Origin of the sequence: Lacticaseibacillus pantheris DSM 15945 = JCM 12539 = NBRC 106106 (assembly GCF_001311175.1) — a bacterium.
GTDB classification, from domain to species: Bacteria; Bacillota; Bacilli; order Lactobacillales; family Lactobacillaceae; genus Lacticaseibacillus; species Lacticaseibacillus pantheris.
The window spans coordinates 172,393-218,344 of the sequence record NZ_BBAI01000001.1 but is presented as its reverse complement, the minus strand read 5'-3'; the positions used below and the strand labels follow the sequence as shown (position 1 = coordinate 218,344).

At 52.3% G+C, this 45,952-nt stretch carries 40 protein-coding genes and 9 pseudogenes; 17 read left to right on the top strand and 32 right to left on the bottom strand.

All coding sequences use genetic code 11. From position 1 onward, the window contains the following. Positions 1–584: 584 nt before the first annotated feature. Together JCM12539_RS01075 and JCM12539_RS01070 are read right to left on the bottom strand one after the other, a co-directional pair. The gene (locus tag JCM12539_RS01075) at positions 585–1,160 is read right to left on the bottom strand and encodes a hypothetical protein (RefSeq protein WP_054648569.1); all 576 of its coding nucleotides are present in this window, start codon (positions 1,158–1,160) and stop codon (positions 585–587) included. Between the two features lie 166 nt (positions 1,161–1,326). Beyond that, a complete protein-coding gene (locus JCM12539_RS01070; RefSeq protein WP_054648567.1) occupies positions 1,327–4,974 on the bottom strand; it encodes an MMPL family transporter in 3,648 nt (1,215 codons plus the stop codon). Between the two features lie 471 nt (positions 4,975–5,445). On the opposite strand from JCM12539_RS01070, the gene JCM12539_RS01065 reads away from it, so the two are divergent. After that, the gene (locus JCM12539_RS01065; RefSeq protein ID WP_156301962.1) at positions 5,446–6,285 is read left to right on the top strand and encodes an alpha/beta hydrolase; all 840 of its coding nucleotides are present in this window, start codon (positions 5,446–5,448) and stop codon (positions 6,283–6,285) included. 214 nt (positions 6,286–6,499) lie between these two features. On the opposite strand, the gene JCM12539_RS01060 is transcribed toward JCM12539_RS01065, so the two are convergent. Together JCM12539_RS01060 and JCM12539_RS01055 are read right to left on the bottom strand one after the other, a co-directional pair. Further along, complete coding sequence (locus JCM12539_RS01060; RefSeq protein ID WP_054648565.1) at positions 6,500–6,943, bottom strand: hypothetical protein; 444 nt, start codon at positions 6,941–6,943, stop codon at positions 6,500–6,502. Continuing rightward, entirely contained in the window at positions 6,903–7,511 is a 609-nt protein-coding gene (locus tag JCM12539_RS01055; protein ID WP_054648563.1) for a helix-turn-helix domain-containing protein, read from the bottom strand. The genes JCM12539_RS01060 and JCM12539_RS01055 overlap by 41 nt, the downstream gene beginning before the upstream one ends. Positions 7,512–7,605: 94 nt before the next feature. On the opposite strand from JCM12539_RS01055, the gene JCM12539_RS01050 reads away from it, so the two are divergent. The 4 genes and pseudogenes from JCM12539_RS01050 (at position 7,606) to JCM12539_RS01035 (ending at position 11,735) form a co-directional block, all read left to right on the top strand. Then, positions 7,606–8,253, top strand: coding sequence for an MFS transporter (locus JCM12539_RS01050; protein WP_054648561.1), 648 nt, complete (start codon positions 7,606–7,608; stop codon positions 8,251–8,253). 206 nt (positions 8,254–8,459) lie between these two features. After that, on the top strand, positions 8,460–8,876 hold the full coding sequence (locus tag JCM12539_RS01045; RefSeq protein ID WP_156301961.1) for an MFS transporter: 417 nt from the start codon (positions 8,460–8,462) through the stop codon (positions 8,874–8,876). Between the two features lie 119 nt (positions 8,877–8,995). Further along, positions 8,996–10,174 (top strand): MFS transporter, encoded by a 1,179-nt coding sequence (locus JCM12539_RS01040; RefSeq protein ID WP_054648557.1) that lies wholly within the window; start codon positions 8,996–8,998, stop codon positions 10,172–10,174. A gap of 194 nt (positions 10,175–10,368) precedes the next feature. Continuing rightward, positions 10,369–11,735: pseudogene (locus JCM12539_RS01035) on the top strand (DHA2 family efflux MFS transporter permease subunit). A gap of 280 nt (positions 11,736–12,015) precedes the next feature. On the opposite strand, the gene JCM12539_RS01030 reads toward JCM12539_RS01035, so the two are convergent. Both JCM12539_RS01030 and JCM12539_RS01025 read right to left on the bottom strand, forming a co-directional pair. After that, a complete protein-coding gene (locus JCM12539_RS01030) occupies positions 12,016–12,426 on the bottom strand; it encodes a peptide deformylase (RefSeq protein ID WP_054648555.1) in 411 nt (136 codons plus the stop codon). A 195-nt stretch (positions 12,427–12,621) separates the two neighbouring features. Beyond that, the gene (locus JCM12539_RS01025; protein ID WP_420835962.1) at positions 12,622–12,837 is read right to left on the bottom strand and encodes a P8 family protein; all 216 of its coding nucleotides are present in this window, start codon (positions 12,835–12,837) and stop codon (positions 12,622–12,624) included. Positions 12,838–13,173: 336 nt separating this feature from the next. Between JCM12539_RS01025 and JCM12539_RS01020 the strand changes: the two are divergent. Further along, positions 13,174–14,039: pseudogene (locus JCM12539_RS01020) on the top strand (DegV family protein). On the opposite strand, the gene JCM12539_RS12465 reads toward JCM12539_RS01020, so the two are convergent. Together JCM12539_RS12465 and JCM12539_RS13685 are read right to left on the bottom strand one after the other, a co-directional pair. Then, positions 14,036–14,470 carry an EAL domain-containing protein gene (locus JCM12539_RS12465; protein WP_054648547.1) on the bottom strand — a complete coding sequence of 145 codons (435 nt, stop codon included), beginning with the start codon at positions 14,468–14,470 and terminating at the stop codon, positions 14,036–14,038. The pseudogene JCM12539_RS01020 and the gene JCM12539_RS12465 sit on opposite strands and share 4 nt — an antisense overlap. Beyond that, complete coding sequence (locus JCM12539_RS13685; RefSeq protein WP_054648545.1) at positions 14,460–14,717, bottom strand: hypothetical protein; 258 nt, start codon at positions 14,715–14,717, stop codon at positions 14,460–14,462. The genes JCM12539_RS12465 and JCM12539_RS13685 overlap by 11 nt, the downstream gene beginning before the upstream one ends. A 1,327-nt stretch (positions 14,718–16,044) precedes the next feature. Between JCM12539_RS13685 and brnQ the strand changes: the two are divergent. Beyond that, positions 16,045–17,408, top strand: a pseudogene (gene brnQ / locus JCM12539_RS01000) (branched-chain amino acid transport system II carrier protein); the annotation flags it as partial. A gap of 203 nt (positions 17,409–17,611) precedes the next feature. Here brnQ and JCM12539_RS00995 read toward each other — a convergent pair. Then, a complete protein-coding gene (locus tag JCM12539_RS00995) occupies positions 17,612–18,208 on the bottom strand; it encodes a YdeI/OmpD-associated family protein (RefSeq protein ID WP_054648543.1) in 597 nt (198 codons plus the stop codon). A gap of 224 nt (positions 18,209–18,432) precedes the next feature. On the opposite strand from JCM12539_RS00995, the pseudogene JCM12539_RS00990 reads away from it, so the two are divergent. Beyond that, a pseudogene (locus JCM12539_RS00990) lies at positions 18,433–19,537 on the top strand (SLC13 family permease). A 93-nt stretch (positions 19,538–19,630) separates the two neighbouring features. On the opposite strand, the gene JCM12539_RS00985 reads toward JCM12539_RS00990, so the two are convergent. From JCM12539_RS00985 to JCM12539_RS13680, 4 genes are all read right to left on the bottom strand, one after another. After that, entirely contained in the window at positions 19,631–20,206 is a 576-nt protein-coding gene (locus tag JCM12539_RS00985; protein ID WP_054648542.1) for a uracil-DNA glycosylase family protein, read from the bottom strand. Between the two features lie 90 nt (positions 20,207–20,296). Next, entirely contained in the window at positions 20,297–20,674 is a 378-nt protein-coding gene (locus JCM12539_RS00980; protein WP_054648540.1) for a helix-turn-helix transcriptional regulator, read from the bottom strand. Between the two features lie 195 nt (positions 20,675–20,869). Then, on the bottom strand, positions 20,870–21,505 hold the full coding sequence (locus JCM12539_RS00975) for a DMT family transporter (protein WP_263849709.1): 636 nt from the start codon (positions 21,503–21,505) through the stop codon (positions 20,870–20,872). Then, positions 21,505–21,768 carry a hypothetical protein gene (locus JCM12539_RS13680; protein ID WP_225350149.1) on the bottom strand — a complete coding sequence of 88 codons (264 nt, stop codon included), beginning with the start codon at positions 21,766–21,768 and terminating at the stop codon, positions 21,505–21,507. The genes JCM12539_RS00975 and JCM12539_RS13680 overlap by 1 nt, the downstream gene beginning before the upstream one ends. Before the next feature lie 287 nt (positions 21,769–22,055). On the opposite strand from JCM12539_RS13680, the gene JCM12539_RS00970 reads away from it, so the two are divergent. Then, complete coding sequence (locus JCM12539_RS00970; RefSeq protein ID WP_054648538.1) at positions 22,056–23,195, top strand: GGDEF domain-containing protein; 1,140 nt, start codon at positions 22,056–22,058, stop codon at positions 23,193–23,195. Positions 23,196–23,311: 116 nt separating this feature from the next. Continuing rightward, on the top strand, positions 23,312–23,626 hold the full coding sequence (locus JCM12539_RS00965) for a SemiSWEET family transporter (protein WP_054648536.1): 315 nt from the start codon (positions 23,312–23,314) through the stop codon (positions 23,624–23,626). Positions 23,627–23,704: 78 nt separating this feature from the next. Here the strand turns inward: JCM12539_RS00965 and pepI are convergent, their stop codons facing one another. Then, on the bottom strand, positions 23,705–24,583 hold the full coding sequence (gene pepI / locus JCM12539_RS00960; RefSeq protein ID WP_054648533.1) for a proline iminopeptidase: 879 nt from the start codon (positions 24,581–24,583) through the stop codon (positions 23,705–23,707). Between the two features lie 151 nt (positions 24,584–24,734). Here pepI and JCM12539_RS00955 point away from each other — a divergent pair, with 151 nt between their 5' ends. Next, on the top strand, positions 24,735–25,103 hold the full coding sequence (locus JCM12539_RS00955; protein WP_054648531.1) for a DUF1304 domain-containing protein: 369 nt from the start codon (positions 24,735–24,737) through the stop codon (positions 25,101–25,103). Between the two features lie 155 nt (positions 25,104–25,258). Here the strand turns inward: JCM12539_RS00955 and JCM12539_RS00950 are convergent, their stop codons facing one another. The 4 genes and pseudogenes from JCM12539_RS00950 to JCM12539_RS00935 all read right to left on the bottom strand — a co-directional run bounded on the left by JCM12539_RS00950 (position 25,259) and on the right by JCM12539_RS00935 (position 28,741). After that, complete coding sequence (locus tag JCM12539_RS00950) at positions 25,259–25,696, bottom strand: GNAT family N-acetyltransferase (RefSeq protein WP_054648529.1); 438 nt, start codon at positions 25,694–25,696, stop codon at positions 25,259–25,261. Between the two features lie 103 nt (positions 25,697–25,799). Then, positions 25,800–27,725, bottom strand: a pseudogene (locus JCM12539_RS00945) (GTP-binding protein). A gap of 16 nt (positions 27,726–27,741) precedes the next feature. Next, positions 27,742–28,260, bottom strand: coding sequence for an isochorismatase family protein (locus tag JCM12539_RS00940; protein ID WP_054648527.1), 519 nt, complete (start codon positions 28,258–28,260; stop codon positions 27,742–27,744). Positions 28,261–28,276: 16 nt separating this feature from the next. After that, positions 28,277–28,741 carry an HIT family protein gene (locus tag JCM12539_RS00935; protein WP_082405259.1) on the bottom strand — a complete coding sequence of 155 codons (465 nt, stop codon included), beginning with the start codon at positions 28,739–28,741 and terminating at the stop codon, positions 28,277–28,279. Positions 28,742–29,246: 505 nt separating this feature from the next. Between JCM12539_RS00935 and JCM12539_RS00930 the strand changes: the two genes are divergently transcribed. From JCM12539_RS00930 to JCM12539_RS00920, 3 genes are read left to right on the top strand one after another with little or no spacing between them, the layout of a single operon-like run. Further along, a complete protein-coding gene (locus JCM12539_RS00930) occupies positions 29,247–29,483 on the top strand; it encodes a hypothetical protein (RefSeq protein WP_054648525.1) in 237 nt (78 codons plus the stop codon). Then, entirely contained in the window at positions 29,432–30,529 is a 1,098-nt protein-coding gene (locus JCM12539_RS00925; RefSeq protein ID WP_082405258.1) for a PTS transporter subunit EIIC, read from the top strand. The genes JCM12539_RS00930 and JCM12539_RS00925 overlap by 52 nt, the downstream gene beginning before the upstream one ends. Further along, complete coding sequence (locus JCM12539_RS00920; RefSeq protein ID WP_054648522.1) at positions 30,522–31,418, top strand: alpha/beta hydrolase; 897 nt, start codon at positions 30,522–30,524, stop codon at positions 31,416–31,418. The genes JCM12539_RS00925 and JCM12539_RS00920 overlap by 8 nt, the downstream gene beginning before the upstream one ends. Positions 31,419–31,658: 240 nt before the next feature. Here JCM12539_RS00920 and JCM12539_RS00915 read toward each other — a convergent pair whose 3' ends face one another. Continuing rightward, positions 31,659–33,290 carry a peptide ABC transporter substrate-binding protein gene (locus tag JCM12539_RS00915; RefSeq protein WP_054648580.1) on the bottom strand — a complete coding sequence of 544 codons (1,632 nt, stop codon included), beginning with the start codon at positions 33,288–33,290 and terminating at the stop codon, positions 31,659–31,661. A gap of 473 nt (positions 33,291–33,763) precedes the next feature. Between JCM12539_RS00915 and JCM12539_RS00910 the strand changes: the two genes are divergently transcribed. Next, complete coding sequence (locus JCM12539_RS00910; protein ID WP_054648520.1) at positions 33,764–34,306, top strand: hypothetical protein; 543 nt, start codon at positions 33,764–33,766, stop codon at positions 34,304–34,306. Between the two features lie 97 nt (positions 34,307–34,403). Beyond that, on the top strand, positions 34,404–34,847 hold the full coding sequence (locus tag JCM12539_RS00905) for a Fur family transcriptional regulator (RefSeq protein ID WP_054648578.1): 444 nt from the start codon (positions 34,404–34,406) through the stop codon (positions 34,845–34,847). A 129-nt stretch (positions 34,848–34,976) separates the two neighbouring features. Here JCM12539_RS00905 and rpsN read toward each other — a convergent pair whose 3' ends face one another. The 6 genes from rpsN to JCM12539_RS12460 all read right to left on the bottom strand — a co-directional run bounded on the left by rpsN (position 34,977) and on the right by JCM12539_RS12460 (position 38,917). Continuing rightward, positions 34,977–35,246 carry a 30S ribosomal protein S14 gene (rpsN, locus tag JCM12539_RS00900; protein ID WP_054648517.1) on the bottom strand — a complete coding sequence of 90 codons (270 nt, stop codon included), beginning with the start codon at positions 35,244–35,246 and terminating at the stop codon, positions 34,977–34,979. A gap of 83 nt (positions 35,247–35,329) precedes the next feature. Further along, a complete protein-coding gene (locus JCM12539_RS13375) occupies positions 35,330–35,449 on the bottom strand; it encodes a putative metal homeostasis protein (RefSeq protein WP_162203969.1) in 120 nt (39 codons plus the stop codon). Positions 35,450–35,637: 188 nt separating this feature from the next. Beyond that, entirely contained in the window at positions 35,638–36,309 is a 672-nt protein-coding gene (locus JCM12539_RS00895; protein ID WP_054648515.1) for an ABC transporter ATP-binding protein, read from the bottom strand. Between the two features lie 2 nt (positions 36,310–36,311). Next, the gene (locus JCM12539_RS00890; protein WP_054648513.1) at positions 36,312–37,367 is read right to left on the bottom strand and encodes an ABC transporter permease; all 1,056 of its coding nucleotides are present in this window, start codon (positions 37,365–37,367) and stop codon (positions 36,312–36,314) included. A gap of 208 nt (positions 37,368–37,575) precedes the next feature. Further along, positions 37,576–37,935 (bottom strand): TetR family transcriptional regulator, encoded by a 360-nt coding sequence (locus JCM12539_RS15435; RefSeq protein WP_054648511.1) that lies wholly within the window; start codon positions 37,933–37,935, stop codon positions 37,576–37,578. A gap of 178 nt (positions 37,936–38,113) precedes the next feature. Beyond that, positions 38,114–38,917 (bottom strand): alpha/beta fold hydrolase, encoded by an 804-nt coding sequence (locus JCM12539_RS12460; protein ID WP_082405257.1) that lies wholly within the window; start codon positions 38,915–38,917, stop codon positions 38,114–38,116. A 176-nt stretch (positions 38,918–39,093) separates the two neighbouring features. Here JCM12539_RS12460 and JCM12539_RS00875 point away from each other — a divergent pair, with 176 nt between their 5' ends. After that, complete coding sequence (locus JCM12539_RS00875; protein ID WP_156301960.1) at positions 39,094–39,528, top strand: nucleoside 2-deoxyribosyltransferase; 435 nt, start codon at positions 39,094–39,096, stop codon at positions 39,526–39,528. A gap of 28 nt (positions 39,529–39,556) precedes the next feature. Here JCM12539_RS00875 and JCM12539_RS00870 read toward each other — a convergent pair whose 3' ends face one another. The 7 genes and pseudogenes from JCM12539_RS00870 to JCM12539_RS00840 all read right to left on the bottom strand — a co-directional run bounded on the left by JCM12539_RS00870 (position 39,557) and on the right by JCM12539_RS00840 (position 45,818). Continuing rightward, positions 39,557–40,360 carry an aminoglycoside adenylyltransferase domain-containing protein gene (locus tag JCM12539_RS00870; protein ID WP_054648506.1) on the bottom strand — a complete coding sequence of 268 codons (804 nt, stop codon included), beginning with the start codon at positions 40,358–40,360 and terminating at the stop codon, positions 39,557–39,559. A gap of 272 nt (positions 40,361–40,632) precedes the next feature. Then, positions 40,633–40,836, bottom strand: coding sequence for a UPF0158 family protein (locus JCM12539_RS00865; protein ID WP_054648504.1), 204 nt, complete (start codon positions 40,834–40,836; stop codon positions 40,633–40,635). Between the two features lie 3 nt (positions 40,837–40,839). Beyond that, positions 40,840–41,028 carry a hypothetical protein gene (locus JCM12539_RS00860; protein WP_054648502.1) on the bottom strand — a complete coding sequence of 63 codons (189 nt, stop codon included), beginning with the start codon at positions 41,026–41,028 and terminating at the stop codon, positions 40,840–40,842. Positions 41,029–41,156: 128 nt separating this feature from the next. Then, positions 41,157–41,637, bottom strand: a pseudogene (gene rlmH / locus JCM12539_RS00855) (23S rRNA (pseudouridine(1915)-N(3))-methyltransferase RlmH). A 78-nt stretch (positions 41,638–41,715) separates the two neighbouring features. Further along, positions 41,716–42,817, bottom strand: a pseudogene (locus tag JCM12539_RS14955) (SLC13 family permease). Positions 42,818–43,497: 680 nt separating this feature from the next. Further along, positions 43,498–44,821, bottom strand: a pseudogene (locus JCM12539_RS00845) (S1C family serine protease). A gap of 174 nt (positions 44,822–44,995) precedes the next feature. Beyond that, positions 44,996–45,818 (bottom strand): annotated as a pseudogene (locus JCM12539_RS00840) (MBL fold metallo-hydrolase). Positions 45,819–45,952 lie beyond the last annotated feature (134 nt).

Genomic DNA, 45,952 nt, shown 5'->3' with positions numbered 1-45,952 from the left:
TCCGCGGGTTCCCGATAGTATGGGGTCCCTAATTTAAGATGCATTAATTCAGAACTCGTGCGTTAGGCCGCGTTAATTTTGAGACAGACCATTATTTGAGCCAGTAGTTGGTCGAATCGTTCATAAAATTATCAGCAATGTTGGTTATGGCCGTTGGAGTGCCTAGATGACTGGACCCGGAACGGTGACCATCTGCCGTTGGTCGTACTGGCGTGGTGGTGGAGGTTGAGCGGCTGGTCCCCGCGACGGCTGCATGTCCGTAGTTCTGTTTGAATTACTGCCAGTAGTGCGCTAGCACGTATTGGCAGTTATGAATTACAGAATCAAATTGGCTAGACCGAGTGGTTTTCTCGGGCTACGGCAATTCGCGGTAGCCCGGCACGGGCGTGAGCGTGAGGCACGTAACCGGTCGCGGGGACCAGCCGCTCAACCGGAGCCACCACGCCAGTACGACCAGCCACAAGTAGCGGTCACCGTGGAACGGTCCACCAAGTCGTAGCATCTCACAGCACTCCCACCGACCAGAGCCGCCAATCTATATCAAAAAGGCACCCAGCCATCACGGTTGGATGCCACACTTCAATTTACTGTTGCATTAACGCTGACTCCACACTACTCAAATCCACGCCCTGACTCGATGATAGCTTCTGGGCTTGCTGGTACACGCCGTACCAATTACCCTTGGCCACCTCAGACCGTACCCCGTCGAGGGCGCTAGTACTGTACACTGCGTTCGCCGCAGCGCTGGCCTGCGTGCTGTTCATACCCTTGCTTTCCAGCAGTGACGTCATCGACGATTCACTCTTGGCCGCCTGCATCACGGCCGATACCTTGGTGTCCTTAATGGTGCTCTCCACCTGATCGATTGCGCCATCGACCGTGCTGTTACCCGTCTTGGCGGACTCCAGCTTGCTGACCACAGCACTCTTCACGGCCTTATCAGCCACCGTATCGTTGCCGCCCGAAGCGGTCCGTACCGCGTTGTTCAGGGGTGTGAAAAAGACGACTCCCAGCACAATCACGAGGACGATAATGCCCAGAATTGCGGCTACCCAGCGCCCCGGGTGGTGCCGCTTCTTGGCCTGCCCTTGAATCACACCACTGCGGCGTCCCACGCTTCGGCTCCGTTGCTGCTCCTGTTTACGTTGCATTCTACCCATCGCTGTGAGCACCTCCTGTACATACTTACGCAGTATTATACCCGATATCGACCCGCGTCACCCAACCCGCGTGACAATCCACACGGATACTTTATAATTGCACAACAAAACGACCGCCAACGCAGCTTTGCACTGCATTGGCGGTCGTTCGCATCAACATGATATTTTAGTTGCGGTTCTCGTCATCCTCGTCGTCATCCGTTAACTTACTGCGATCGTAAGTTAAGTGAATGGCCGCCGGAATCAGAATTGGAATAATGAGTACCAGGATAATCAGCCCAATGATAACCGCCAGTGCGACCTGAATCAAAGTCAGCACGCCAGACGGCATCAGTGCGGCGAACGTACCACCCAGGATAATGGCTGCCGAGATAACCACGGCACCAATCACACCTGAGGCCCGTACAATGTTCACGCTCGGCCGTCCCCCATTATCGCCGAATTCACGATACTTCATCATCAGAAAGATACTGTAGTCAACACCCAGAGCAATGAGCATAACGAAGGCGAAGAACGGCGTGTTCCACGTCAGCATCTTTTCACCCAGGAACGCCCCACTGACCCAACGCGTGATGCTGAGGGAAGTGAAGTACGCCAGAATCAGCGTGCCCAGAATGTAAACTGGCTGGAGAATCGAACGGGTGATGAACATCAGTGCCAAGCCGATACCAACAAGCATGATGACTGCAGTCCGGATAAAGTCTTCGGACGCAATATCGTGGGTGTCCGCCGTGGTGGCCGTCTGCCCGCCAATCGCAACGGTTGCACCGTCGAGATCCGTGCCCTTAAGCTCATTCTGAACTTCCTTCTGGATGGCTTTGACCTCAGTCATCGCCTTCGCGGAACTAGGGTTGTAGCCGAGCACGATGGTCATCCGTGTCGTGTGCTTGTCGGACGACATGTACTGCTTGATAGCCGGCTTGAACGTTGAACTGTGCAAAGTCTTGGTTGGAATGTAGAACTCGTCCGCCGCCGCAGACTGCCGTAAGCCCATCAGGTAGCTGTTCGACTGGGCAACACCCTTACTGATGGTGTTCAACCCGTCGCTTGCGCTACCCAGGCCACTTTGCAACTGCTGCATCTGACCCACAACGCCCTGGAGGCTCGTGTACATGGTCTTCTGACCGGAGTTAACCTGCAACAAGCCGCTCGTCAGTGCCGGAACGCTGTTGTTCAGCGTGGTTGCGCCATTAGCCAGCGTGGTCGTACCACTAGCCAAAGTCGTAGCGCCACTGGCCAGCGTGCCCGTACCAGCTGCCAACGTGTTCGCGCCGGTAGTCAGCGATGACGCACCGTTTGCGAGGGTGGTGGCACCGGAAGCCAGGCTATTGGTACCTGCTTGCAGCTGCTTCAAGGCAGCCTGTAACTGGCTGATGGAAGACGTCAGTTGACCCAGCTTACCCGACATAGCGGTTAGGCCAGAAGCGGAGTCCATTAAAGCATTGGCGTCCTTCAGCATACTTGGTAGCTGCGCCATCTCGGATTGTAACGAGTTCAGCTGCTCTTCGCTAGGCATCTTGGCCGCGATGGTCTTGATGGCGTCGATTTGATCAGCCGTTGGCATCGACAGCGAACCGAACTGCTGGCTGACGCCTTGCAAGGTACTCAAGTTACTCGATAAATTAGTGTTGCTGGTCGTAGCGGCCGCCTTAATCTTCTCAGCAGCGGCTTTGGATGCTGCCGAAGCGGTATCGTCGTCAATGATGCTTTGCGCCGCGGAAATCATCTGCGCGTTAGCCATCTCGGACTTGAAGTCGTTACCCGCCACGCCCGTCAAACTGGTCTTGACGGAGCTAACGGTAGTGCTCAAATCGCCCATACCGTTGAGCTCTTGCATCAACCCATCAATTTGTGATCGGTAAGTGGACAGCGCCTCAATGGCTGGCTGCAACTGCTGGGCCTCGCTCACTAAACTTGACGCCCCAGCCAGTTCGGACTTCACGCTGTTCATCTGGTTGGCGAGCTCACCAATCTGGGTTTGTGCGGTGGCTAACTGGCTCATACTGGAAGCACTCTGTGCCAACTGCGAGTTAATTTGACCCACACCGTTATTCACGGTGTTCGCCCCACTGGCTAAGTTGCTGGCACCACTCGACAGCGACGACGCGCCGCTGGCCAGGGTCTGGGTCCCACTATTAACCGTCTGGGCGCCACTGGCTAAGCTATTGGCCCCACTGGAGAGTGTGGTAGCACCGCTAGCCAGCGACTTGGTCCCACTTTGCAAAGTGTTGCTGCCGTCGATTAACTTGTTGGTTCCGGCAATCAGTTGCGTAACCCCGTCCAGACCGGACTGCATGTTGCTAGCCGCAATCTGGTTTTTGGCGGAGAGCAGGCCGCTGTTGATGGTACCCAAGCCCTTATTGACCTGCTTGGAACCCTTAGTCACGGTCTTCAACTGGTTCTTGGCGTACAAAGCGCTGACCTTCGACCCACCTGGTTGGGTGGCCGACGCAACGGTTTTCACGCCGTCTTTGTCCTGAATTTTCCGCGTCACGCGGTCAATAATCTTGAGGTACTTCTCCTGGTCGAGCTTCTTGTTGCCATCCGTGATGTACAACGTTGAAGGCTCAGCCGTACCCTTGGAGAAGTGATCCTGAACCACAAAGAAACCCTTCTTGGCCGGTAAACTGTCGCTTAGTTCGGCCAACGTGTCGTAATTCAGGTTGTTGTTGTAGGTGAATAGGAATGGTAACGACACCAAACCAACCAGCAGGATACCTAGGATTGGCCGTAACACCGCATTTTTGGACAGGAAGTTCCAAAGCTTGCTCCGACTCCCACCATCAAAGTTCTTGGTTGGCCAGAACATCTTTTTGCCCATGGTTGCCATGAAGAACGGGTTCAAAGTCAGGAGAACCGCTAGCAGCACCGCAACACCCACGGCCACACCGACAGCGGACTGGTAAATGGAGAACTTAGCCAGTGCGAGCGCGGTGAACCCAATCAAGATGGACGATCCACTGAAGAGGATGGTGTGCCCGGCAATCCGCCGCGCTTTACGGGTAGCGTCAATCGCCGACAGTCCCCCGGATAGTTCCTCCTTAAACTGATCGTACATCAGAATGTTGTAGTCAGTACCTACCCCAAAGAGGACGACGACCATAAACACCTGCGTGAATGACGACAGCGGGAAGCCTAGGTACTTGACCAGGTTCATGACCACGCTCAAAGAAGCCAGCATGGCCACGCCCACAGTACCCAAGGAAACTAGCGGCACGATTGGCGAACGGAATACCAGCACCAACACCACAAAGATGAAGATGGCCGCTATTACTTCGGTCTTCTTGAGTCCGTCTTCAGTCGACTTCTGGAAGTTATCATTCAGAATGTCGCTACCCGTGACGTAGGTTTTCACACCCGCAGTCTTGGCCGCCTTGTTAACGGCCGCTGCCTGCGCACGGACACCCTGAGACTTGGACATGTTCAACTGTAGTAATTCCGTGGTTTTATCCTTGGAAATCAGTTGTGCCCTAGCCTGAGCGTTATCCTGCGCGGATAGCATTGACTTAATATTGTAATGGTCCTTGTGGTCGCGCAGCTTATCAATAGTAGAATTGATGCTCCGCTTCTGCGTAGTAGTTAGCTTATCGTTGCCGTTGCTAAAGACTACGACCACTTGACGAGTATTATTTTCGCCATGCCCCCACTTGTTATGCAAAGTATCGGCAATCTGACTCTGAGCAGTGCTCGGAATCTTGGTTTGACCATACTTTGTGACCAGTGCTGAGGTATCCGGCATAAATAATACCGCCGCCAATACGACCACAATCCATGCGATTAATGCACCGACATGACGTTCAGCAAAATTCTTCATTTACAAAATCTCCCCAGGTACTTTCAGTAATTTTCGAGCTATACATTGTCCCATTTTAGTCACGTAAAATTCACGCGCAACCCACTATTTCGGCCCATGTGGTTTAAGCCGCACATGAGGCAAAATTGGTCATTAACTCCTACTGCTATGTGTAAAAAGATAACCAGCTCCAGACCATTGTCCGATTATCAGCAATTAAACTCTTTGATGAAAGTCAATTTAAGTATGCTTGTTATACATAAATATAGAATAACAAAGCGCATGACAGGCCACAACCAACTAGTTTGTTGAGGGCTGCGCCCATTTACTACGTACCGCCAACCAAATAACAGTAGTCCGTTGACCGCTACCCTATTCTGAGATTTATTAATCTACTGTAGGATTTCGATAATTTCAGTCCATCGCCCGAGCCGACATCTACATTTACCGTTAAACTGGGGTTAGTTATTAAGCCTAGGAGAGGAGTCGCGAATGATGAAGAGGAAACTGATGCTCATATTACCCTTAATTGCCTTTGTCCTCATTCTGGGTGCCGGGGGCCAACAACATACCAACTCAACTGAAGCTAGCACAGATAGCGGCTACCACCGGCCAACACTCCTCATCCATGGCTTCCACGCGGGCGAACGCACATATGATCACTTCATCGACCTGGCCGAACAGAAACACAAAGCACAGTACGCCCTGACCGCCGTAATTAACGGTGAGCGCATTAATTATTACGGCGACTGGACCCGTACCATGAGCCACCCGCTCATCAAGGTCGTTTTCGCCAACAATCGTGCGTCATGGGACCGTAACGCTACGTGGCTCAACCACTTACTCGATCAGCTACGCAACCGGTACCATGTACACAGCTTTGACGCCATCGCCCATTCGCGGGGTACGCTCGACCTACTAACGGCGTATAGCCACAGCCAACCGCTCCAACTGCGGCGGGCGGTTCTGGTTGCGGGCCCCTACGACGGTGCTTACCGTCGGGACGACTTCCCACACGCGAACCGTATCCTCAGTAACGGTAAGCCCCTTATCAAGCACCCTGAGTACCGTGAGTTGGTCCGCAACGCCCAGTTCTTCCCAGATGGCGTGCACGTTCTGAACATCATGGGTGACAGTCACTGGCACGGGACGAATAGTGATGGCAAAGTAGCGAATGTCTCCAGCGAGGCGCTGTGGCCAGCCATGGGTCCACGGTTCAGTAGTTACCGCGAGATGACCGTGTATGGTCACGATGCTAGCCACCACCTGATTATTCGGCGTAACCACCGGGTGATGGATGCCGCCATGCGGTTCCTGTGGCACGAATCCTAATGAGGTATTTCCCGGGAAATAATTGCCAACGGGATTGTGACAGAAGCCTTTAGCACACGAACGATAAATCGTGGTCGCGCGCCAAAAGGCAGCTCCATAACATACGAGACGGCATCAGCAGAAATCCTAAGTTCGGGATTTCCACTGATGCGTCTTGTATATCGGGAGCTAACCGCCTTTTTACAGCCCCAATTATTTTTTTTACTCGTCATTACTACATAAAGTAGGCGCCGCTACCCGGATTATCACGGTTAGCCAAAACATACGGCAGTACGTTAGCCAGATCACCTACACCCTGATTGTCCTGCTTGAGGATGTGCTCAATACTAATAGCCTGCTGACAAAGCTTTGTCCCTGCATCCACGTCATCATGGATGATGCGGTACCAACCCCGGCAAAATAGCAACAGGTTGGCCATGTTCAGGTTGTGTTCAGTTTGTAAATCCTGTTCCGCACGGTCCAGCGCTTCCCGCGCCCACTGAAACTGCCGGGCGTTAATAAAATCGGTAAACGCTCCGAACAACATCCAAAAGCGCATTGTTGAAACAGAGTTAAACCCCTTGTCCATCCGCGAACGTTTAAGTGCAAGTGGTAGTAACTCATGCTCCGTCTCGTTATCAATCCCCGTATGTAACAAGCCAAAAAAAATATAACTCAAAGTAGCCCCACCGCTCGACATGCCGCAGATAACTAACAAATGGCCGCACCAAGTCGTTTAGTTCGCCGCTCAATCGTCCCAGTCCCACTTGATCCGGATGCCTGCCCTGCTGGTAATGGCGCCGATTGGCCAACAGCGTCAACTCGTAGAAGCGTAACACCAGTGCGGAAAAGCGTTCCCGGTGGGTCGGTGTATGGTCAAGTGGGTGTTCCCACAACTCAATCTCCGCTTGTAACGTGGCGATTTCGTCATCCGTCACCTCACGCGTAGTCATATCGCCCAATTCTGACACCCGGTGCTCGAAGTTGACGTCAATCTGGCTATTAAAATCATGCTCACCGCGCGGATTCATCACTGCATGGCCGTCTGCTAACGCCTTACGGAATAAAAATTCTTCCATTGAGGTATCAATCCGATTCAACAAGTGTAAAAACCGTGACAAACCAATGTCGCTTATTCCCCGCTCAAACTTACTAATGGTTGCCACTGAGTTTTGCTCATCCGCAACCTGTGCCAACGTAATGCGGTGGTTGCGCCGCATCGCCCGAAACAGTTCACCGTTTTCCACTCCCGCCACCTCTTTTTTTCGAATAGTATAATTATCGCGCATCCTCACTGTACTCCACCGATAATGTGGGTACAAGCAAAGGAAGGTGACTGCCATGCACGAATACCGAACCAACCGAGGTTTCCGCACCATCACCAACGCTACCGTACTCAGTAGTATCGGTGACAGTCTGTACAACATTGTCTTTATTATTTACGCGGCGAGCCTGCCGTTCAGCAGCTTGGCAGTGTCCTTGGCGTCAATGGCCGGATTGGTGCCCACCCTCCTGGGTATCATCACCGGCTACTGGGCTGACAACACCCCACGCAAAGTCGGGTGGATTATGCGCGTACGCTATACTCAGGCCGCCCTCTTCGTGCTACTAGCAGTTGCTATTAGCCACACGGCATCCGTGGGCCTGTTTCTCCTGCTGCTACTTATTAACATCGTTTCTGACACCATTGGGCAATACGGTAACGGGCTCACCATCCCCCTATTTAAGCGTCTGGTGCCCACGACCGCCCTGAATAGTGCCTTTGGCTTCAATACAGCCGCAACGGAAACCGTCCAAATGATTTTCCAGGCCGTGGGTGCGAGCGTGATCGTCATCCTCAACCACAACTACGTCCTCTTCGGCCTCATTAACGCCGCAACCTTCGTCTGCAGCGCCGTCGTCTTCCACCACGCCCATGCAACCCTGAGCAAAGTTGATCACGACTGGCAACACGTTGGCCCCCGACCACGACTACGTACCAGCTCCTGAGTGTCTGGCAGCTACTGCAACGTAACCACTTCCTACTATCCATTATCCTGCTATCCATCCCCGCCAACATTCTGGCCAGTTACGTCACTGCGCTCATCAACCTCACGCTACTCCACCGGCGGACGCTCTGGCTGGGTAACTTTGGCACAACCGTGGCGGTGGTGAACATCCTGTTTTCACTAGGCATTGTTTTGGGTTCGCTCCTAATGGAGGATATCTTTCGCCGCTACCGCACCCTGTCCATCTTTGCCCTCGCTATGGGGTGCATGGCCGCGCTGGGCGGCATTATGAGCTGGCAACACAGCAACGTGGTGATGATGCTACTCGCCATCTTTGCCATGGCGTACACCATCGCAAAAATCAACCCGCGGCTGTCCGCCATTACCATGACCCTCGTCCCCGAATCGCAACTAGCCGCCATGAGCGGCGTGGACACCACCGCCAGCATGATTGGTGTGCCCATCGGCCAGGGGCTCTTCCTCACGATTGCTAACCTCATTAACACAACCACCGCATGGATTGCCTACGCCGTGGTGGCCGCCATACTGGTCGTGGTGACGCTGGCGGTACGGGTGCGGCTCACCGAACCGGCCGTCGGCGATGAACAGGCCCCAGCAGCCTAGCCACGCAATTAACTGCTTTTACTGGGCAAAGGCGTTTTGAACGTTGCTTCCCGCGGCGGCTTAAACTAGTATAGATAAATAGTTTATTTTCTGTAACTTCTATACTGAGAGGCATTTTCGTGAAAAATCGCAATCTTTTTGTTTGGAGCATCATCCTACTGGCAGTGAACATGCGGATCCCCATCACCGCAATCTCGTCACTCATCCCCGCTTTGCAAAAACAGCTCGGGTTATCGACCAGCGCTGCGGGCATGATTACCACCATCCCCATGTTGACGTTCGCGGTCGCGTCGCCGCTATTTCCGCGCCTAGCCCGACGCTTTGGCATTGAACGGGTAATTTTGTTCTTCACCGCGTTGCTATCACTCGGCATGGCCTTACGAATCCTGCCTAACGCCGCGGGGCTGTTTGCCGGTACCTTCCTCATCGGGTTGGGTATCGACAGCGCCAACGTACTCCTCCCCGCGTCCATCAAGGCCCACTACACCGGTGTCACCACGCGCGGGATGTCGTACTACACCACGACCATGATGGTTGCCGGTGCCCTTGCAACCGGTATCGTCGGTCTGTTTGTGGATAGCGCATCGCTTACGGCTATTCAGGTAGGATTGTTTGTAGTTTCACTGATTAGTCTGCTTGGATGGATCCCTGCCGCCACCGTTAAACTACCAAACGCCGAACCTGAGGTCAGTGAGGACGACGTACTGGCCGAGAGTAAGCGGTCCGTCTGGGGCACCAAAACCGGCTGGCTGATTACCATCTTCTTCTCGCTCCAGGCCATCATTTTCTACTCGCTACTTACATGGCTGTCGTCCGCCTATATCAGCTTTGGCATGACTGCTAGCCAAGCCAGCCTCCTCGTGACGGTTTTCCAGCTTTGCGGGATGCCCTTCTCGTTAATCGTACCGCTCGTGGCCAACACTAAATGGGGTGTGCAGAGCACAGCTGCAGTTATGGGTGGCGGCCTGATCATCGGGCTGGTGCTGACACTAGTGGCTGGCGCCAACTTTGGCCTCAGCATGATTGCCGCCATCATTATGGGGCTCGGCAATGGGGTTTCGTTCAACCTGGCCGTGGTGTTCTTCGCGCAGAAGTCGGCCAACCACCGCGAAACCGCCGCCGTTTCGGGGATGGCACAATCGGCCGGCTACCTCATTGCCGCCGTGGGCCCCGTGCTATTCGGTGTCGTGGGTAGCCACCTTGACTGGCACTTTGCCTTCATTCTGGCCGCAATCTTTGCCGGGATTATGTGGCTGACCGGAATTATCATTCACCACCAAAAAGGTATTTTTGCATAAATAGCGTTAATCCCCCGGGGCCTTGCGTGGCCCCGGGGGATTTTCAATGTCCACCTACAGCAGCGGTGCCGTATTTTAGTCGCCCGTCAAAAAGCACTATAATAAATTTGTCGTTGTTACAACGACAACATCCAACCCGTAGTTTAGGCGCTCTACGCCATCAATCGAAGGAGTGATTTCTTATGTCCACATCAATCAACACCATTTCCGGTCGCCACCGGCAAGCATTCGTGGCGACATTACTGACTGGCACCTTCACCATGTCCATCTCCCAGTCAGCTTTAAGTACCGCCTACCCCGCGTTCATGCGAAGTTTCCACCTCGGAGCCAGCACCGTCGCATGGCTGACAACGGGCTTCATGTTGGTGATGAGCCTGATGATTCCGGTGAGTCCTTGGTTGCTCAGCAACATGAAGTTTAAGCACCTGTTTCAGAGCGTCGTCGCCGTCTTTGCACTCGGCACCCTGCTCTGCATCTGGGCACCATCATTCCCCTTACTAATGACCGGCCGCCTGCTCGAGGCCGTCGCGGTCGGCATCATTTTCCCCAGCTACCAGACAGTAATGCTCACCATCACCCCGCAAGAGCGTCGGGGTGCGGTCATGGGTGTCGCTGGCTGGTGATGGGGTCGGCCCTTGCTGTCGGCCCGATTATCTCCGGGGTTCTGCTGACCTGGTTCCCGTGGCGAGCGCTCTTCGCCCTGTTCTTCATCATCGCAGTTGCCGTCTTTGTCGTGTCGTTTATCACCATCAAAGACGTCATGCCACTGCAACCCAACCAGCTCGATTGGCTATCGGTTGTGCTTGCCGCTAGTTTTCCGGCCCTACTGTATGTGCTCAGCAGCGCCACTAACCAGGGGATGACTGCCACGTTAGGAATCATCACCGTATTGGGGTGCATGGGCGCAATTTGGTTTGTGCGTCGACAACTAAATCAGGAACGCCCCATCCTCCAACTGAGAGTTTTCGCTACCCGGTTGTTCACGCAGTCGGTGTTGATGACGGGCATTTCGTACATTGCCCTCATCGTGACCACCATCATCATGCCTTTGTACTTCCAAAACGTGCTGCACGTGAGCCCGCTGGTTTCAGGGTTATCGCTAGTGCCGGCGGCCGTGGGACTCAGCTTGCTGAACCCACGGGCGGGTAAAATGCTCGACCGCTTGGGGCCACGCAAAGTCGCGCTGACGGGGATGACGCTCATCGTTATCGGCTTTACCCTGATGACCCTGCTAGTCGGTCACCTGCCACTGTGGCTAGCCATCATCTGCGCAATGGTCACCGAAGCCGGCAATGCGTTCGTCATGATGCCTTCCGTAACAGCCGGGGCAAACGCCCTGCCCCGTGACCTCATCGCTGACGGCACCGCGGTCACCACCACCGTGCGTCAATTGCTGGGATCCTTAGGGGTGGCTGTGGCCACGATGATTCTACAAACCGTACAACAAGGTACTGGCTCGGCAGTGAGCGGTTTCCGCGCCACCTTTGCCAGCTTTGCTTTGGTGGGTGTCGTGGGCTGGTTGCTGGCCACGCGTCTACCGCGGGTGCAGGAGCGGGAATAGGTGATGTTTCATGCGAAACACCGTTTAGGCATCACCAGGTGCCGTTATATCAACGATTTGGAGGCGTTGCCGGAACCCGCGGCATACTCCGAACACACTTGCCTAGTTGCCGTCACAAGCGTGCTAAGACACTCAGCGGAATAACCGCAGCGCATTCAGGGCGAAAAATTGACCCGCCAAACCACTATTGCAATGGTTTGGCGGGTCAATTTTGTTGGCAATGAACTACACCCATCCACTAATTGTACTTCATTTCAAACATTAGCCGGTGCAAGCAGCACTAAATCAACCGGCCCTGCGTGTGGTCGACCTCGTGTTGAATAATCTGGGCAATCCATCCAGAGAAGTGTTGGTGTTGGGGACGCCACTGCGCATCCATGTAGTCAACGTCCACTTCACGGTATCGAGTGGTTGAACGTTCACCGTCTAAAGACAGGCACCCTTCCGTCGCGGTAAACGCCCCAGTTTCGTGGGATAACCACGGATTAACCATGGGCACCGCTACCGGTCCCATCTGCACCACAATAATGTTTTTGTTCACGCAAATCATGTTGGCCGCCATCCCCACACAACGGTCGCTATTCGCTGACAGTGTGTCCAGCAGGTCGGTGACTACCGGAGCGTCCGTGGTGGTCGCCGGTGCGGCTGGTTGGCTGAGTAAGACTTGGTCGTGATTAATGGTTCGTTCCATATGCTTTGCCCTCTACTTGACTTTTATTACCCGGGAAATATCCTGCAGTCAGTATATCTTACTCGTCCCGTTTCACAAAACGTCATCGTCACTGGCTCCCAGGTTGAACACACAGTAACTGTGTTGCCCCACGCAAAAGGGGCTAACCATCCAGTCAGCCCCCTTTACACGTTATTTTTTTCTATTTGGCAGGAACTAGTGCAGTTCCTTCTCGGCCAATTCCTTCACTTGGTCGTCAGTGTAATCCATAATCGGCTTCATCTGCTCTTCAGTCTTGATGGTGTCGTGGTTGTTAGCCTCCATGTAGTGGTCCCACAATGCGTCACGCACCGCGTCCTCACTATCGCTCCAGTCAAAAACATCCTTCATCGGTGTGTCTAGCACCAAAGTCTTTTCAGCTTCTGCTGCCATGATCATTACCTCCATAATTTGTTTGACTTGCTACAACCACATTATAGGTCACCCACCTCAGAATGACACGCTCTATTAGCAATTAATTAAAAGTACATCGTGTTACCAAATTTATTAAATGGCCAAAGATGAACGCACAAGCGGCATCCTTCCCTATCCGTGACATCAATCTTGACACGTGTAACGCGTACCCCAAAAACTATTTACCCGTCCGCGCACCTACGATACAGTGTGGAGGAACAGAGCGGCACCAAAGACCGCTATATCAAGTGCATCTTTGCAAAACAACCATTAAAAAAAACCGCCGGCGTAGACCGGCGGGAAAGCAGGCACAGTATGTTTAAAATCATCACGGATTCCGCGTGCGACCTTCCGCGCGCCTCGTTTAAGCAACACGACGTCGACGTCGTCCCGCTACACGTACTCATCGGCGAGCAAGAAGTACACATCGCGACTGACGACGTTGCCGCCATGCAATCCTTTTACCACGAGCTTGCCAACGGCCGTACCGCCACCACCTCGCAAGTCAGCGTGGGCGAGTTTATCAACGCCTTTGAACCGTACGTCGTGGACAACATTCCCGTGTTCTACCTGGCCTTTGACAGTGCACTGAGCGGCACTTACGCGAGCGCCGTTCAGGCACAACAGGTGCTTCTAGAAGAGCATCCCCAGGCCCAGATTACCATCGCCGATTCGCGCGCTGCTAGTTGCGGCCTCGGCATGATGTTGCTTGATGTCATCGCGCAACGTGACGCTGGCTCTAGCCCTGAGGACCTCGCCGATTGGGTAGAGCAGCACCGCAATGAGTACCACCACGTCGTAACCATTGATAACTTACGGTACCTTGTGGCTGGCGGTCGGTTGAAGCCAGCGCGGCCAAGATTGGCTCACTGCTCAACCTGCACCCCATTTTGGTGTTGCAGGAAGACGGCGCCATCGTGGTGAAGCAAAAGGTGCGCACGTTCAGCAAGTCGCTCCGTTTTCTGGCCCAACAGGCGGGTACTGCCCTAGCAGACGCCGACCAGCCAACGGTCATGGTTGTCAGCAGCGCGGAGCAAACCGTTACGGACCAGCTGGTCGAAGCCGTCCGCAAAGAGCTACCCACCGCGAAGATCACCGCCATGCCTGTGGGTACCGTTTTGGCCAGCCATACTGGTCCTGGCTGTTGCGCAGTTTTCTTCCGCTCCCCCGCGACTAACTAATTACTATCAGTAGCGCTACTGAGCAATACTGGCCGTCCCAATAGATAACCCTGTACCACGTCGTAGTTATACTTGTTTTGTATCTCCGTTAGTTCGGCTTTGGTTTCCACCCCCTCAATTGCCAGCATTTTGTGATCGCGTTGGGCTAAGTGGTACCAAAAATCTAGTTGGGGTTCGATAGAACGAATATTGTCGTACGGACGAAAGTCTTGGAATGCGAACTTATATTCATCCACCGAGCCATTCATGCTGAGCACCATCTGGGGAGTGTTCTGACCTGTGCCCACGTCATCGATACAAACTAAGAGCCCACGTTTGTGAAAAGCACATGCTGCGCGCACTAAAGATTCTGCACTGATGCCACTGGCTAGCCGCTCCGTAAGTTCAGTGAACAGGTTAATTTTAGTGTGGTCCTGAACGTCAGTCACCATATCCAAAAAAAACCGGGTCGACAAATTGGTTTTGCTCGAGATTAAACGAGAGCATTTCGACGGACTGGTGCATCGTCAAAATCACGTCCGTTAATAGTTGGTGCAGGGTCTCGGCGGTGATGTCGTTAAAGTCGGTTGGCAATACCCACTGACCATTAACAAGCTGCCGTATAAACAGCTCATACCCAATGGGGCTCTGGCCGTGACCAACCCCAGCATATTTTGGTTGCCCAAAGAAACGGTACATACTGAACGCACCTCCCTGGCGACGAGTTATACACCCCGAACCTAAAACGACCCGCACATGACTTTCTCATGTACGGGTCGTATGCCCCAAACGGTGCGGGGGCTTGAGCATGTAACTTGTTCGCGTTAATGTTTCTACACGTTCATCATAGACCCAAAACGGTAAAAAGCCAACGCTTATACTGACCAAAAATGCAAATAATTGGCACTGGGCGTGGCGGTTCTGGCTGGCGGGGGCGCTGTGGCGTACTGCGACTTTGTGGACCGCTGCTAGTGGCTGGTCGTACTGGCGTGGTGGTTCCGGTTGAGTGGCTGGCCCCCGCGACCGGAGCTGTGAGCCTCACGCTCTCGCCAGTTCCGGGCTACCGCGAATTGCCGTAGCCCGAGAAAACCACTCGGTTTAGCCAATTTGATTCTGTAATTCATAACTGCCAGTACGTGCTGACGCACTACTGGCACTAATTCAACCAGAACTACGGGCATACAGCCATCGTGGGGACCAGCCGCTCAAACTCCACCACCACGCCGGTACGACCAATGGTAGATGTTCATCGCTACGTTCAGAGGCGTATCATAATCCAAGACTAGGAGACGAGAACGCACCTAGACGACACGATACCGCATGTTTGCGATAATAGCGAAACCTGTACCATGCACTAACTTAGGTGTATAGCAGGCGAGTTCAGAATCAGAGCCCACGAACTTGGGCGGGCGTTGGGGCGGAGGCTTCGTACCCACAGGCGTAGTTTCCACAGTAAGGGTAGGCAGCGTCGGTCGTTGACCACTACCGTAGCAACCTACGGCGCAGGGCACGTAACCCGCAGTCCCAAAGCCCACCCGCGTGTTCGGCCCCCACCTTCGTCCTAAAAATGGTAATGCGCACAATGGTCGAATCAACAAATGAGATTTTTTTTGGTTTTTCTCTTGACTTTCACATTTATTTAATTTATCTTAGTACCAACATCAATTGAAACAAAGACGAAGAGTAGCAGAGTAATCGGTAGCGCGTGTCAGTGAGTCGCGGTCAGTGTGAAGCGACCTCGTTAACCCGGTGAAAGTAGGCTATGAGTCGTTGCTGCGACCGCAAGGAAGTGGCGACTGGGATTGCGCCCATTACAGCAATGGAGTATCACCGTGAACCGGTCACGGTCGTACTCTCCGAGGTTTATTCGGTGACGGATAAACGAATTAAGGTGGTAAAGCGCAATGGCGCCCTTAGTAAACTAACGGTTTACTAAGGGCGCTTTTTTTTGTCCGGGTGCTCGGCCAAGTCACCTACGCCCAATTGTTTCAATACGCTATTATTTTTGGAGGTCACCATTATGGAAATGAAATCACAGACAAAGCATCTCACTAAAAAGCAATATTTAACCCTCGGTTCCATGCTCTTCGCCCTCTTCTTCGGCGCCGGGAACCTGATCTTCCCCATTCACCTCGGACAAGCCGCTGGTGGTAACTGGATTCCGGCCACCTTTGGTTTTATCATCACGGCCATCCTGCTACCATTGCTGGCCATCCTAGCCATCTCCATGACCGAAAGTGACAGCATGTACCAACTGGCGCGTCCAGCCGGCAAAATTTTTGCCCTCTTCTTCCTCATCGCGACGCACGCAACGCTTGGTTTGCTGTTCGCATCCCCCCGTACTGCCGCCACTTCCTTTGAAATCGGCATCCTGCCTTTCATTCCCAAGGGGTCCGAACAAATTTCGCTACTAATTTATTCCGCCATCTTCTTTGGCCTCACGTACTTCCTATCGAAGAACCCGGACAAGATGCCGAACTACGTTGGTAAGCTGCTCAACCCACTGCTGCTGATTCTCCTGATTGCGGTGTTCATCGCAGCATTCTTAATCAAAGGTGACGGCTCCACACTGGCAGCCGCTACCCACGCCACCAAGGCTGGTAGCAACTTCACCTACGGATTCCTGCAGGGTTACAACACCATGGATGCTCTAGCCGGACTCGGTTTTGGGGTTACCATCGTGGCCGCACTCAAGCACTTCGGTATTCTCAAGGCTGGTCAGCGTTCCAGTGACGTGGCCAAAGTTGGGGCGCTTTCCATGGGGCTTGAAGCCTCATCTACCTCGGCCTAATCATGCTGGGTGTTATTTCCCTCCAGTTCACCAAGGTTTATTCCAACGGTGGTCCTGCCTTCAGCGCCATCATGACGCACTACACTGGTATCATCGGTACGGGCATCCTGGCAGCCATGGCCATCATCGCATGTCTCACCACTTCCATCGGCCTGGTAACATCCTTCTCCCAAGACCTGGGTCGGCGTTTTCCTAAGATTGGTTTTGGTAAGTTCCTGCTCTTTACCTGCTCATGCTCATTCCTGATTGCCAACTTTGGCCTGGACACCATCATCGCCCTATCCACGCCAATCCTGATGCTACTCTACCCTCTGGCAATGGCCATGATTTTGCTCGGGATGCTCCACCCATTCATCGGCAAGCAGCGTACCGTTTACCGGACGACGGTGGGCCTAACCCTGATTCCCGCCATCCTGGATGCTATCCACGCACTGCCACCGTTCTTGGCTAACATGTCATTTTTCAAGACCATCGACGCCTTCGCCACTCGCTACATTCCGATGTTCACCATCTCAATGGACTTTGTTCCGTTCCTGGCAGCTGGCCTGATTGGTGGTATCCTCATCGCTAAACTGTCCGGCCAGTCCTTTAAGACTGACGACACGGCTGAACGTGCCATCGAGGAACGCGAGGATAGCGCAAACCCAACCAGCACCACCGCTAACAGTAGCGAAATGTCGGCAACCAACGACTAATCCGCACAACGCTACCACTAATGTCAATAACTAGCTAAATAAATAGAGGGGGCTTGGCCGCAACGTGCTTGTTGCGGCTAAGTCCCCTCTATTTGTGTCTGGTCATACTACTTGCGGGGTCCCCAGGCCATCCGCATGTAAACATCACCTGCGCGCAACTCCGACAACATCTGTGCCAACCTGCGTGCCCGCGTGGCCGGTTGCTTGGCCGCACCAATCCAGCGTAAATAATCGTTACGCTGATACCACGGCCGGGCATCGTACTGTCCGCGCAAACCAGCCGCTGCCAACGCCTGAGCGACTTCGTCCGTCATTGGCTCAGCAGCACGAGTGACGCGTTGGGGATGTGCCTTGCCCGCCTTAATGCTGGCAATCCGCGACTGCACCATCTTGGTAAGCAAAGGTGCCGGTAAGGGCTGATCCCACGGCAGATGCACCGCGCCTTTGCTATGCCGGTACTGACTAAGTTCAGACTCAAATTCCTTAATGGGAGCTGAGGTTGGGTAGAAACCGGTATAACCGTCGTGTGCATCAAAGTAGACTACCGGCTGGCCGTCAACAAAGAACGTGGGCATCCGGTAGCTAATCCTGCGCTCGGCACCAGGCATGATTGCCAACAAGAGTTGGTACAAATCATTCATGGATGATTTGGCCGCGGCGGGTTTTTGATCAATATATTCAGCAATTACGTCGATTGTTGTCATTAATTGCTCCTCCACTAGTTTGGGCAAGCTTACACTAAAGTGCTTCCTTCGTCCATTCTGAGATTATTAGCCTTCCACATCGTTATTATTTCCCGGGAAATACGTTGGTTTGTAAACATTATGGCCCCGATGTTTACGATAGTTTTACACTAGCCCGGTAGTACACACATTTTTTTTAAGTGCAAAATATTATCGTTGAGTCAATTTTCGAAGAGGGTTAATCCATGACCGTAATCAAAAATATTGCCAAGGACCACGTACTCCAAATTACCGCGGTGTTGGCAGTGATTAGTCTATTCTTTGCTAGGCCACGCCTTGCAGACATTAACTTTTCCACACTATTCTCCATTCTTGCAATGATGATTATCATCCAGGTGTTTGAGTACCTCCACATCCTGGATTACTTTACGTACCGACTCACCAGCCTGGCCACATCTACCCGGCAGCTGACGTGGATGTTCGTGCTCCTGGCGGTGGTAGCCGGTATGTTCATGACCAACGATGTCACCGTCATCACGCTGATTCCTCTATACCTGCGCATCGCCAAAAAGTTCAAGCTACCAGAGATTCTGCCGGTGACCTTGATCGGCATGGCGGCTAACTTCGGGAGTGCCTTCACCCCCTTCGGTAATACGCACAACATCTTTTTGATGAACCATTACCATATTAATGTGGGTACTTTCTTTACCTGGTCAATTCCGCTATTAATCGCAAGCCTAATCTTACTGACAATTTTTATTTTCTTTATTAAAAAGGAACCATTACCATCGGTCCCCGTTCGCGATATCCGGATTCAAAAGCGGCCCACTATCATCACCTGCGTAGTAGCGTTGATTATCTTCATTGGTGTACTGGGCTTCATTCCGTCCTGGGTTGCGCAATCGCCGCCATCGTATTGGCCTTGGCGTTTGACCCACACATCATGCTCCACGTGGACTACGCCATCGTTCTCACCTTTGCGGGGTTCTTCGTCATCGTGAGCGTACTCCGGCAAATGCATGGGTGGTCGCGCTGGTATCTGGACTCATGGCCAGCGAGCACTCCGTCTACCTCACCAGCCTGGTTAGCAGCCAATTTATCTCCAACGTACCGTCAACGGTGCTGATTGGGAAATTCACCAATTTCCAGGAAGCCCTATTCTTGGGCTCTAACATTGGCGGTTTGGGCACCGTGGTGGGTTCGATGTGCAACTTGCTGGTGTTCAAAGAGTACACCGACTTTGGTAACCACGGCCAAGGACGCTTCTTTCTCGGCTTCTCCGCCCTTAACTTTGCTGGTTTAGCGATACTGGGCGTGATGGGTTGGATCATCTTGGACTTTGTTCTGTAATCAGTCAGTAAGCGTATCACTACGCATATCAAAAAAAAGTGGTTCAGCATGCGCAATGCTGAACCACTTTTTCTGTGTGGAGTAATTCCCAGGTTACTGTAATAATGACCGCACCTGTTGTTGCAAAGCCGGCACCACGTCCTGCTCGAACCACGAGTTTTTATGGAGCCAACCATAGTTGAGTGGCGATGGGTGCACCAACGGGAAATATGGCGCGTAATCCGCGTAGTGCTGCACAGTAGCCGTTAACGTGCGTTGACGCTGCGGCAAGTAATACCGTTGCGCATACGCGCCAATCAATAGGGTTAGCTGCACGTGGGGCATCAACGCAAACAACGGTTCATGCCACTTATCCGCAAATCCCTTGCGGGGCGGCAAGTCACCACTTTTGCCCTTGCCCGGGTAATAGAAGTCCAAAGGCACGACGGCAATCTTACCGGAGTGGTAAAACTCATCGTCACTAACACCCATCCACTGCCGCAAGCGGTCGCCACTGGGATCGTGCCAGTACGTCCGCGCTAACTGCGCCTGACGACTAGGGGCCTGACTAACAATCATAATCGTTGCCGCTGGCTCAACGTGGTACAGCGGTTCAATCCCCGCAGCCGTAAACTGCTCATTATCGGGGTCGGCCATGATGGCCTCAAAAATATCTTCTGCAGTCTGCATTGCAGCCTCCCAAAACCGTTATCTCAACTTACTATACCGCCGACAACCGGTTGCCGCAAATACAAACGTCCTACCCCCAACGGTGATTGATCACCATACTTTGTTCACCATCCAGGTAATAAATCCGCCCAACGGGAAGACCAGCCACCAGTACGCGGACGCAAAGCGCCAAAAATTCCACTCTTGTGGACGCCGAACGTACTCACCCTTAATGGGGTCGTACGTGTACAGTCGTTCATCAATTTGGGGCGTGGCCGTTTTTACCGGTGTGGCTAGCACCAACTCGTCCAGGCTCACGCCGAATAGATTGGCAAGCTTGACCACTGTTTCCAGATCAGGATTACCATCACCGTTTTCCCACTTCGAGACGGCCTGCCGTGAAACAAACACCTTGGCAGCCAGTTCATCTTGTGACCACCCACGCTCCGTACGTAATTGCTTTACTTGGTCCGCAAACTTCATTACCATCACACCCTTCCTTTATCTATTATCAGTATGAGCGCGCCAAGTGCGTAACACCAGCAACTTATGCGGGTAAAGTCGCTACTTTCCACCTATAGTTGCGCAACTGGGAGTGGCAATATGCATGCCGCGTGCCGACAATACGCGCGTACGACGGTTGCGTCTCATTATCCATCGTAATCGCCATTATTTCCCGGGAAATTATTCCGCGTGACGCCGCACCCGCCATAATCGTCGGAGCCCTACCTGCATGATTAGCAACGCCACAATAATCAACGCTCCACCGACTAACAGGTTGTACGTAAAGGGTTCAAAGCCAAAAGCCACGGAGAACACGCTACCGAACACCGATTCCAGCATCAGGATTAAACCTGCCGGCGTGGGGTCGGTGAACCTTTGGCCCAAAACCTGCAGGGTCTGAGCACCAAAGGAGGACGCGAGGCCCAAAATAATGACCGGCACGAGCCCCGCTTGCCAATTAACACTGGCATATGAGCCCCGTTCAAAGAGCAAAGACCAGGCGCCGCCTAGCACCCCCTGTGTTAACCCCAGCAGGAAGGCCAGAGTCCACGGGTTGGACTGGGTAGCGGACATCCCAAAGTAGACGATTTGTAGTGCATAAAAGAATGCGGACAGAATAGTCAGTAGGTCGCCCAAGTGCAGCGTCAGTCCGTGGCCCACTACGTTAGTCAAGAAGGCCATCCCCACCATACAAATTAGAATGGCTAAGTAACTCTTGGGCTCCGGCCGCTGATGGAAAAACAGCCACACCACGAACGGTACAATCACGACGTAGATAGCAGTAAGAAACGCGTTATTCGCCGGTGTGGTGTACATCAACCCGACCGTCTGAATCTGGTAACCCAGGAAATTGATGATCCCGCAGTGAGGCCAATGCGCAAATCCAACTGCGACATGTGGTTCACCGCCCGATGAAACAGTAAATACACCAGGCCGGCGTAGATAAATCCGCGGATAGCGTTGATTAATCCGGCGTGCATCCCCGCGTTAGTGGCCTGCTTGGACCATATATATCCTGCTCCCCAGATGATGGCAGCCACAAACAGCATGATGTTCGCCCGCGACTTTGAAATTTGCATCTTAATTTACCCTCGACTCGTTAGTTTATGGCGGCAATGTGGGGCTAATCGTCAACCTCAGACATGCCGCTATCACTCCGTGATGACACACTGGTCACCTTAACCATTCACTATCTTGACATACATACCCAGGTACTGGCTACCCACGATGGGGCATATTATGGTCATCCAGTTAAACCTAATTTGAAAAACGGGACAAATTATCAGAAAATGATTGACCAATCCCGCGTCATAGCCTATGTTGAAGTGACTTGGGTCGGATAAAATTAGCCATTGGGGGGCACACGATGAACTTTGCACCATACATTACTACTATCTTCATAGTTATCATTAGTATGCTGGGGTTTATTTCCGTCTACGCACAAATCGATGCGGGCACACGCAAGCGCGTCGTGAGTTCCCGCGCGCTAGGCCGCGCACAGTCCGTGTACCCCCTATTGATTTACATATGCCTCATGGTTATCCTGATGCGCTACCTGTACGGAACCGCCAGCAACACGATGCTATTTTGGGCGTTCGTCAACGTACAAAGCACCATCCTCATCTATTCAAACCTGCTAACATCTAACCTGGTTGGCTTTGCTATTATCCAGTTAGTGGCCGCTACTACCTACATTTCAACGGGCGCAATGACTATCACTAATTGGACGCTATTTCTGTGTGCGTGTTTCCTGATTTATGCTGAACGTTGGTACGCTAAATTATGGTCCAACCAGCGTTGGCTATACATCTTGCCCGCAATTGTTGTCGGGACCATCTTCTGGGTTGCCATGTACCTTGGCGCGCCCCGGCCTTTGCCACTCGGGCTCGCGATTGCCAACTTTATCGCATTTGTATGGGCGTACCTCGCCCTGTGGGACTTTGACCAGTACGTCCAACACGACCAGCGAATATTGGCCAAACTCACGCACGAGGTGCAATATGACGCCCTCACGCATGCTCGCAACTGGGCAACTTTCCGGAGCGACCTTAATGACACGTTCGATAACCATGACGATCACCCCCTAGCGCTGATCACCATTGATGTGGATCACTTTAAGCAGATTAACGATACGTACGGCCACCTCATGGGTAATCAGACCCTCATCGCCTTTTCCCGCCAGCTAAAGCAGCTACTTAGCAATCAAAACGACAGCTACAAGTTCTACCGCACTGGCGGCGAGGAATTCGCGATACTGTTGCCCAACACGTCCTTGGATACAGCCCGCAAAGTTGTGCATGACTGCCAGCTGGCGCTTAAAACGTTAGCCATCCCACTAACAGAGGGGCAACTACAGGTGACGGCTTCATTCGGCCTGGCAGTCGCTAACCCTAACGATAACAGTGCCACCAACTTCTTTAAACGCAGTGACCGTTATTTATATCAGTCGAAGAATAACGGGCGTGACCGTCTTACCGACGAGTCTACCGACACCGATTTAGCATGAATCAGTCCGCCTAATCACCGTTATTTATCAGCACCCCGTTGCCGCTCGCACTTGCCTCACACGCCAATCCGTGTTATATTTAGCACCAATTAATTATTTAAGGAGGCAGCGCGTATATGCGAATTGATACGTCCAAATATCCAGAAGGCAAAGAGGCGGTGGACCCCAAACGGGTTAAACGGCTCAAGATTTTAAGTAAGGTGGCAACGATTATGTGTATCTCGATGTACATATCGTACATCCCGCAGATTATCGCCAACTTTTCTGGTAGTCCCGTATCACCCATTCAACCACTGGTCGCATCCATTAACGCCTGCCTATGGGTAGCTTACGGCTGGAACAAAACCTATAAGGATTGGCCCGTAATCATCTCCAACTTGCCCGGGATTGTCTTTGGCCTCGTCACGGTCATCACCGTCTACGTACATTAGGCATACAATAGGCCCCCACGCCGCGCACACCATCGGGTGCACGCCGCGTGGGGGCCTTTACCATAGTTAACCGCGCATTTAATCGTTGGCGGTTAGCCACTGATCCAGAACATCAATAAATTCATCGTGCTGGTCGAGCAATGCGAGGTGGCGGCTGTTCGCAAACAGGTGCCACTTAGCGCCAGGAATGTGATCGTACACCGACTTGGCAATGAGCGGAGTGCACAAATCGTCGGTCCCGTTAGTCACCAGCACGGGTACGTGGATTTTGTGCAGCTCGTCCGTAACTTCAAAGTCGCTGATGGTGCCGTTCTCGGTGAACTCGTTCGGCCCCTCAGCAATGCGGCTCGCGCGTTGCCCGTTGGTGGGACGGCGTAGTGGTTCCGGAGAGTTCTCGTCGGGATCATCCCAGCAGTACCGCTCCATGTAACGGTCGTTGGCGGCCAAATACTTCGGGCCGGTGAAGTCACCGGTACGCTCGGCTTCAGCAATCGCCTCGCGGTCTTCGTAGCTCAAGTACGAAATCAGCCGGTGTTGCTCCTGCGTCCACAGCTTGATGGACGCCGGCGAGCCATCAATCATGACGCTCTTAATACCCTGGGGGTCAAAGCTGGTCAGGTAGTACATTTCGAGCATCCCGCCCCATGACTGCCCCAACATGTGCACCTCGTCTAGGTGCAGGTACTCACGCAACGCGATGAGTTCGGCCGCCCACGTTTCTTTGACGTACACCGATTCATCCTCCGGTAGCGAGGATTTACCACAGCCCACCTGGTCGTACATGATCAGCTGGCGGCCAGTCTCAGCATAGTCGTCCATTAGTTCAAAGTAATTGTGGGACGAACCCGGGCCGCCGTGAATCAGTAACAACGGTGCTTTGTCCGGGTTGGGCTCCCCCACGATGCGGTAATACGTCTGGTAACCGCGAAACGGCATGTATCCTTCTTCAATACGCATATGTAGTGCCTGTCCTTCGTCAATATTTGTCCTTAAAGGCGATTGTACTGCTAGCAAGGCATCAGCTCAACACAAAGGTGACGCTGCTGTACGCGCGGCGTATAATAACGGTTGTCATCAATTAAAAAAAACACTTGCGAGGTATTTAACTATGAACACAGTTTTCACAATTCTAATCGTTACACTGGGAGTTTTGCACCTAGGTATTATGGGCCTAGAAATGTTTGCCTCCCAATCAACACAGGCTAACGCGTTTGATATGGACGCTGAATTTGTGGCCCAGTCCGGAGCCCAAACCGCCCTCAAAAACCAGGGTATCTACAACGGTATGCTGGGTGCCCTGCTGGTAGCGTCCGCATTTCTGCCTGCCGGTCAGGTCAAAGTGATGGCACAACTGGGCTTGGCACTCTTCGTGCTGATTGTGGGCATCTTTGGCGGATTGACCGCCACCAAGAAAATTTTCCTAGTCCAGGCACTACCCGCGGCCATCACCATTGCTTTGGGGTTACTGGCTTACTAAGCGGGAGGGCTATACCTCGATGCGCCGATCCTGTTTTCCATCGTATCGTGTCCACAACCATCACGGTGTGTGGCTTACAGGATTGCCTGCGTAATTAAAATGGACAGCCTCGCTGAAGCTGTCCATTTTGTGTTTCGCGTGTTACAGCACTGCCTTCACCGATGCCAAACCATCTGGTATTCCGTTTGGTGGGTATCACCTTCGACTCGGCGTTCGGCAATCACGAAGCCATTACGCTGATAAAAGCGCACTGCACCCGTGTTTTGTTCAAAGGCATCCAGCACCAATACAGTTTGCTGATGCTTCACGAAAGCCAACAGTTGGTGCCCAATCCCTTGATTTTGGTACTTGGCCGCAACAAAAAGTCCGGCAATATAGTCTTTCTGAAGACCAATGAAACCCACTATCTGACCATCAGGGTTGACGGCAACAGTAATGGTCGCATTGGGCAACGATTTGCGCACTGCAGCTGCATTTTCTTGCCAGAACGCCGCCGGCACAAAATCATGAGCCTGTAAATTACCCGCCAACCAAATTGCCATTAACTGGCTCATCTGAACATTATTGATATTGTCTAACGTTTTAATTTGCATTTTCCCTATCCATCTAAATTGAATCAACCAACGTCGGGGCAGCCTAAAGCCATTAGTGGCGCCATACGCGCAATGCTCCACGTGAAACATTTCCGCTCACCCACTAGCTCTGATAGTCCACATGCGCCATGCGGGGTACCTCGTCCCACGGCACCGGGTAGCCAGCGCCATGCGCACAAAAGACCGAGTCAGGTGTGTTATCGAGGTCACTAACCGGCGCATAGTCTGCAGCGGCCACCACCTCGTCCTGGTTATGGCAAGGACGGTAACCATCCACCACGCAGTCAAACTGTCCCCGCCCGTGCGTATATGCCCGCACCTGCTGGCCATAGTCCTGCATTTCCGCGACGGGTGCGTGACCACTAATGGTGACCATCCCCGCTACATCATTCGGCGAATCAAAGTCGCCGTGCATCTGCTGAATATCGTTCAACGCACGACCAACTTGATCCCCAGCAACCGTCAGTTGAAACGCATACCAGGGTTCCAGCAACTGACTTTGCCCCTGCTCCCGAGCCATCATCAACCCTTGCCGTACGCGCGCCAAGTTGCTTCCCGAAAGTCGCCACCAACGGAGTGGACGTTGCTGGCCCGACCATTCACTAACGTAATCGTCATATCCGTGATGGGCGCACCCGTAAGTACCCCGCGGTGCTCCTTTGCCGCTAAGCTCGTCAGCACCTGATGCTGCCAGTTACTTGCCAGCACGTCAACAGAACAGTCACTGGCGAAGCGTAGGCCGCTCCCTGGCGCGGTCGGCGTGAGCATGAGGTGTACCTCCGCGTAGTGGCGCAAAGGTTCAAAGTGGCCGACGCCTTCAACCGGTGCGGTCACCGTCTCCTGATAAATGATGCCGCCCTGCACAAATGAAACGTCGAGCCCAAACCGAGCCAAAAGCAGTTGCTGCAGGACCTCCAGTTGAATTGTACCCATCACCTGGACGTGAATTTCATCCAGTGTGCACACCCACGTTACCCGTAGCAACGGGTCCTCACCCGCCAACTGCTGCATGGCCAGCAAACACTCATGGGGATCAGCACTCCCGGTCGTCACCGTATACGTCAGTACTGGTTGGAGTAACGGACTTAAGGCGTCCGGCTCGGCACCTAATCCTTGCCCCACCGCCGCGCTAGTCACACCGGTAACGGCACACACCGAACCCGCCGACACTGCCGGGACAACCGTGAACTTGGCCCCGTTGTACACGCGGAGCTGGTTGGCCTTCTCACCATCAACCACAATGTCCTTGGCGTGCAAAGCACCACCCGTGACGCGCAGCCAAGTGAGTCGCTCACCGCGTTCATCGTGACTGACTTTGAAGACACGCGCACCAAAATCATCCGGCCACGACCGAGACTTAGTCCAGGTGGTCAACCCAGTTAATAATTCATCGATGCCTGCCAGCTTGAGGGCTGCACCAAAGTAGCAGGGGAAAACCTGCCGCCGGCCAATCATTGCCGTAACGGTGTCTGGTGCGACTTTGCCCTGCTCCAGATAGTCCGCCAACACCTCGTCATCCTGTAGCGCAATCTGTTCGTAGTCCTCGTCAGTTAGTGCGTCCGTGAAATCGACACAGCCCGCGTCCAAATCATGCTGGAGTGCCTGCATAATAGCGGCACGGTCGGTCCCCGGAGCATCCATTTTGTTAACAAAGATGAACGTGGGTACCCGGTAACGTTGCAACAATCGCCAAAGCGTGCGGGTGTACCCCTGAACCCCGTCTGGTGCGGCCACAACCAACACCGCGTAGTCCAACACGCTTAAAACGCGTTCGGTCTGGGCCGCAAAGTCGACGTGTCCGGGCGTATCCAGTAAGGTCAGTGGCACGTTGTTGTACTGGAGCTGGGCTTGGTGCGTAAAGATGGTGATCCCACGCTGCTTCTCCACGGTATCCGGATCCAAAAAAAGCGTCACCTTTGTCCACACGCCCTAACTCGCGCAAGGTTCCCGCCCGGTACAGCAGCGCCTCTGATAGCGTCGTTTTGCCGGCGTCCACGTGAGCAAGCACGCCCACAGTAATATCCGTCATCTTCCGCCGCCCCTATCTAATCTTCAATGTAAGTAACAAACCGACCATCCCAAACTTGGTGGTAATGTTCCACAAGTAACTTTGTGGGAATTGACTGTCCCACGGGCTCCGTCATGGACACAGTACCATGGGCCAACTCGATGTGGTATTCACGGTCAAAGGCAGCCTTGATGGTCGCATCCAGACAGTACGGAATTTCTGCCCCACATATTTCAATAGTCCGTGCGTCCACGCTAGTCAGGACGTCCGTGAGATTCGTGTGGTAGAACGAATCCGCGTGCGTTTTACGCACGTAGAAATCGCTTGGTTGCTGGCCGAGCCCCGCTACTAGCTGCCATTGGGGCAATCCGAGCGGTAAGTCTTCGTCGGTATGTTGAACAAAAATCACCGGCTTGTTCGCGCGGTGGAATGTATCCACCCGCTCACGAATGCGGGACCGCACATCATCGCCATGGTACAACGGGCTGACGCCAACCTGCATATCAATCACGATTAACGCTTTATGTACTCCTTGGTCTGCTCGTTCTGTCACCATACGTAAACCCCTCTTCTTATGATTCCCGTTGGCACACCCGCTGAATCGCAATCGCCAGCGACCGTTTAGCATCCACCAGTTGGGATGGCGTGGGCGCGGTCTCGTCGGCATACATTACCGCTGGATCCACCCACCATACCGGTCCGGGCCGCGGTGTATCGCCATCATGGCGCGGGAAGATATGCCAATGTGCATGCGCATCACCATTGCCTAACATTTCGACGTTCATCTTGTCGGCATCAAAAGCCTGCGCACAAGCCTCCGTCACCCAACTCATTTCCAGCATAAACTGCACCCTTTGCTGCTTCGGCATTAGGTACAGTTCATGCACGTGCTCTTTTGCCAGGAATATAGTATAACCCGGGAAATATTGCGAATCTCCGAGAACCACGTAACCCGTGGATAGTTCACAAACAAAGTAAGGATTGGTACCAGCCTGAATCATTTGGATTCGCTGGCAAATAACACAATCTGTTGGCATTGGCGAGCCCCCCTTGTTGATGAATAGTATACACTTGTTGGGACGGATATTTGGTAGGGATATGTATCTCTCGGTGGTGAATACGCGCTAAAGCGGGCAAGGGCTACACGCCACCGTACTCGTTCTGACTACTATCAAACCAGTTAACACTACAGCCTCCGAATGGCACCCTCTAAGCGCTAAGAGGCTGCGCAGCACAAAACACGGCCCCCGCGCTGGGACGCGGGAGCCGATGAGGGAGGGGTAACCGGCTTCTGGGCAAGCCGGTTACCAATTTATGAAGAAGAAGTTTGTGGGTAGTAACGAGGTCTGGGTTCCTCGTTGCTATGTAAATCATTATGCCCGGAGCCTGTGAAGAAAATATGCTTTGCCAGTAACCGTTCGTAGAAGTTTGTGTAACGGGAATGTGCACTACCCTTTAATAACGTTTTTTTAACACCGCCACTCATCAATCGCCACGACCAGATAAATCTGGTACACTTACGGCGACGATGGAGGAATTGCCATGCATACATTCTGGGATCGTAGCGCCAACTTTGCTGTTCGCCAGTCCGCCCGTCTGGGCCACTGGCTGCCGTACCACGCGCTACAACAAACACTCATTAACATTATGCCCTTGGTCTTAGTGGGCACCTGGGTCCGCGCCCTCACACTCAGCACCTTTAGTCGCGATGGTTTCTTTGCACAAATATACAATCTACCCAACATATCCCCTACTTCAACACGATTCATAACGGTCTGAACGTTGTTGGCACTTTCACAATCGGCATTGTCGCCCTGGCGCTGGCATACTTCATGGCCCTCAACGTTACCGCGCTGCATGGGCGCCCCCAATATGCCGCCGCAATCACCAGCACGGTCAGCTTTCTGATTCTGAACGCAACCGTTAGCAATGCTGGCGTGGTCGGCATCAACCTGCCCAACCTCGGCATCCGGGGCGTCTTTGCCAGTGTCCTACTGGGAACCGTTGTGGGGTGGTTGTTTAGCCACGATTGGCACCTGAAACGCAAAGTTGGCCCGGTACCGGTCACAGCTTTGCTTGCACTGATTACTGCCGCGAGCGCCCTGCTGCGACTCGCGCTGTACGAGCTGGCATCCAGCGGACTTACCGGTATTATCTACAGCACCACCTCGTTGATTACCGGCAGGTCTTCACACGCAATCATCCGCATTGCCGCGAACACCAGTCTCAACAACCTATTGAGTTGGTTCGGCGTCCCCGGACCAATTAATCCGCTCAATCCTGCCCTAGCCAACACGCAAAGTAGCGCCAATTTGGAGTATGCACTCGCACACGCCAGTCTGAACAACGTCCCGTATCCAGTTAGTATGGGGACCGTTTACCAACCGTTCGCCATGTTCGGTGGCGTTGGTATGACGCTGGGACTAATCATTGCTATACTCTGGGTGAGCCGGCAACGTCAACACCGCCGACTCGCCAAAGTAGCGTTGGTACCAATTATCATCAACGTCGGGACGCCAATGTTCCTCGGTTACCCCTTACTACTCAATCCCATCATGCTCATACCGTACATGGTGGCCCCAATGGCCAGCATGACACTCGCCTGGGCAGCAATTAAGACCCACATTATGCCAGCAGCGGTATATAACGTTCCCGGAACGGCTCCAGGACCGTTTCAAGCGTTTTTGGGCACCAACGGTAGCTGGGCAGCACTAGTGGTTGCGCTACTTTGCTTGGCGTTATCCGTGCTCATATACTTGCCGTTCGTGCGTATCGCTGACAGGGCGGCACAGCAGATTCAGAACGGGGGCGAATACGATGATTAAAGCAAAGTGGCGTAAAATCTTACTGGTAATTGTGGTCATCGGGGCCATTGCCGGTATCAGCTGGCCGGCCGTGCACTGGATGCACGCCAACGTCAGTGAGGCCAAGGTGGTGCATAATTCACGGATGGAGCCCATCATCCTGATTCCCGGGAGCTCGGCCACACAGAATCGCTTCAACACTCTGATTACCGAGCTCAACCAACGCACCTCTGGCCATAGTTTGCTGAAGATTACGGTCAAAACTGATGGCTCCCTCACCTACACCGGCAGCATCGCCGCCCGCGATAACGAGCCATACATCGTGGTCGCATTCCAGAACAACGCGGACGGCTACAACAACATTAAGAAACAAGCAGAATGGTTTAACATCGCCTTTAAAAAGTTGGCGTCCACCTACCACTTCAACCGTTTTCGTGGGATCGGTCACAGTAACGGCGGACTCATTTTCACCCTGTTCCTAGAAAAATACTATAGTAGCGACGACGTTAGCATGACCCGCCTGATGACGATCGGCACTCCATACAACTTGGAGGAAAGCAACGACAGTAACCGCACACAGATGTTACAGGACATGATTGATAGTCGCACAAAGCTACCATCAAGCTTGACGGTCTTCTCCCTCGCCGGCACCGAAAACCTTGATGGTGACGGTACGGTCCCAATCGCGAGTGTACTGGCCGGAAAGTATATTTTCCAAACTCAGGTGGAGCACTACACGCAGATTACCGTATCGGGCGACGACGCCAGTCACAGTGACCTGCCACAGAATCGCCAGATTATTAACTACATTAGCGAGTACATGGTCAACCAGCCTAACCAGTCAGGCACACGAATCCAGCCAGGTACCCAAAACCAGCACGGTAACGGTGTACCACCAGCAAACGAGTAAAATTTCATTTGTAGATATAGAATAACGCCACCAGTTCTCAAACCAAACTGGTGGCGTTCTTTTTATTCTCAGCCTCGTATAACTCCAACTTTGTTTTAAAGTTCCTGGAAGTGAATAGTCATCATACACGATTGCGACCCGGCTAACTCCACATGAACTATTTCCCGGGAAATAATGCTGGACACAAAAGCCGACGTCCCTGAATGGACGCCGGCTTACATACTACCTGTTTAAACAACCTTACTTATTCGCAATGTATGCCGACTTCCAGTCGTACGGCACACCAGACGGGTTGTAATTAACACCCTTGACCTTAGACTTTAACAACTGACGACTATTGGACTGGAACAGTGGAATTGTGGCTTGTTCCTTCATCAGCAACTTTTCCGCCTTAACCAGCGTCTGCCAGCGCTTGGTGGCGTTGTTGCCGTACTTGTTTTCCGCGTCGGCCAGTAGCTGGTCAAACTCAGCGTTATGCCACTGGCTGCTGTTATAGCTCGAATCACTGGACCAAATGTCGAGGAAGTTGATCGGATCCCCAAAGACGGACTGCCAAGCTGTTAGGGCCAGGTCGTAGTCTCCCGACGTCTGTAACTGTAATCGCTGGGCGTTAGGAATTGACTTGAGCGTTACCTTGACGTTAGGCAGTTGCTCAAACTGGTTTTGGAGGTACTCTGCCACGCTCTTAGTAGTTTCGGCGTCGTTCGTGAGTAACGTCAGATTTAAACTCTTTGTGTTGGTAGCCGCCAGACCCTTTGCCAACAACGCCTTGGCCTTACTTAAGTCGTAATCAACGCCACTAGCTACTTTGCTAGATTTAGCAAAATCCTGCCCGTCCGGACCGGTGGCCAAACCAATTGGCGTGAACCCGATGGCACCGCGTGACCCGTCCTGTAGCACGTGCTTCGCAATCTCCTGTCGATTGACTACTAAGGAAAATGCCCGCCGCACATCAGCGTTCTTAAACGCCGGTACCTTGTTTTCGTTGAGGTCGACGCGCGTTAGGTTGGAACTGAGGCGGTCCACCCGTTCATTGTTGTTCGCCTGAGCCACGGCGGTTTCTCCAGAGAGCACCGTCTCATCCACTTTGCCGGTATCAAATAAGTTCAGGCCGGTGTTCGCATCCTTGACCACTTGCTCCTTGATTGTGCTTAGTTTCACATGTTGCTTATCCCAGTACTGGTTGTTTTTGACCAGCTGCCATGAATCGTTGGAACCCGTCCACTTGGCCAGTTTGAACGGCCCACTGTAAACCTGCGCAGTGGAGTTGGTGCCGTACTTTTTGCCGTACTTCTCCACGGCCTGCTTGTTCTGTGGGAAGAACAACGGCCAGGCCAGCAGCTTCTTGAAGTAGGACACTGGCTTGGTGAGTTTAATAGTCAGGTGCTTACTCCCCTGCGCGGTAATCCCCAGGGCCGAAAGCGGCTTTTTACCGGTGTTAACCTCCTGCGCGTTTGCCACCTGATAAAAGTAGAATGCATCCTGCGACTTAGTTTTTGGGTCGACCACCCGTTGCCACCCGTACACAAAATCCTGCGCCGTGATGGGGTCGCCGTTACTCCACTTAGCGTTCCGCAGTGTTACTTTGTATGTTCTGCCGTCAGGACTAACCTGTACACTTTTGGCCAAAGCCAGGTTGGTTTTCTGCCCCTTATCGGAGGCACGGTACAACCCTTCCTGCGTATTGAGTAATACGTTGAAACTTAACGTATCCGTAGCCTGTGCTGGATCGTCAGTAGGCAGTTCAGTTGCCTCCGTCCACCGCAAAACCTGCTTAGGCGCTTTACTACTTGTTTGTTTGGCTCCGCACGCTCCCAGAATCAACGCAACGGCCGCTGCGGCAAAGCCTACCGCCAAAATATTCTTCCTCATTTGCAAATTCCCCCTCAAAATATACCTGCTACCCAACAGTCCGACGGTGATAAGAACCAAAAAGCGGTCGACAACCATCAAGTTGATGATTGCCGGCCGCTTCCGCGTGCTACCACTGGCACTTCGCATCCAGGTCACCCTGAACGCCTTCAAGGCTGCTAACACAGCCTGGTACTATACGGGGTACCTGCATTGTTGCTCCAAGACCATATTCAGCCGTCTACCCGTTCCCACTCGCACCAATTCGTGGGCTCTCTTCGTCGGGTATCTGGCTTACTCATCTCATCATCGCCGTCCTGTTTATATAACGTGATTATGGCAGGTGTTATCTTGGGTGTCAAATTTTTTTCACCTTCAAGATTAGCGCGTCAAAATGTTCTGAAAAATGCTTCACGTGGAACAATGCTGACAACACGCCTCCACAATAATCGAGTATAATCAGCACTAAATACTTTCAACGGGAGTTACGTCAGATGGTCGGAATCATTGTTTTGCTTGTGGGTGTACTGATATTTACCCGCAACGCGTTACGCATGGAGAAGGTTTCACGTTGGGAAGCGGTGTTAATCCCCGCATATAGTTTAATTATGGGAATCCAGGCACTATTCAAGGCTCGTCCAGCATTGATGCTGGTAATACTGACAATTATTGTGGGCGTTGGCGCCGCCTGGTTACAGGCAGCCGGTGCGCAAATAAGGGTGACTGATAAACAGGACAAACACGGCCGCCCCATCGTGGAACTACGTCGCGGGATCACCTACCTACTGGGCTGGCTCATCATCTTTGCATTTGGTATCGGCATGGCCCTGATCACTGGGGAACACGTGAACTTACTGCACGAAATGGGTATGGAAATCACGAAAGATATTTTTAGCTTCCGGAACTTCACGACTGCCGCTAGCTGGAATATCTACCTGCAGTCAGGAATTGCCAGCCTCACTTATACTTGGTTGTTAACTCGACGTGAGCCCGTTATACGGCAAGCAATACACCGTACGGGGCAGCACAACAATTAATCTCAATCGGCACAATTAGTGTTATAATCGTAAATCGTAATGATGACGATTCAGGCACAACTTTGCCGGACGGTGTCATCAAAGGAGGTATTAGATGATGGACAGCCAAACGACAGCACTCACCCGCATCAAGGATAGCGGCCTGCGCATTACCAAGCAGCGGCGCACTTTAATTGATTACCTGTGCCAGCAAAGTAACCACTACGTCCCAGTGACCGCGGTGGACGCCCACATGCGCACGCTTTACCCGGGGATGTCGCATGACACCATTTACCGCAACCTCAAGGAATTCGCCGCGCTCGATGTTGTCGAAACTGAGGTCCAGAGTGAACGGTCCGTGGTCAAAATTCAGTGTGATTATCAGCATCCCCACCACCACCATTTCATCTGTACCAACTGTCACCGCGTCCAGGAAATACAATTATGCCCCGAGGATTTCTTTGCCCAACAACTACCGGGCGCCCGCATCACGGGCCACAACGTTGAGCTGTACGGCTTGTGCGCGGACTGTGCGCAAACACAATCACCGGCGGACAAGTAACCTCCACAACGTACATGGTTTAAGCGCACAAAAATAGACCGCACTGCTCGCACGCCAAACGCGTTACGAGTAGTGCGGTCTATTTATATACGGGCAAGTAACCGTCGCCACCTCAACCGGAATATTCAACTACCAGCTCGACTTACGCACGCCAGGGATCTGGCCCTTATGCGCGTAGTCCCGAAAGTTCAGCCGGGACATGCCAAACTTGCGCATGTACCCATGCGGCCGGCCGTCAAGTTGGTCACGGTTATGCAACCGCACCGGGCTCGAATCACGGGGTAGCTGGGACAAACCTACGTAGTCCCCCGCGGCTTTAAGTTCCTGCCGCCGTTGGGCATACTTTGCGACCAATAGCTCCTGCCGCCGGAGTTTTGCAATCTTTGATTTCTTAGCCAATTGTGCACCTTCCTATCCGAATTTCCTGGTGATCAGGCCGTTGGTTGCCGCCACGCGCCTCCGCGCAGGGTGCTTAATCACTGTTACTTCTGTTTCTTAGCATTACGCTTAACTTCATGCAAAGTCCGCAGTGCGCGCTTCCGCGTTTTGATGTTTGAACTATGCATGTTGCGCCGCGCCGTCGACAAATCAGTCTTTTCCATACTGCTGACCTCCGCGTTTAATTCGTAATCATTACTATTAACGACAAACAATATCATACAGCAACTTCCCACCGCGGTCAATATACTTAACCAGTTAACTTACTTCGCCATTACACACAAAGATACCGGCCGGGGACGCGCCTATCGTGCATCCCCCCCGCCGGTATCTATCATCAATATAGTTGTAGTTACTTCAGCGTCATTTGACCATCGCGGATCTCATACATCCGGTCGGCAAAGTCGACCAGGCGGACATCGTGGGTCACGACCACTACGGCTTTGTTGTGGTCGACAGCCAGACTCTTCAGCAGCTGCCCCACGACTGCCACGCGTTCGCTATCCAAAGCAGCGGTGGGCTCGTCCGCCAAAATAATGGCTGGGTCGGGGTACAGAGCACGGGCAATAGCCACGCGCTGTTGCTGCCCACCGGACAGTTCGTCGGGATACTTGTTCACTAGGTCCTCGATTCCCAACGTGTCGAGAATCCTATCCAAATCATCTTTGCTTAAATTACCCTCGGGCTTAACCTTGTCCACTAGCTTAAACTGGTCCGCCACGGTGAGGTAGGGCAACAGGTGGTACGCCTGGAGTACAAAGCCGATGGCGTCCAGGCGCAATGCGTCGCGCTCCTTCTTCGTCCGGTCAGAGTAGGTTGTGCCATCGACCGTCACTTCCCCACTGGTCGGGGTGAGCAGGCCACCCGCAATCGTGAGGAAGGTGCTCTTGCCGGAACCCGAGGGCCCCATGACGAGGGTCATTGTCCCCGCCTCGGCTTCAAAGTTGACGTCAGTGAGCGCCTGCACTTTGGCCGTGCCCTTACCGAATACCTGGCTCACACCAGCTAACGAAATTGCTGTCATGGTTAACCTCCAATCACACTAACGGGATCCACGCTGAGCACGCTCTTAATCGGTACCAATGCGCCTAACATCGCCATGACCAACAACGCCACCGCGACGCCGGACAAAGCCGGGATGTCAAAGGCCATCGGCACCGCCGCGGGTACTACTAACGCCGTCACGGCTGCCAATAACGACCCAATAATCAGACCACTCACCACCAGGATGAACGACTGACTCAACGTCGCTCCCACGAGCACACGGCTTGGAATGCCCTGTGCACGCAGAACGGCATAGTTCGGCAACTTTTGCATGGTCAAAATATAGAGGAACACCGCAATAATCACTAACGAGATGACCATTAAGAAGCCAATCATCATTCCGAACGTTGTGTTCTGCGCTTGATAACCAGGCAACTTGGCAATGATTTGGTCAGTGGTATAGGTCTTCGTCCCGGCACGTCCGTTCTTGTAGTCGGCGTTCCGCGAAACCACCGCACTAGCTACCGGACCGTTGGCCATCCCACGTAGCGCGCGCCACGTAGATAACTGGCCGTACACGGCGGGAGCAATATTCAGCTTTGCGTCCTTCGTAAAACCAACAATGGTGTACTTGGTTTCGTCGGCATTCAACTTGACCCGGCTGCCCAACTTGTAACCGGCAAGCTTAAACGCCTCGTCCACAACCACCTCGTGGCCAGCACGGACCCGGCGGCCACTGGTTAGTTGCACGTTCTTAGCAACAAACTGGTCAGCCTTGAGGCCAATGAACACAGCGGACAACTGCTTGCGCCCTTTGGCCTTCGCAACCACGGTGGTCTCGCCAATGTAGGCCTCTTTGCTAGTGAGTTTGCCCACCTGTTGCTGGCTGAGGAACGACTGCCGCATGTCGGTATTCGCATCGGCGTTCAACACAACTTTGTCCACGTTCCACGACCTAATCGCGTCCGTGTTCTGTTGCGCTAGGCCCAAAGCCAGACTGGTTAAGATGAAGATTAGGTAGCTGATCAGGACGATCATCGCTATAATCAGCCCCGAACGTAGCTTCTCCTTCTTAATTTCCTTTAACGCTAAAAACATACGCTATCCCCCTCGCATCAACAAAAACATTACCGTTCAAACGCATAGTTGAACTCAACCGCATTGATTCTGCAAAGCCGCGTGCAGTTGCGTTAAGCGTTCGTCCGTGTGTGCCCGATCAAGAATGACATCACGTACCGTTTGGTGGCACAGAACCGCCACGGCCCATCGCCGCGATCCGTCTGCACCGACGAGAACTGGAGTCGGCTTAACACCAACCACGCCCTCGTCGTACTGGTAGTACATGGCCACGAATCGCGAAACCCCTGTTGATCAACCGCATCAATGAAGCGTCGAATCGACTCAACGTAGTCGTCGGGCGTACCACCCCGCGCAGGTTCCGGGACGCCTGGTGCACCGCGCCCATCACGAACGCAAAGGTATAGTTGTAGGCGTCAGTCAGGTCGGTGAAATATTTGTAGAACGCACCACGCGCAATCTCAGCCTCTTGGACAATGCGCGCAACCTGCGCCTCGGCCAGCGGATGCTCGACAAACTCGTGTAGTAGTGCGTTCCGTACACGGGTTTGTTTATCCACCGCGATGTGGTTAAACGTACTCAATACCATGCGCCACTCCTTTCGGGTGACATTGTGTCACCGAGTTAGTACACTTAGTATACCGTATGGTGACACGGTGTCAACTTTGGGTGTAAAAAAAATTCCTGTAAGCCTTATTTTATCAGCCTTTTTCACTGTAAATCACCGTTGGTAGGACACCTAGACTGAATAGATTTGCCAACCACATCTAACCAGCCATCAGTTTAAAATGATGCCACGCACTCTCAACCGCACCAAACGCGTCAATTGGCAAATTATGCCCTGCGTGCTCCACCACGTCAACGCAACTACCCGCCACGTAGCGCAGCATTTTCACCTGGTCCTCGTATCCCACCACGTTATCCATATGACCTAATAGTGTATGTATTTGCACATTCCGATCGTTTAACCGATGAGGAATTTCCGCCTCATCAGGTAACGCATAACGACCAGTTTGTTGAATTTCGTCCCAAAAAGGCCGATTAAAACTACGTAATCCGGGGAAAATACTATGCTGATATTGACGCCAAGTTTCTGGATTAATTAGTACGTTTATCGAAACATAGTCAGTAAATGAAGTACTTTTCTCAACGTTCATCTCGCCAGTAATAATGTTTTTGTGGCTGGCCACACGACGTTTCCTTTCATCGGCAATTATCACAGGGCAAGTGGCAAAGACTCCTTTAACACACCTCAATTGACACGCCAGCTCATAGCAAAGATAGCCACCGTATGAGTGACCAACAAGGACAACGCTGCGTCCCCTAGAAGTACTCTTAATAAAGTCAGCCAATCGGTTCACAACATCAACGCTGCTATGAATTCCCTCAACAGACCGAGAAGATCCCATACCTGGTAGATCAATATAATACTTTTCATAACTATTAGATTTAAGAATACGCTCGTACACCGCGCTCATACTGTGACTATCTAGCGCAAGACCATGAAGGAAGTAGACCGGCTGACCTGTACCAATTCTTTGGTAAGATAATTGACTATTAGTATCAAGCATACATTCATCCCCTTAAGGACTGACTATTTCCCAAAGATCTTCAGCAACAAAAACCGAGAGATAATAATCGACCTGTCGTTGTGCCATACGCAACATCATCCCAAACTAACTACGATTGTACTAATCACGTGACAAAACGACAAACTGGACCATACTAAGGGCAACGGGTAACTAATTTGACAAGTAAGGGAAACAACATCATGAACAAACTTAACGCACAGCATTTCTACATAGCGGGGGCATTCCGCAACGTACCACTAGTCCAGCAAATTGCCGGTCAACTGAACGATGCGGGTGCCACCCAAACCTTCGACTGGACCCAGGCACAGCCAAATGCTGACCTCGCCACATTAAAGGGCATCGCCCAACTGGAACAACGCGGAATTACCAGTTGCGACTTCTTGGTGTTTGTATTCCCGGGGGGCAAAGGGGCCAACATTGAGTTCGGCATCGCCACGGCTTTGCAAAAACCAATTTTTATCTTCGATACCACTGACACAGTTAACAATATTGCGGAGACCACCACCTTTTACCAAATGGACCACGTGCAAAAATACCGCGGGACCGTTGGTGGTTTCGTCAATTTTATTGCTAATAATATGCTTTTGTAAAACGTACTGATAATCGGAACGGAGTATTTTAATCCTCCTTACGTCGCTGTAACGCCGCAATTCGCGCTAGCATGGCCTGCGCAAAACTAGTTAACGCTTCTTTATGCGGTTCTCGATTCTCTCCGCTAGAACCGGTGTATTCAGCTAACGCCCATTTTATTATGGGGTTATACATTGAATCAGTATGACCTATCGCCCAACGCCCACCGTCGGCTTTTGACAGAATAATACCGTCGCTCATATATCCAACTAACCGGCACAAATTCAATATTGTGTATACGGGATTCTCCATAATTTCGGTTGCCGCATCACTTACGTCACGCAGTGCACTATCAAAATAATCAACTGGACTAATCTCCCTAAACACACTACGGATTGGTCGTCCTGTAACCACAATTCCACTTTGCCAGATAACGGCCAAGTGAACGGCTAAGTCCGGGTCAAGCCCATGCATCGCCGCTACATAGGCTTCGGGATCATCAATATACTCCCGCTTATGCATGGGGGAATAATGCAACTCAAAGTAAAATGGATGCCGTCCCCTTTTCAATTCATTTTGTGTGAGGACATGAAATTCGAGCCCTTTTTGCGGGGCATAGGGTATTAACTTATCAAAAGTGGCACGCATTAACCGCAACTTTGTCGATTTGCTCGGCGCGCGGGAAACCACAATTACATAATCCAAATCACTAACATGCGGATTATACGAACCCAACGCGAGTGATCCGTGAATGTATACACCAACTAGGTTCCCACCAAAAACATCAGTGACCACCTGCCGTAGATTTTTAACCAGTATTTCTGTTCGAGCATCGAGATTTGGATTATTCATTTCCAGTCACCTCATTATTTGCAGTATCACCGACACCCGGTAGCTACACTCCATCAACACAGGACGCATCAATTACCATAGAACGACGGGACAGATACGTATCAAACTATGCTACGGCCATCGCCTTGAATTGTAGAATTATCTATCATGGAGAAACGACCCTAAATTCCAATTGTAGGCCTAAATGTCGGCCTACACTATTATTTTTCCACTTAATGGTTTTCGTTAATTATTTCCCGGGAAATAACCTCACTCACCATTAAGTCAACGTATCAGGTGAACTCAATATCATGATCACGGCACCATTCTTCGGCGATTTCACGATAAGCATCAGCTTGGTACTCATACCACTTATCTGTTAACCCAAAGTTATCAGCAAGCACACGAAAAGTTCGGAAGGCGCCACGACCATGGATCCCATCCCACAACTGATCACGTTGTTGTCCGTCTGCCAGACTCAGGATAAAATTTTGCATGATTTAGTAGTCGTCAATCTTGTAACTGGGCGGTAATGCGATGTATTCGCCGATTTCATTGACTTCATCGTCGTCTTCATCATCATCATCAAAATTGCCTTCAATTTCGCCTGAACTGACATTGTAAAAATACTGTACCTCATCGTCAGTAATCGAAAGAGCATCAATGACATCGCTTAGTTTAACCTGCATTACTGTTGCCTCCTTAACCATCTACAGACATTATGGACAAAAATCACAACCAAATAGTTCAATCAATACCGACAGACTGCATTAAGTCGTCCGAAAGCACGTACTCTTTGCCAATCACCGCTGCCCCGTCACTTATGGTACGGCCGCCCCGCGCTAATCATAAATGCCCGGTAAATCTGCTCCATTAATACCAGGCGCATGAGCTGGTGCGGCAACGTCAGCTTGCCAAAGCTCAAAGTATCGTTGGCCCGCTGCATCACCGCGGGACTTAACCCGAGCGAACCGCCAATGACAAAGGTGATATCGGGGTGCCCATACGTACCCAAATCTTCAATTTCTTTGGCGAAGACCTCGCTAGGGCGCTGTTTGCCCTCAATCGCGAGCGCAATCACCCAGTCGTTATCCTTAATTTTTTTCCAGGATACGCGTACCCTCTGCCGCCTTCACCTGCTCCATTTCAGCCGCCGACAACGATTCGGGGGCCTTTTCGTCGCGGACCTGTAACAGGTCGACTTTGGCAAACGCCCCTAGCCGCTTCTGGTACTCGGCAATGCCCGCCGTGAAGTACTTTTCCTTAATTTTACCAACACCAATGACCTTAATATGCACGTTGTTCACCTCGTCCCGATTATACCAAAAGGGGCCACCCGCAACCGCGGAGTGACCCCAAAAATATGTTTATCGCAGTTAACGGACCAGTAGCCACCAGCCCAGCACGCCCATGACGGCGAGGGCGACAAAGTTGATGAACGTGAAGAACACCAGGAAGCGGGTTTTTGACCGCCTACTGTACAGGCCATACTGCTTAAATGCCAGCAGGTTACACAGGCTCGCCACCAGCGTGCCCAGGCCCCCGATGTTCGTGCCGTAGAACAACGCGGCCACCTGGTTACTAAACCGGGCCACAAGGACGGTAGACGGCACGTTACTAATCACCTGCGACGTCACGATGCTAGTCAGGTAAACCGAGACCGGGCTGGTTTCCAGGTGCTTCAGCGTGCTAACAACCACCGGCACCTGGCTAATGTCGCTGACAATCACGAAGAAGCCCACAAAGGTGAAGATGATGGCGTAATCCACCTGTCCCAGAATTCGGTGATCCATCATGCTGCTAGGGCCACGACAACCAGTGCCGCCACCCACTGCGGAATAACGCCAAAAACGGCGACAAACACCAACAATGCGGCGATGCAAGTAATCGTGGTTGGCCGGGGATTAATCCGAATATCGACAATCGGGACGGTTGGCACCGGACGCTTAGGCACCAGCGAACTCAACAAGGCCAAAAAAAATCACGTCCGCAATCACCAGCGGCCAGACCCACGCCCCAAACTGTCCCAAACTAATGTGGAACTTGGACATGAGAAAGATATTGTGCGGGTTCCCAAACGGTGTGAGCGCACTACCAAAGTTAGCGGCAATGGCAATCGCTGTGACCGGGATAATTTCCGGCAGGTCGTACTTACGTGCAATGCGCAGATATAGCGGAATGCAAGTTAACACCGCCATGTCATTGGTCAGAAACATGGCCCCCACAAAGGACAGGAGCACAAAAAAACCAGCTCAACTGCCGCGAATTGGTCGCGTGGCTGGTGAGACGGTACGTTAAGTAGTCCAGAACGTGCAGATATTCAAATATTTGGATAATGGTCATCATACCCAGTAATGACCACAAAGTGGAAAAGTTAATGTCGGCCAAGTGCGGGCGCGCGAGGAACAGGCTCAATACGGCCAAAATCGCCGTAATCTGAAATACCCGGTCCTTGACGACGTTTTTGACAACGGTCATGTGCAGGAAAACATCCTTTCAGAGACTTACCGCTAACCATTGTGCGCTTTATTCGCCGCCACGACAACACCTACATGGGTATTTGGCGGAAATTATGACACCGTGCCGCCCGCATTTTCAGGAAGCTCATCGGGTCATTGCGGTTATACCCCATGCGTGACAATTTGCATGTGATTAGTACTCAGTAGGGGCCTAATCAGGCCACCCCCGTGCTATCCACCAATAATGCACCACGAAACACAACTTGTCCCCAGGACTTATGCACACGGTGGAAAACTTAGCACCCAAATATTGGGCGCGTTCATACCGACCCACCCCATATTTTGCGGTGGCAAAATGCAAGGGTAAATTTGATTTGGCCACTTTATCCACACAAATCAATCATTCGTCAACACCCTGAAAGCGGGGACAAATGCCGTCATATCGGGCACCAAACACCCATTCGGGGGTAATGTAAAACTTTTATCCACAGGAATTCCCGGAATGTGCAAAACCCCCAGGAACCCACTTATTAACACTATCCACAGAGTTATCCACAGAAGTGCGCTGCATTTGTCCCCAAAAACATACGTTTGCCCCCGAAAATAATACGAACTTTCGCCGTGATTTTAGCTAAAAAGTACATAAAAAGCGACCAACACGTCCTTTTCGGGCCGTAATGGTCGCATAAATAGCTTAATTTAGTTACTGGAACTGCTGGATGTGGATAACGATTCGTCAGTTTGGGTTAATTTAATTGACGCCGTCTTTTTGGTGCTGCCGTGGTAGTACGTGACCTTGACCGTATCCCCAACCTTGTGTTTGTACAAGGCTGTGTGCAGATCAGCAACGTCAGTGATCTTGGTGTCATCCAAGCCCACAATCACGTCATATTTGGCTAACCCCGCATCCTTAGCAATACTGCTGGAGGTAAAGCCGGCCACAACGACCCCGCTCTTCAACGAACTTGGTGTGTTCAACAGCTCACTTTGCTGATCCGAGCTAATATCGGAGAGGCTAACGACCGAAATACCGAGGGCTGGCCGCACAACTTTGCCGTTCTTCACCAACTGATTAATGATGGAAACTACTTCGTCACTCGGGATCGCAAAGCCCATCCCTTCAATCGTGGCGCTGTCGCTGCTACTGCTAGAGGATCCCGACAGCTTCATCGAGGTAATACCAATGACCTGCCCGTTCAAGTTAATGAGCGGCCCACCAGAGTTACCGTTGTTAATTGCCGCGTCAGTTTGAATAACGGTGGCCTCATTAGTGGTGTTACCACTTGAATCCGTTACGTCCACCGTCCGCTTCTTTGCGGACACTATCCCCTGGGTAACCGAAGTTGCGTACTGCGTCCCCAGTGGCGACCCGACGGCTAGTACCGTTTGACCAGCACTAATGCTGTTGGAGTTCCCAAAGTTAGCGACGGTTTTGACCTTGCTGCCCTTAATTTTGAGTACTGCCAAGTCGGTGACGGAATCAGTCCCCACTTTGTCGGCAGTCAGCTTAGTGCCGTCACTCAAAATGACTTCAAGTTTGTCCGAACCGGAAACCACGTGGTTGTTGGTCACGATGTACGCGTAGCCATCCTTCTTTTGGTAAATAACCCCGGAGCCTTCCGAGTACTCCGTCAGTTCGCCGCTACTACTGCTATTGGAGCTAGAGGAACTGGACTCATCACCAAAGAGGGCACCCCAGCCGTCGTCGCTGTTCGTGCTTGCGCTTGCCTTCTGCAGGTTAATAACCGAAACCACCGCGCCCTTAACTTTTTTTGAACGCGGACTGACTGGCACTACTCGTCGACTTAGTCTTGGTCACCGCGGTGGTACCAGCATCGCCCGACTTACTGGTCACGCCCATATTGTCGGCGGACATTCGTGAAAAGCCGTAGTAAGCCAATCCACCACCTGCACCACCACCAATCAGCGCGGCAACAACGGCGATGGTTGCCGTCTTACCGACACCATTACCCTTAGGCTTCGTGTTTGTGTCTGTCTGTGTATCGTTATTTTGCTTATCCATATTATAGTGTGGCCAGTGCCACCCTAACCCCCTTCACACGTGTAGTCATCACTTTCTATATATTCTCATAATACCGGAAATATATGATGAAAATATGACGGTACCGGTAAATTTTGGTCACATAACGCAAAGTGACCAGATGCCCATTAGCTAGGTATCTGGCCACCAATTCAATTATACCGTAAATAACGCCTCGGGGGTTTCGCGTTCCGTGTCTAACAGGCTAAAATCGTGCCCCACGGGTAACCCCTCCGCCAATAACATGTCCGCCACGGTTTGGTGTGCCAACGGCTTGGTGTTGTTATGTGCAGAACGGTGACCCAAGTAAATACGCTTCGTTCGCGGCCCAATCACGTCCATGAGTGCTGCCGCACCATCGGCGTTGGACAGGTGCCCCTCTGAGCCATAATGCGCTGCTTGAGGCCCCACGGGTACGGCCCGTCGCGTAACATCGTTAAGTCGTGGTTAGCTCCATAAGGTAAGCGTCGCTGTCACGAATGGTCCCCGCTAGCCGGTCCGAAACGTAGCCCGTATCGGTCAGGATTGTGAACGCCCTATCGTCGTGGTGGAACTGATAAAACTGTGGTTCCGCCGCGTCGTGGGAGACGCCGAAACTCTCGACGTCGAGATCGCCAAGGGTCAGCGTGGTGCCCCGTTTGAAGATGGATAGTTGGTCGTAGGGTAATTTACCCACGCTTTTAGGCAAAGCCGCAAACGTACCCTCATTCGCGTATATGCGCAAGTGCGGGTAGCGCCGCGCGAGCACCCCCATCCCCTGCACGTGATCCGTATGCTCGTGCGTTATGAACAAACTATCAACGTCAGTGAGATCCCGACCGATACTGGCCAGTAGCGCCGCAATCTTTTTCCCGGAAAAGCCGGCGTCGACCAGAACCTTATGGTGGGGTGTTTCAATGTAAGTAGTGTTACCCGAACTGGAACTAGCCAGAACGCAAACACGCATGCCAAAATCAGCGTCTGATGTCGTCACCGTCATTACCTCCGTTGCACGGTCCATATAACGGACCGTCATTGTTGCCATTCTATCACTTTTGGGTATTGGTAAACCACGGCGCACCCATGCCGACGTGTGTTTAGCTGGTAATTCCCCAAAAGTGTTCCACGTGTAAC

Bases quoted from the DNA above. Each gene is read 5' to 3' on its own strand.
- JCM12539_RS01075 (WP_054648569.1), bottom strand. From the start codon at position 1,160: ATGGGTAGAATGCAACGTAAACAGGAGCAGCAACGGAGCCGAAGCGTG.
- JCM12539_RS01070 (WP_054648567.1), bottom strand. From the start codon at position 4,974: ATGAAGAATTTTGCTGAACGTCATGTCGGTGCATTAATCGCATGGATT.
- JCM12539_RS01065 (WP_156301962.1), top strand. From the start codon at position 5,446: ATGATGAAGAGGAAACTGATGCTCATATTACCCTTAATTGCCTTTGTC.
- JCM12539_RS01050 (WP_054648561.1), top strand. From the start codon at position 7,606: ATGCACGAATACCGAACCAACCGAGGTTTCCGCACCATCACCAACGCT.
- JCM12539_RS01045 (WP_156301961.1), top strand. From the start codon at position 8,460: ATGGAGGATATCTTTCGCCGCTACCGCACCCTGTCCATCTTTGCCCTC.
- JCM12539_RS01030 (WP_054648555.1), bottom strand. From the start codon at position 12,426: ATGGAACGAACCATTAATCACGACCAAGTCTTACTCAGCCAACCAGCC.
- JCM12539_RS01025 (WP_420835962.1), bottom strand. From the start codon at position 12,837: ATGGCAGCAGAAGCTGAAAAGACTTTGGTGCTAGACACACCGATGAAG.
- JCM12539_RS12465 (WP_054648547.1), bottom strand. From the start codon at position 14,470: ATGGTGACTGACGTTCAGGACCACACTAAAATTAACCTGTTCACTGAA.
- JCM12539_RS13685 (WP_054648545.1), bottom strand. From the start codon at position 14,717: ATGTACCGTTTCTTTGGGCAACCAAAATATGCTGGGGTTGGTCACGGC.
- JCM12539_RS00995 (WP_054648543.1), bottom strand. From the start codon at position 18,208: ATGACAACAATCGACGTAATTGCTGAATATATTGATCAAAAACCCGCC.
- JCM12539_RS00985 (WP_054648542.1), bottom strand. From the start codon at position 20,206: ATGCAGACTGCAGAAGATATTTTTGAGGCCATCATGGCCGACCCCGAT.
- JCM12539_RS00980 (WP_054648540.1), bottom strand. From the start codon at position 20,674: ATGGTAATGAAGTTTGCGGACCAAGTAAAGCAATTACGTACGGAGCGT.
- JCM12539_RS00975 (WP_263849709.1), bottom strand. From the start codon at position 21,505: ATGTACACCACACCGGCGAATAACGCGTTTCTTACTGCTATCTACGTC.
- JCM12539_RS13680 (WP_225350149.1), bottom strand. From the start codon at position 21,768: ATGCAAATTTCAAAGTCGCGGGCGAACATCATGCTGTTTGTGGCTGCC.
- JCM12539_RS00970 (WP_054648538.1), top strand. From the start codon at position 22,056: ATGAACTTTGCACCATACATTACTACTATCTTCATAGTTATCATTAGT.
- JCM12539_RS00965 (WP_054648536.1), top strand. From the start codon at position 23,312: ATGCGAATTGATACGTCCAAATATCCAGAAGGCAAAGAGGCGGTGGAC.
- pepI (WP_054648533.1), bottom strand. From the start codon at position 24,583: ATGCGTATTGAAGAAGGATACATGCCGTTTCGCGGTTACCAGACGTAT.
- JCM12539_RS00955 (WP_054648531.1), top strand. From the start codon at position 24,735: ATGAACACAGTTTTCACAATTCTAATCGTTACACTGGGAGTTTTGCAC.
- JCM12539_RS00950 (WP_054648529.1), bottom strand. From the start codon at position 25,696: ATGCAAATTAAAACGTTAGACAATATCAATAATGTTCAGATGAGCCAG.
- JCM12539_RS00940 (WP_054648527.1), bottom strand. From the start codon at position 28,260: ATGGTGACAGAACGAGCAGACCAAGGAGTACATAAAGCGTTAATCGTG.
- JCM12539_RS00935 (WP_082405259.1), bottom strand. From the start codon at position 28,741: ATGCCAACAGATTGTGTTATTTGCCAGCGAATCCAAATGATTCAGGCT.
- JCM12539_RS00930 (WP_054648525.1), top strand. From the start codon at position 29,247: ATGCATACATTCTGGGATCGTAGCGCCAACTTTGCTGTTCGCCAGTCC.
- JCM12539_RS00920 (WP_054648522.1), top strand. From the start codon at position 30,522: ATGATTAAAGCAAAGTGGCGTAAAATCTTACTGGTAATTGTGGTCATC.
- JCM12539_RS00915 (WP_054648580.1), bottom strand. From the start codon at position 33,290: ATGAGGAAGAATATTTTGGCGGTAGGCTTTGCCGCAGCGGCCGTTGCG.
- JCM12539_RS00910 (WP_054648520.1), top strand. From the start codon at position 33,764: ATGGTCGGAATCATTGTTTTGCTTGTGGGTGTACTGATATTTACCCGC.
- JCM12539_RS00905 (WP_054648578.1), top strand. From the start codon at position 34,404: ATGGACAGCCAAACGACAGCACTCACCCGCATCAAGGATAGCGGCCTG.
- JCM12539_RS13375 (WP_162203969.1), bottom strand. From the start codon at position 35,449: ATGGAAAAGACTGATTTGTCGACGGCGCGGCGCAACATGCATAGTTCA.
- JCM12539_RS00895 (WP_054648515.1), bottom strand. From the start codon at position 36,309: ATGACAGCAATTTCGTTAGCTGGTGTGAGCCAGGTATTCGGTAAGGGC.
- JCM12539_RS00890 (WP_054648513.1), bottom strand. From the start codon at position 37,367: ATGTTTTTAGCGTTAAAGGAAATTAAGAAGGAGAAGCTACGTTCGGGG.
- JCM12539_RS15435 (WP_054648511.1), bottom strand. From the start codon at position 37,935: ATGGTATTGAGTACGTTTAACCACATCGCGGTGGATAAACAAACCCGT.
- JCM12539_RS12460 (WP_082405257.1), bottom strand. From the start codon at position 38,917: ATGCTTGATACTAATAGTCAATTATCTTACCAAAGAATTGGTACAGGT.
- JCM12539_RS00870 (WP_054648506.1), bottom strand. From the start codon at position 40,360: ATGAATAATCCAAATCTCGATGCTCGAACAGAAATACTGGTTAAAAAT.
- JCM12539_RS00865 (WP_054648504.1), bottom strand. From the start codon at position 40,836: ATGCAAAATTTTATCCTGAGTCTGGCAGACGGACAACAACGTGATCAG.
- JCM12539_RS00860 (WP_054648502.1), bottom strand. From the start codon at position 41,028: ATGCAGGTTAAACTAAGCGATGTCATTGATGCTCTTTCGATTACTGAC.